The organism is Niveispirillum fermenti (genome assembly GCF_048066175.1).
Taxonomy (GTDB): domain Bacteria; phylum Pseudomonadota; class Alphaproteobacteria; order Azospirillales; family Azospirillaceae; genus Niveispirillum; species Niveispirillum fermenti.
On record NZ_JBLTXA010000027.1, the window covers coordinates 1 to 57,671 of the forward strand.

Genomic DNA, 57,671 nt, shown 5'->3' on the forward strand with positions numbered 1-57,671 from the left:
CCATGTGGCGCGCGGCGGCAGTCGCCGCCGTCCAGTTCCCGATGAGTTGTACTCACCGGGAACTGTATTAGGAGATCACAAATGACAGAGAACGAGAAGATTGTCCGCTCGGCCTATGAAACCGCCGAGCGCCAGGATGTCGAAGCATTCATCGAATGCTTCACAGCGGATGGCACGCTCTCTCCGTCGTTCCGGCCTTCGTGGGAATGACGGGGAGAGCGCTTCAGTATAGGCCTGACATATTCTAGTTCGGACTACTGGCATGTTCGGACACCATTTCTCGCCGCGATGGGGCTATCAAACTCGGTCCGGTCGCTCACTGCCTAAAGCATTGCCCCCATATCCCAAGGGGCGAACTCCTCGTTCCCGTAACCGAGGCGCTCGCTGCGCGTTCTTTTTCCGGATGCCGTCTGGATGATGTGCTCGAAGATTCGAGCGCCGGCGGCCTCGACTGTTTCCTCTCCATCGAGGATTGTTCCGCAATTGACGTCCATATCATCTGGCATCCGTCGGAAAAGATCGGAGTTGCTGGCCAGCTTCAAGGAGGGTGTTGGCTTGCAACCGAAGGCGGAGCCACGTCCGGTGGTGAAGCACATGACGGTGGCGCCCCCCGCTACCTGGGCCGTCGCGCCGACGGGATCGAAAGCCGGTGCATCCATGAAGACAAGCCCATGCTCGGTCACCGGCTCAGCGTAGTCATAGACCGCCATGAGGTTGGTGGTGCCACCTTTGGCGATGGATCCCAGCGACTTCTCGATGATCGTGGTAAGTCCCCCCGCCTTGTTCCCCGGTGAGGGATTGTTGTTGATCACCATTCCGTTGCGAGAGGCGAACTCCTCCCACCATTTCACGCGGGCGACGAGTTTTTCGCCGACCTCCTTGCTGATGGCACGACGGGTCAGCACATGCTCTGCGCCATAGCATTCGGTCGTTTCCGACAAGATGGCGGTGGCGCCCTGGGCGACGAGAAGATCGACCGCGACGCCAAGTGCGGCATTGACGCTGACACCCGAGTAGCCGTCCGAGCCGCCACATTGCAGGGCTACCTTCAACTCGCTTACCGGCACGGGTACGCGGCGGACCTTGTTTGCCTGCTCCAGGGCGGCTTCCACACGTTCGATGCCCGCGCGAACGGTTGCAGCGGTCCCACCCGACTGTTGAATGACCAGCGCCTCTCCCGAAGCACCACCAAGCACAGCGGAGAGATCGCCAACTTCGCAACCCAGGCCGACGATAATGATTTGCGCGAAGTTCGGATGCGCCGCGTAGCCCGCAATGCAGCGGCGAAGCGCCTTGATACCCTCCACCTTGGCGTCGAGACCGCATCCGCGCTTATGCGTCAGCGGGACGACGCCATCGACGTTCGGGTAGTTGTAAAGTCGCCCGCGGAAGTGATCGGCAATCATGCGGACGACCGTTGCCGAACAGTTCACGCTTGAGATCACACCGATATAGTTCCGGGTCGCGATGCGGCCGTCGTCACGCACGATCCCCTCGAACATGCGTGTTTCGGTCGCGACAGGGGTCGGACGGACCTCCGAGCAGAACGAATAATCGCGCGTAAAGTCGAGCATCTCCAGATTGTGAAGATGTATATGCTCACCGGCTCTGATGTCGGCAGAAGCGGCACCGATCAAGGAATTGTATCGCTTGATCTCCTCACCCTTCACAAGTGCTCGTCGCGCGATCTTGTGGCCGGCGGGAACGTCATCTTGCACGACAATTCCATCATATACGCGCTCGCCCTTGGCGATGGGCCGCAGTGCGATCAGGACATCGTCTGCGGCATTCAGCGATAGTACCGCTGGTTTTCCCAATGAGTGCGTCGTTGCGGAGTCCGACGCGCCTGAAGGAGACACGATTTCCTCTGTCATTGTCCATTTCCAGGATTGTAGTCTCCCGTCGGCGCAGAGACGAGGATGGCGCCGGAGCCGAATTTTTCGCTCCGCACCTGCCATCAATGCTCAGCGCGCGCTGGAAACTAGAGTGATGTAGGGTCGGCCCTCGATTTATCTTGACCGTGTTGCTTGGTTACGCGTTCCAGGCGGCCGCTACTGTCAAGCTTGTTACAATGGCTGGATTTTCGGCAACTGGCTGGATAACCTGCCTCCACGCACAGACCCCCATCGCGGTTTGACACCCATGACTCAGCATGAGGCTCCCATGGCTTGTGACCACGCTCATATGCCGCGGCCGCTATGATCCGGCGTTCGGGTTCGGTATCGGGAACACCAGGCCAGCATCAACCGGCGACCTCATTCGAGCGCATGCCGGTTCCGGGCGTCGAAACGGACCTCCTGCAATGGTTGCCGCCGGAGGTTCGGGAAGCGGTCGCGCACGCGGCCGTGCGGCGGCACGTTGGTGCCGGTGGGTTCATCTTCCAGCATGGCGACACGGGTAGCGCCATGTATCGGGTCCTTGAAGGAACGGTTCGTCTCTCACTGATGCGCGTAGATGGCCATCAGATGATTTATGCACTGCTCGGACCCGGCGAATGCATTGCTGCCAGTAGTCTGATCGACAACCATCCTCTTCCGCAGACAGCAGAGGCGCTCGATGATGTCCAGCTTCAGGTGGTGAGTGCGGCCGCATTCGCCAAACTGAGGAGGGATCATCGGGAGTTCGATGACGCTCTGCTACATCTGCTCGCCCGCCGACTTCGGACGCTCAGCATCCAAATCGCGACCGCCAGACTGGCCGACCTGACAAGTCAGATTGCTCTTCGGCTTCTGGAACTGGCCAGATGCGATGCGCGCGGACGGCTCGTCGTCACGGTAACGCATACGGATCTTGCCATGTTTGTAAGTGTATCACGGCAATCCATCCATAGAATCCTCAAGAGCTTCGCCGCCGATGGGCTGATTGCGTTGCACTATGGGTCGATCGAGCTGCTTAACCTCGAAGGACTAAGGGCCAGGGCGGAATTCTTATGATCATCGGACATCCGCTTGCGTGATTAACCGATTACGTCCATTGATATGGTGCTGGCCAGCGGAACCAGTTCGTAGGTCCGCGCGGTGGCTTGGTTGTTCGACACGTCGCCGCTGACCAAGCGCCTTCCTGAAGCCATGGCCGATCCAGCTGCGTGGATGAGGTGCGCCGGGATGTTATCCCGACGCACCTGTCGTCCCGTTACTCGTCCCGGACGCTGTTGCGCAAAGTCCCGAAGCCGTCGAGTTCGACCTCGACGATATCGCCATCCTTCATCCACAGAGGAGGGGTGCGCGCTCCTCCCACCCCGGCTGGCGTGCCAGTCACGATCATGTCGCCCGGTTCGAGGGTGAGGCCTTCGCTCAATGTCGCGACCAATGTCGCCACGTCGAAGATCATGTCATCGGTGCTGGCATCTTGGACGACTGCACCATTCAGGCGTGTCCGCAGCCGCAAGCCCTTGCATCCCGCAGGCAGTTCGTCGGCGGTCATCAACCAGGGACCAAACGGTCCGCTGCGATCGAAATTCTTGCCGATCGTCCATTGCGGTGTGCGCATCTGATAATCGCGAACGGACACGTCATTGAACAACGAGTACCCGATGACATGGTCAAGCGCATCGGCATGGGCGATGTGCTTTCCGCGCTTGCCGATCACGGCGACGAACTCGCCTTCATAGTCAAGCTTGTTCGATATCCGTGGCCGTTCGATGATGTCACCGTGCCCGATCAAACCAGAGTGGAAGCGCGCGAAAACCACAGGATAGTCCGGAACCAGTGCTTCGAATTCGGCGGAATGATCAGCATAGTTGAGACCGATACACAGGATCTTGCCTGGACGGGCCAGCGGCGGGAGCAGGAACGCGCGCTCCAGATCGATCGGCTTTCCCTTCAGGCACGTCATGGCTGCCGCAGCCAGTGCGGCAGGGCCTTGGGCAACAAGTTCGTCGATATCCCCCGGGAAGCCCTCGTCATGCACGGTCAAGCCGTAAAAGGCGCCATTGGTACCGGCGGCCGCCACACCTTGCAGGCCGTCCAAAACATATCTTGCCAGTCGCATCTTTCGTACCTCGTGGGTCAGTGAGTGCCGTTTGAGGACCGCCGCGCCGTGTCTGCGCTGTGGCTCGGCTATAGGTCAGAAATTATAATTTCTGTGCGCAGGACTATAGGTTGCCATTTGCAAGCACGCAACCACGCATGGCTTTGGGGCGGCAATCACGCTGGAGTGCCATTCATGCCAAGGGCCGGTCTCGCTCCGCAGTAGTCGCTGAATATCAAAACAAAAATGCCCCAAATGTGACAAACTCTACATTGGTGGCGAAGGGGCGGCGTGTAGGCTTGTTCCCCATCGGACAGGCGCCCAGAGACTGCCGATAGAAGGGTCTGAACCCAGCATTCAATATGCGGGTCGTCAATAATTTATAATTACAGGGGGTAACACGATGTACAGTGAGTTGGAATTTTCCGTCCCGACATCGGGGTCGCTCTCCACGCGCCTCCTTTCAGGGGCCGCTGCACTGGCAGTGGGTGTTGCCATGACCGGTCCGGTGGCCGCCCAGACATCCGAAGCGTCGCAGAACGCCCAAGCGTCCTCTCACGAGAGCGCTCTGGAGGAAATCGTGGTGACGGCCCAGCGCCGGGTCGAACGCCTTCAGGACGTTCCGGTCGCGGTCACGGCTGTGAGTTTTGAGGCAATGCAGACGGCCGGCATCGAAAGGATTGCCGACTTGCCGAAGCTGGCACCCAGCCTCACCTTCGTTGAGGTCGCATTCTCACAGAATCTGGGCATTCGCGGCATTTTCAGCGGCGAGAACCAGGGCCTTGAACAGTCGGTCGGCACCTATGTCGATGGCATTTCGCGCGGTCGCCCGTTCCAGGCGCGTATCCCCTTCCTCGACGTTGCGCGCGTGGAGGTCCTGCGCGGTCCCCAGTCGATCCTGTTCGGCAAAAACAGTGTCGCGGGCGCCCTGAACGTGACGACTGCGCAGCCCACCTCCGATTTTGAGGGTTATGCGGTGGGGGAGGTCACCCACTTTGATACGAACCTCAAGAGCTATTCGGCGGAAAGCGCCATTTCAGGTCCACTGACGGAAGCGCTGCGTTTCCGCGTGGCGGCACGCTACAATGACAGTGACGGCTTCATGAACAATAACCAGACGGGCAAGGGCTTCCCGTCGCTGAAAGAACGCCAGGTCCGCGGCATTCTGACCTATGATGTGACGGACGATCTTACCGTCTCCCTGAAAGGCGAATACGACTATTACAAGCGCCTGGGACTGCCGGAAGAGACCGCCGATGAAAGTCCCGCCACTGCCGGTCCCTTCAAAGGGCTGACCTATGCGCAAATCCTGACGCAGTTCGGGCAGCCGACGAGTGTGCTGGACAATGTCAGCAATTGGCAGGGTTCCGCAATTGGAACCCATTCGATCAACCGCGCCAAGGAATTTGTCCTGACGGCCACCCGGACGTTCGATCCCTTCACACTCACCGCAATATCGGGATATTCAGGCTACAAATATCGCGATCTGTTCGACGCGGACTTCACGGCGGCCAACGTCTTCTATGCGCAGGGCCAGGAAGAATATGACCAATTTAGTCAGGAAATTCGTCTGGAATCGAATGATGGTGGCGATATTGACTATATTGGTGGCGTATATTTCGAAAACAACGAATATACCTATGACGAAGCGGCACCGTTTCCGACGGGCAGCATCATCGTCCCGATCTTCAACGGTGTATCGCCGGGACTGGGCAGCCTGCTCGACAACGCGGCCATCGTCCGCCATGTCCACCAGTCAAACAATACGGCGAGTGCCTTCACCCAGGCCACCTATCATTTCAGCAGCAATCTCCGTCTGATTGGCGGCCTGCGCTATTCCTGGGGTGAAAAGCGTGCGACGCGCGATGTCGGCTTCACGCAGAACGGTTTGCCCGCCGGCCCGGGCACGCTCGCCGCCTACTCGAACATCTTCAATGCCAATAGGCATACGATCGGCGGCAAGCGGATCGACAAGGCGTTGCTGCCATCCGTGACGCTGGAGGGAAATCCGGCTGCCGATGTCATGGCGTATGTGTCCTGGAAACGGGGAGCGAAGTCGGGTGGCTTCGATGCCCGGTCGAACAATCTTCCCTACGCCGCGCCCGGTTTGCCGGCGAACGCAATCGGTGCCTTTGAATTCAAGAACGAGACCAACGACGCGTTCGAGGCAGGCACCAAGATTTCGATCGGCCGGAAGGCCGAAATCAATCTGGCTGCCTATTATCAGGATTTCAAAAGCCTGCAGATCAGCCTCTATGATGGCGGTCTCGGTTACAATGTCGGCAATGCGGCCAGCGCCAGGATCAAGGGGCTGGAGGTTGATTCGCGCTGGAGCATCACGCCCAACCTGACGGCCCACGGTGCCTTCGCCTATACCGACTTCGAATTCGGGACCTTCTATGGTCTATGCTATGTCGGCCAGATCCCCGACGCGCCGGACGGTATGCACTGTAATTATAAGGGAAAAAATAACCAGTATGTTGCCAAGTGGAATGGCAATATCGGCCTGACCTGGGAGCAGGACATCTTCAATGACCTGCTCTTGTCATTGAATGCCGATACCAGATTCTCCGGACCCTACTATACTCAGGGTGATCTGAATCCGCTTCAGCGGCAGAAAAGCTACGCGATGGTGGATGCGCGCGTGGCCATTGGGTCGAATACGAAGGACTGGGATGTCAGCTTCAGTGCGCGCAACCTGACGAACCAGCATGTTGTCGCCTTCGCCTCCAATACGCCGCTGGCAGCCGCGATTTTTGGTGCGCCAAGCTATCTGCATGTCCCGCTTCCGCCGCGCAGTTTCGTTGTGCAGGTCCGCAGCAACTTTTGATGCCTTGGGGGACGACGATGGTTGAGACAATTGAGGACAGCATCAAGCGGCTGTTGGACATCGAGGCGATACGAACGCTGAAACATCACTATGCCCGGCTGTGCGACGCAGGCTACCCGGCGGATGAATTGGCGGCGCTGTTTACAGAAGATGCCATTTGGCATGGCGATCCTTTCGGCAGATATGAAGGACGCGAGGCGATTCGCACGTTCTTCGCCGCCGCACCGGAGGCATTGCTTTTTGCTGCCCACTATTTGACCAATCCCGTCATCGAGGTGACCGGGGATACCGCGACCGGGACTTGGTACCTGTGGGAGCCGGCGGTCGCCCGCCGGACCACCCAGGCCTATTGGCTGATGGCCGGCTATTCCGATCAGTATCGCCGCGACGCCGGCGGCTGGAAATTTGCGAACATGACGCTGTTTGTCAAATCCTTCACGCCCTACGAACAGGGGCCCGGCAAGGTTCTGATCGCAAGCGATTTCGGCTGAGACGGCCGAACGCGGTGACGCAAGGGCATCGCATCTTTCGACTGTAGCGCTCCTGGAGATGAAAAATGCGCACTCGCATAACGGACCTGCTCGGCATCCGCCGGCCCATCGTTCAAGGCGGCATGCATTATGTCGGGCTGGCGGAACTCGCGTCCGCCGTCTCGAATGCCGGCGGGCTGGGCATCCTGACCGCGCTGACCCAACGCACGCCGGAATTGCTGGCGCAGGAGATCAGCCGCTGTCGGGCCATGACGGACCAACCGTTCGGCGTCAACCTCACCTTCTTGCCCACCTTCGCGACGCCGCCCTATGCGGAATATGTCCAGGCGATCATCGAGGGCGGGGTGGGCGTCGTGGAGACTGCCGGACGGAGTCCGGAAGCCCACCTGCCTGCGCTTCGGAAGGCCGGGGTGAAAGTCATCCATAAATGTACTTCGGTGCGACACGCGCTGAAGGCCGAACGGATCGGCTGCGATGCAGTCAGCGTCGACGGCTTTGAATGCGGTGGACATCCTGGCGAAGATGACATCCCCAACATGATCCTGCTTCCTGCTGCTGCCGCCGCGCTCAAGGTACCATTCCTCGCGTCTGGCGGCATGGCCGACGGGCGGAGCCTGGTCGCTGCCCTGGCACTGGGCGCCGACGGGATGGCGATGGGAACGCGGTTCCTCGCCACGCGCGAAGCGCCGGTTCACGAGAATGTGAAGCAGGCCCTGCTCAAGGCGACGGAGCTTGATACCCGGTTGGTCATGCGCTCGCTGCGCAATACGGAGCGTGTGCTCAACAATGCTGCTGTCACCTCGCTGCTCGAAATCGAGCGCCAGCGCGGCGACACGCTGACCATTGACGATATTCATGATCAGGTGGCTGGCGTTTACCCCCGCGTCATGCGTGACGGGGATGTCGAGTCCGGTGCCTGGAGTTGCGGCATGGTCGCTGGCCTGATCACTGATATCCCATCCGTTCAGGATTTGCTTGATCGGATCATGGAACAAGCCTCGTGGATCATTCAGCAAAGGCTCGCCGGGTTCATTGGGGCCGAGCCGAGCGAACGACGGCTCGAAGAGGTGGCTTGAGCGGGGCAGAGCGCCCGTCGGACAGAGGGAGCGGCAGCGGCCTGCGGCCCTGCTTCTCTTCCGTCGATCGCCGGCAGGCGCCACCCTGGCCGTGCGCAGGAGCAAGTTTGACATGAAGGAAGCTGTGGATATGATCGGTTCGCGACCAACCGCCCCGACGGCGGACCCTATGTCGTCGCTGACCATAGGGTCACTGCTCAACGCCGCCCTGGTGGGCAGTGCCGAACGGAAAATCGTCTATCGGGATCAACCGCCGATTTCCTACCACGACCTGCGGGAGCGTGTCGGACGGCTGGCTTCCCTCTTGCGTGATCGTGGTGTCGGGCCCGGCGATACGGTTGCGATGCTGGACTGGGACAGTGATCGCTATCTCGCCAGCTATTTCGCCGTTCCAATGATGGGGGCGGTGCTGCAGACGGTGAATGTCCGCCTGTCCCCGGATCAGATCCGATACACGCTTCAGCAAAGCCGCGCCCGCATCCTGATTATCCATCGCGACTTCGCGCCGCTTGTCGAGGCCATCCGGCATGACCTTCCCGATGTGCGCGACCATGTTGTGATCACGGAGGGAGCCCGCGATGCCTTGCCGGGCTGGGCGGGCGGCTCTTATGAGGATCTGCTGGCGCGTTCGCGGGCTGATTTTCCGTTCGATGAGACGCTCGACGAGAACAATGTCGCGACGACCTTCTACACGACCGGCACGACGGGGCTCCCGAAGGGCGTGTGTTTCACGCATCGCCAGCTCGTTCTGCACAGCCTGTCGGTGGCGGCGGCACTCGGCGCCGATGGCCAGATCGGCTATCGCGATGTCTATATGCCGCTCACGCCCATGTTCCATGTTCATGCATGGGGGTTTCCTTATGTCGCGACGATGCTGGGCCTGACCCAAATTTACCCGGGACGCTACGAGCCGTCTTTGATCGTCGATCTGCACCAACGACACGGCGTTACGCTCTCACACTGCGTGCCGACAGTGCTGCGCATGGTGATGGACACTGCCGACAGCCAAGGGATCAAGTTTGACGGCTGGAAGATGCTGATCGGGGGCTCTGTGCTTTCACCCGATCTGCTGGCGGCGGCGCAGGCTGCCGGGCTGCGGGTTCTTGCCGGCTATGGCATGTCCGAGACCGGTCCGGTTGTGAGCCTGATGCGGGCGTCGGTGCCGCCGGAGAGCGGCCATAGTGCCGCGCGCAGCGGATATCCGATCCCGCTTGTAACGGTCTCCGTTGTCGATGATGCGATGCAGCCGGTTCCCCGCGATGATCGCAGCCATGGCGAACTGGTCGTGCGGTCGCCATGGCTGACGCCGGGCTATGTCGGCGATGCGACGGCCTCCGCGCAGCTATGGCATGGCGGCTGGCTGCACACCCAGGACGTCGCGACGTTGCACGAAGATGGCGCGCTTCAAATAAGGGACCGCATCAAGGATGTGATCAAGAGCGGCGGTGAATGGATCTGTTCGCAGACACTGGAGACGCTCATCCTGGCAGAACCCGACGTCGCGCAGGTCGCCGTCGTCGGCGTTCCCCATCCGCAATGGCAGGAACGCCCCGTGGCATTCATCGTCCCGCGAGCGGGCGCCCGGCCCGACATCACGCGCATTCTGCTGACCGTCGATGCGGCCGTGGAGCGGGGCGAGATCAGTCGTTACGCCAGGCTCGATCACGTCGAGATCGTCGAGGATCTGCCGCTTACCAGCGTTGGCAAGATCGATAAGAAGGCGATCCGGGAATGGTCGCAGTTGGGATGAGCGGATTCTTCGTGATTTCTCAAAGACGCGTCGACGCTGGTACTGGTCCAAGACCAAGGCCCCGCCATATGCGCCGCCTTGTCCGGGGTAAATCGGAGCTGACAAATGGATTCCGTGAGAAGCAGGCTTCCTGATCAAAAGCCATGTCTTAACGGCTGGTCGGTGATGCCGTCGCCGGTCGCGATCGAAGCCTATGCCAAACTGGGCTGGAACAGCGTTACGATCGACATGCAACATGGCTGGTGGGACTATGCCGGTGCTGTCACCGCACTGGCCGTTCTGCAGGGGGCTGCGGTTTTTCCCTTTGTCCGCGTTCCGATAAATGAGCCCGGTGTAATCGGGCGAATGCTCGACGCGGGTGCCATCGGCATCATTTGCCCGATGATCAACTCGGCCGAGGATGCCCGGCGCCTGGTTCGCCATGCGCTCTATCCGCCTCTTGGGGAGCGGTCATCCGGCCCGGTGCGTGGTGCGCCATTCCCGCCGCCGGACAATGACCGGCACCGCGACGCCAATCGGCACCTGATTCTTCTGCCGCAGATCGAGACCCGCGAGGCGGTGGACAATGCCCAGGCGATCATGGACACACCGGGTATCGGCGGCATCTATGTCGGTCCCGGTGATCTGGGCCTCTCGATGGGCCTTCCCGCGATGCTTGACCGGCCGGAACCCGAGCTGCTCGGGATATACGAAACGCTGGCGGCCGCCGCCAAGGTGAGGGGCCAGATCGCCGGTATCCACAATCACAGCGCGGATTATGCCCGGCGGATGGTGCGGCTTGGCTTTGATTTCGTCACGGTTGGCAGCGATCTCGGTCATATGTTGATGAATGGCCTGAGTGATGTCCGCCGGTTTGCGGAGGCCCCGGGCGGGACGGCCTCGTCTGCCTATTGATGCGGGAAAGGACCGTCCCGGCCTAACTGCCTGTGGGCACTCCGGCCAGGAAGCCCGCCAGCATGTCGGCCAGGAGCACGGGTTGCTCCTGCTGCAGCCAATGACCGGCGCCGGCGATGAAATGCGGCGTGAGCGGCCTTGGGGTCAGGCGCGCGCACATCGCTTCGATGGCGCCGGGTGCCTGATAGGCCGCCCAGTCTCCCTCACCGGCGGCAAACAGCGTTGGACATTCGATCTGGCGACCAGCGAACAATCCAAGGCCGCGGGCCATGTCGCCGCGCATCGCACTTCGATACCACTGCATGCCACCCTGGAAGCCGGTCCGTGCAAATTCATCCGCGACAACCGCCAGATCGGCCGCGTCCAGCCATGAACATTTTCTGACCACCTCATCAGCGGGCATGTTCGCGGCGGCGATCTCCGCCATCGTCCGGTTCGTCGGCATGATGTAGTAATCGGGCATGAGGGCAAGCTGTTCTGCGCTCCACCCACCGAGTGGGCGAGGGTGATTGCCTGACCAGTCGGCGCTCTTGTGATGATAATAGCCGCGCAGCATGTCCGACACACCCTGCGGGCATTTCCACATCTCGTGGTTGGCCTGGGGACCGGCGTAATAGAGCAGATAGTGCCGCCGTGGAACGGCAAGTGCCAGAAGCGCTGCATGGATCATGTCGTCTTCCGGCGGCGGTCCGAGGCGCGTGCCCAGCGCGGGCGCTCCAGCAAATGGGGTGCCCAGCAGCGCCAGTCGCCGGAAGAGGTCGGGGCGCACCAATGCGCAGGTGCCCGCGACGAGCGAGCCGAAATCATGGCCGATGACGGCGTCCACACCGTTCAAGCCAAGCGCCCCCAATAGCGCGACCATGTCACCAGCAAGGTTGAGAAGGGAATAGGGCTCGATGGCATCGTCGTAAGAGACCGGATCCGGCGTGGTCCGACCATAGCCGCGCTGATCGGGTGCGATCACATGATAGCCGTGCTCCGCCAGCAGCGGCATGACCCGTCGCCAACAAAAGGCCAACTCAGGGAACCCGTGGAGCAGCAGGATGGTGCCCCTGGGGGCCGATGCGTGCCCGGCCTCCAATAGGTGCATGTGGAGACCGTTCACATTCTCGACGATCCGAGATCTTATACCGGAGGGCAGAACAGCTGGTGACAAGGGACCGATCGCATGCATCGCCATGGTTATCCGTTCTCGTCTTCTGCCCTTGATGTCGGCAGCTTTGTCGGTGACCAATCCAGAAGCCGGCAAGCCGATGCAGCCTATCCACAGCCAAAGCAGAACCTGCCCCGGCATATGCCCGACCGTCACCGCGCCTTCTCGATCTTCTGAATAGGCGGACAGAAGGCCGCGTTCTGTCATCTTTGTTACAAAGAGTTCGACAGCAACCGGCGGCGTGCCAGGAAATTTAGAACGATATGTTCTGGAGCCAGTTCATCCCGGCGTCAGGGTGTTCGCCACGGATCAGCGCATTGAGAAAGGCGCATTCATAATTATAGGCGGCGACAGCGGACTCAATATCGCCGCGTTTCAACGCATCGGCCAACCGGAAATAGTTTTCCATGATGACGATCCGGTGGGGAACGAGCGAGGCATATTGGGCAACGAAACTGATCCAGTGGACGACCTGCAGCCGGCGTGATGCCTCATCCAGCAACTCGGATCCGCAGAAGGCGTTGATGCGACGATGAAACTCCAGCAAGGCCGTCACAATTCGTGCATTTGAATCCGCCGATGGCAACGGCTCCAGCGCAGCACGCGCATGGGCCAACGCCGACTGCAACGCGGGCTGTTCGCGGAGCAGCCGCGCGGCCTTACGTATCCCGATGAGCGTGAGCACGCGGAATACCTCATGCCATTCCTCCGTCTCGCCACGCGACATACCTTTGACCCGGGCACCTTTCTGCGGAAGAAGCTCGATCACGCCTTGGCCGGCAAGCAGGTGAAGGGCCTCGCGCACCGGCACCAGACCGACATCGATCTCCTTGACGATCTTGTTGGCGTTCAGCTTTTGACCCGGCTGATAGCGGCCATTTACCAGGCCCAGCACGATCTCTCGAAGTGCGCGATCCACGCCCGCGCGACCGGTCGGTCGCGCAAGGAATGAGATCATCGTGTCCTGTTCTTGGTCCGCCAACGATTTCCCTTTCCACGTTTGCCTCAGATGCCGTCATAGGAGGTCGTCCGTCTTTGGGAATTTATATATACCTGCGATGAATATGTCGATATGCGCCGAAAAATTCCCTGGACAACAAAAAATTTATAAATAACCATGACGCATGGCACCAATCCACCTGTCATGCGTAATGGGGGAGCATCGATTTTATAGAAGGCTCTGATGCCATAATCTGTGGCGAATGATCCGCAGAAGCCGTTTCACAAGGCGACGATCGAAATGCTCGGTCGCAGGTGCGCCAATTTGTGCAGCCGGGATCGCGCGCCTGATGTCGCGCCTGTCCACTCCGTGGCGGCTCGACAGATCAATGGCGGGTCACATCAGACATTGGTGGAAATGCGGGTTTTCATTGCCGGGTGAAGGGCACGGGGAACGCCTTCACCGACCCTCATGGTGCCATCTCCCGACCGGAGCAACAGACCAGAAACACCACCGGAATTCGAGTAAAGGAACGACCATGGATCTTGATGATCTCTGCTGCGGATCGATTTCGCAAATCGCGCCGCTGATCGAAGACAAGTCGGTCTCGCCCGTCGAGCTGACCGCCGCAATGCTTGAGCGTATCGAGCGGATCAATCCTGATCTTCATGCCTATGTGCATGTTGATGCCGCTGGGGCCTTGCGGGCGGCCGAACTGGCCCAAGCCCGGATTCTTGCCGGCGATTATCTCGGTCCGCTTCATGGCATTCCGCTTGGCATCAAAGACATTTTCGACACGGCGACGATGGTGACCGCGTGCGGCTCCGCCCAGTTACGCGGGCGCATGCCGGAACATGACGCCCATGTCGTTGATCGCTTGAACGCGGCCGGGGCCGTCATGTTGGGCAAGCAGGCGACGGCGGAGTTTGCCTTTATTGGCTACCCGCCCCAGGTCGCGCCCGCACCTGTTAATCCGTGGGCTGCAGACAGGACGCCTGGCATGTCATCGGGGGGATCGGCGGTGGCTGTAGCGGCCTCGCTCTGCTTCGGGGCCTTCGGTTCCGACACAGGCGGCTCGATCCGATTTCCAAGTGCCGTGAATGGTATCGTTGGACTGAAGCCGACCTTCGGCCGGATCAGTCGGCGCGGCGTGCACCCATTCGCCACCACCCTTGATCATGTTGGTCCGTTCGCGCGATCGGTGACGGATGTCGGCCTGCTTTATCAGGCCGTCGCCGGCCACGACAATGGTGATCCCTTCAGCGCGGCAGCCGAGATTGGCGATCCGTTGGCGACGATTTCAGGGAACGTTCGCGGCCTGCGCCTCGGCATTGATGTCCGTTACCTTGAGACTTATGCCGAGCCCGAGATCGTGCAGGCGACGCTGGCTGCCGTCACACGGCTTGAGGAGGCGGGCATGGTGGTGGTGCCCGTCGACCTCTTGAAGATACCAGAGGTTTGTCACCATTGGCTCGGGGTGGCGGGGTCCGAGGCCTTGCAGGCATATGGGCGCGAGCGGTTTCGACAAAATATCGGACTGTTTGGCAGAAACGTGCGCGAACTCATGACCGTTGGTGATCAGACAACCGTGGACGACCTACTGCGTGCCGCGGCCGCGCGTCGTCGGACGAACACCTTATTGGACGTCGCGTTTGAACAGGCTGACTATCTGCTGCTCCCGGGTATCGGATCGCGTGTTCCGCCTCTGGCCATGTTGGCGGTGGAGCCGGAGGTTCCTGCAGAAGCGGTTGCGGCTGCCATCGCTTTCTCCGCGCCATTCAACTTCAGCGGTCATCCGACCCTGTCTCTGCCCAACGGGCTCGACCCGGAAGGACTACCCTACGGTTTGCAACTTGTTGCTCGGCCATTCGACGAAGCGGGTCTTCTCCGGGTCTCTTATGCAGCAGAGCTGAGCGCTCCTAGCTTGCCCCGTCCGCGATGCCTGAACTGATGGTGTGGATGCCCCTTCACCTGGGGATGGTTGGTTTCCAGGTTATGGTTTCCGACTGGCGTCACACTGGAGGTCATGATGGGGGCGACATATTTGCTGGCGATCTGGCCGAATGGCTGGAAGACAAGGGCATGGACCATGTTCGCGGTGCGCCAAACCACCCCCAGACCCAGGGAAAAATCGAACGCTGGCACCAGACCCTGAAGAACCGCATCCTGCTGGAAAACTATTTCCTGCCCGGTGACCTGGAAGCCAGAATCCAGGGTTTCGTCGACCATTACAACCACCGCCGATATCATGAAAGCATCGGCAGCCTGACGCCTGCCGACGTCTATTACGGCCGTGGCTCCGCCATCCTGGAACGGCGGGCCAAAATCAAGAAGCAAACCATCCAGCACAGGCGCTTGTGCCACCAAAGCCAAGCCGCCTAGCATTACAGTTGCGTATTTTTTGAAGTTCTGAATCAATGGGCGACCATGATTCGAAGGATCATGGAATGTCAGGTTCGCTTGAGGACACGCTTGGTTTTTGGTCGGTTTCGTTGCGGTCTGTGAAGGACCGCATCCGGCCATTATTCACGCAGGATCGGGTTGCGGACTCGGCGGGCTTGTTCCTGGACGGGCTGTTGGGAGCAGAACAGCGCAAGACAGGATGGATGCGGGCGGAGGCTGCGGGTGACCCTGGTCCCTGGCGGCAGCAGGCGATCCTGGGTCGTGGCCGGTGGGATGCCGATGCGCTGCGGGATATCGTGCGTGACTATGCGCTGGAGGCGCTGGCCGATGATGACGCGGTGCTGGTGATCGACGAGACGGGTTTCCTGAAACAGGGCAAGGCGTCGTGCGGGGTGGCGCGGCAATATACGGGTTCGGCGGGCAAGATCACCAACTGCCAGATCGGTGTGTTCGCCTGTTATGTGTCCCGGCACAGCCATGCCTTCATCGACCGGGCGCTGTACCTGCCCAAGGCCTGGACCGACGATGCTTTCCGGCTGGCGTCCGCGCATGTCCCGGAGGGCACGGGCTTTGCCACCAAGCCGGCGCTGGCCATGGCGATGATCGAGCGCGCGGTGGCGGCGCAGACACCGTTCGGCTGGGTCGCGGCCGCCAGCGTCTATGGCGTCGGCAGCCTGGAGATGCTCCTGCGCCGGCGGGGCAAGGGCTATGTGCTGGGCGTCAAGGCCGATCACCGGTTCAATTCCTGGGGCAAGCCCAGGCCAGTCGGCGGCACGGCCCAGAGCATCGCCGGGGGGCTGGAACCCAGCGACTGGCAGCGCCTCTCCTGCGGGGAGGGCACAAAGGGACCCCGCCTGCATGACTGGGCCTATCTGGAACTGGCCGACCTGGATGCCGCCGAGTATAGCGACAATCGCACCGGCCCGTGGACCCGCGGCCTGCTGGTCCGGCGGCACATCGCCGATGGCGAACTGGCCTTTTTTACCACCTGGTGCCCGGCGGGCACTGGCATCGAAACCCTGGTCCGGGTCGAAGGCCACCGCTGGGCCATCGAGGATAGTTTCGAGACCGCCAAGAACGAACTCGGCCTCGACCATAACGAAACCCGCTCCTGGCATGGATGGCACCGGCATGTCTCGTTGGTCATGCTCGCCTTTGCCATGCTGGCAACCATCCGACATCACCTGAACCGCCAGACACCCCAAAAAACGCTCCAATGGGCGCGGCGGTGGACACCGCCGCCCCACCCCTGATCCGATGGTCCATGCAGGAGATCAGGCGCATCGCCACCAGGATGGCACAGCGCTAGATCCAGCCTGCCACCATCATCGCATGGTCAATCTGGCGACGCGCCCACCAAGCACACGCAAGGGACGCCCATATCAGAAGAAATACGCAACTGTAATGCTAACATCATCCCGCAACGAGCCAGAGCCTCCGTTCACAAAATCAATCCACTGTCCCATTTGTTTCGACGACGGACAATCCGGGGACGCCAACGACAACCGCATGGGCTTTACCCAACGCGACGGGACACTCAGCGCGACCGCCTATGACGCGCTGAACCGCCCGGTCAGCATCACCCGTCCCGGCCTCCCCATTACCAGCCACGGGCTGGATATCCTGGACCGGGTGGTGGCGGAGAAGGCGGGGGCGGCGACGGTTCGCATCCATGTCTATGATACAGCCGGGCGCAAGCTCTCGGCCGGCGTCAGCCTATCATGCCAAGATATGGGCGTTGTGTGATGCCTTGATCACGGTTTCGGCGGTGTCGGACCGGAACCGGTGCCCATTCTCCTATTGAGCCAATTCCGGCTCAAAGGGAGGATGCCATGGGACGCTCGCAATTCGACCCGGGGGCCAAAGGTCGCCTGCCCTGGAATGCTGGTCGGCGGATCGGTGCCAAGCGCGCCTTGAAGCCACAGCAGGTCTGGGCCATCCGTTTCTGGTTGGACCACCAGCAGCGGGTGCGTGATCGCGCTCTATTTGATCTGGCTATCGACAGCAAGCTGCGCGGATGCGATCTCGTCAAGATGAAGATCGGCGACATCGTGCGCGGTGGAGAAATCCGGTCACGTGCGCTGGTTGTTCAGAAGAAGACAGGTCGGCCGGTCCAGTTCGAACTGTTGGAGACAGCCCGTAAAAGCCTTCAGGCCTGGCTGGAACGTCGGGGCGGGACGATTGCCGATTATGTCTTCCCCAGCCGGGTCGACCATACAAAACCCATCAGCACCCGCCAATATGCGCGCCTCGTTGAAGAATGGGTGATCGGGATCGGCCTGCGCCGCGAGGATTATGGAACCCATTCCCTGCGGCGAACCAAGGCTGCCCTCATCTATAAGCAGACAGGCAACCTGCGCGCTGTACAGATCCTGCTGGGCCACACCAAAATCGAGACAACGGTGCGCTATCTGGGCGTCGATGTCGAAGACGCCCTGCAACTGGCGGAGACAACGGAGATATAGAGGGGGTGTTCAAGGTAAGGGCTTCGGGGCGGGCGGGAATGTCCGGAATCCCGGTGTGGGTGCGAAAACCCGCTCGTCCGCTTCCGGCCCCATTCCAGCCGGAAGGCGAAAAAAAGCCATCGGATTTTGAGGGGGAGTTACCCGATTAGATATTCACGGATAAATTGTCATGCCATCGGTTGAGGCGCGCCCCCGCATCCAACATGACACAGCAAAAGCCCCGTAACCTCAATAGGTTATGGGGCTTTTGTTTTTGGATCCGGTTCCTGGCTATCGCCCGGAATCTATCAAAATCAACAAGTTAGCTACGCAGGTTCAAATCGAGGGTGCCGACACCCGCATCCAACCTGACACTGCCGGCACCCTGTGGTCACGAGTTGGAGCCTCCGGCAAGCCCAGCGCGGTTCAAGCCCCGCGCGCAATACAGGTCTAAGCACAGAACTCCCAGCGTCGTGACGGGGTCACCTCTGATTATGCCCCCGCGGGGCATGGTCGTTGGTCAGGTGTAGGCCACGGCGCTGATTTCGATCAGTTGGTTTGGGAAGACCAGGCTGGGCACGCCGAGACAGGTTCCGGCGACCCGGTGCGTGCCCAGATACTCCTTGAACTGCGCAATGCACTCACCGAAATCCCGCTGCGGGTTCGTCAGATAGATTTCCATATAGGCGATGTTCGATCTGGACACGCCATAGCCGGTCAGCACGCGATCCAGATTCGACAAGGTCTGCCGGGTCTGCGCCTGGATGTCGTCGGGACCGACGAATTCTCCCTGCATGTCGTGGGAGAACTGGCCGGAAATATGAATCGTGCCGTTCACGGCATAGGCCTGGGTAACGCCGAATTCCTTTTCCCAGGAGACGCCGTGATCGAAGGTGCGGACGATGTTGGTCATTGTGTTGTTTCCGTTGGCTTGACAGGCCGCGACAACGCCCAGGGATGGGTGGCGGCTTCCCGGACAGTAAGGGAATATTTGGCGAACGGATTTCCCTACTGATTAGAATTGACGCCACATCGGGCACAACGTCTCTGTCCTTCCATTGATGTCTTGTGTTGCAACATACTGAATAATTTCATTATATGAAAACTCATGAAGTTGGAAAGCTGGGGTGCGGCATGCTACGGGCAAACATGAACGACATCCTGGTCTTCATGGCGGTTGTTGACGCGGGCAGCTTTGTGGCCGGTGGCCGTTCCATGGGGCTGACGCGGTCGGCGGCCGGTAAGGCCGTTGGCCGGTTGGAAGGGCGTCTGGGCATCCGGTTGCTCAACCGGACCACGCGCAGCCTGGCCCTGACCGATGAAGGCCGCGTCCTCTATGACCGGGGGCAGCAGATCCTGTCCGCCATCGACGATGCCGAAGCCAGCGTTGCCAGTCCCGCCGGCACGCCGCGCGGCGTGCTGCGCATGACGGTTCCGGACGCTTTCGGCCGTTTGATCGTGCTGCCCTTGTTGGCGAAGTTCCTGCGCACCTGGCCCGATATCCAGGTGGAGGTGAGTTTCAGCGACAGGGTCGCCGACCTGCTGGAGGATGGCTTCGATCTGGCCGTCCGCATCGGTCTCAACAGCACCGATAACCGGCTGGTCTCCCGCGTCATCGCCAAATACAAGGCCATCCTGTGCGCCAGCCCGGCCTATCTGGCTGCCCGGGGACGGCCTGAATGCCTGGACGATCTGGCGGCGCATGACTGCCTTTATTTCAGCAGCGGATCGCGTCGTCAGGCCTGGCGGTTTCGTGACGCGGACGGTGTCTGGGTGCGTGCGCAAGGGCGAAGCCGGCTGCGACTGGACAGCGGGGAGGCGATCCGCGATGCGGCCCTGGCCGGGTTGGGCATCGGCTTCCTGCCGGATTTCCTGGTGGCCGGCCATCTGGCCGCCGGCAGCCTGTGTCCGGTGCTGCCCGATCTGGAGATGGATGAAGTGTCCATTGTGACCCTCTATCCAACCAAACGCTTCCTGGAACCGCGCGTCCGGCGTTTCATCGACCTGATGGTCGCTGAACTGGGCGGCTGACACCCATCCTTTCAAAACTACGGAGACGATCATGCTGCAAGCCGTCAACCGGCCCGGTGCCCGCCCCAATCCCGCCCATAGTCAGGGCATGGTCGCCACTGGCACCCGCACGCTCTATGTGGCGGGGCAGGTCGGCATCGACGGGGACGGGGGCGCCGCCGACGGGATCGAGGCGCAGACCAGGGCAGCACTGGTCAATGTGGAATCCGTGCTGACGGCCGGCGGCATGGGCATGGCGGATGTCGCCAAGCTGACCGTCTATCTGACGCAGGAGGAGGATATGGCGGGCTTCGTGCGCGCCTTCACCCCCTGCCTGCCATCCCCGCCACCCGCTGGCACGCTGGTTTTCGTCAAGGCCCTGGCCTCGCCCCAGTATCTGGTGGAGATCGAGGCCATTGCCGTGCGGTGAGGATCAACCGGCTTTCTGCGGGCGATCGTGATTGCCGGGGTCGGACAGGCCCCGCAATTCCCGAAGGCTGGGTACGAAGAAGTCGGGCAGCAGGTCGATATCGTCCGTGCCCGGCAGGGCGTAGCCCGACAGATCGGTGCGGCCGTGGGCGCGCAGGACCTCATCATCAATGAAGAAGTTCCCCGTCGTTTCCGTCGCCGGTGCGGTGAGGATCAGGTGCGCGGCGTCGGCCATGATCTCCGGCGAACGCAGGGGGCGGCTATCCTGTGCGGGTTTGAATTCGGTCATGGCGGCGGTGTCGATGGCCGTGCGCGGCCACAGCGCGTTGACGCCGACCCGTCCCCGATATTCCCCCGCCACGCCCAGAACCACCAGGCTCATGGCATATTTGGCCATGCTGTAGGCAACATGGGGACCGAACCAGCGTTCCTCCATGTGCAGGGGTGGGGAGATCGACAGGACATGCGGGTTCGGCGCCCGCAACAGATGCGGCAGGCATTTCTGCGTCACCAGGAAGGTGCCGCGGCCATTCACGCCATGCATCAGGTCAAACCGCTTCATGGGCGTGTCCAGGATGCCGGTCAGTCTGATGGCGCTGGCATTGTTGATGCAGATATCGATGCCGCCAAACCGGTCCACGGTCTGCGCCACGGCCTGTTCCACCTGCGTCTCCTCGCGGATGTCGCACAGCAGGGGCAGGGGCTGGCCGCCGGCGGCGCGGATGGCATCGGCGGCGGTGTGGATGGTGCCGGGCAGGGTGGGATGGGGGTCCGCCGTCTTGGCGGCGATGGCGATGTTGGCGCCGTCGCGTGCGGCCCGTAACGCGATGGCCAGGCCGATGCCGCGCGATCCACCGCTGATGAAAAGCGTCTTGTCCTTCAGGGAACGGGTCATGAAAGCCTCTTGAAGTTGCAAACGATCACCAGCCGCCGGTTTCCAGCCAGGCCTGCGCCATGGCGAACCGGTCCGATCCCCAGAACGCCTCCCCGTCGATGACCAGGGTGGGAGAACCGAAGATGCCGGCGGCCATGGCATCGGCCGTGACGGCCTTGGGGGCATCGCGAAACCCATCGCTTTGAAGAGCATCCACGGCCGCAGCGCGGGGCAGGCCTGTCGAGGCCACGATATCCAGCACCGTTTCGGCGACGGAGATGTCCCGCGCTTGCGCCCAGTGGGCGCGATAGAGTGACAGGACCAGTGCTTCCACCCGGTCGGGCGCCCATGCCCTGGCCCACAGGACGGCACGGGCCGCGTTCAGGGGCGGAAAGCTGAAGCGGGCGTTCGGGGCCAGGGTCAGGCCGTGGTAACGCAATGACCGCCCGATATCGTGCCGCATATATGCCCCCTTGAGCGGGGTTTGCAGAGGCGGCGGCAGGCCCATGGCCTCGATCACGGTCATTTTCAGCAGGATCGGATGCCAACGGACCTCACGGCCAAAGCGGCGGGCCAGGGCGCCGACCTGCTCAGCCCCGATCCAGCCATAGGGGGAGATGAAGTCGAAATAGAATTCCAGCGTCGGGGAAGGCACGCATCACCCGTTCGACAGCAGGTCGCGCAGGACATATTTCTGCACCTTGCCGGAAGCCGTCTGCGGGAAGGCATCCATGAAGTGCCAGCGGCGCGGGACCTTATAGCCGGCCAGCCGTTCGCGGCAGAACGCCTCCAGCCCCGTGGGGTCGGCGGCACCGGGTGCCGTCAGCAGCACGCAGGCCGCCACGCTTTCCCCCATATCCCTGTCCGGCAGGCCGACCACGGCCACGTCGCGGATGGCAGGATGGGTCATCAGCACATCTTCCACCTCGCGCGGATAGATGTTCTCGCCACCCCGGATGATCATGTCGCGCAGGCGGCCCAGAACCCGGCAATAGCCCTGTCCATCCATGCTGCCGATATCACCGGTATGCAGCCAGCCATCGGCGTCGATGGCCGCCGCCGTTGCGTCCGGTGCGTTATGGTATCCGGTCATGATGCCGTAACCCCGTCCGCAGATCTCGCCAGTCGCGCCAAGGGGCACAATATCGCCCGTCTCTGGGTCGATGATCTTCACCTCCGTCTGCGGCAGAGGCCGGCCCACGGTTTCAACCCAGGCGGGGTGGCCATCATCGACCGCCGTATGTGTCAGATAGGGTGATGCCTCCGTCTGGCCGAAACCGATGGCGACCTTCACGCCCAGGATTGTTTCGGCGTCGCGGGCCAGTTCCGGCGGCACCGGCGCCCCACCCAGCGTGACCAGTCGCCAGCTTGACAGGTCGCGGGGGTTTCGGGCCTGTTCCTCCAACATCCGGATCAGCATGGTGGGCACGCAGATCATGGTGGTGCCGCGCTCCTGTTCGAACAGGTCCAGCATCAGGCCGGCATCGAAACCGGGGGCCATCACCTGGGTTCCACCCGTCTGCAGCGCACCTAGCGTGGCCAGCCCGCAACCGGCCGTGTGAAACATCGGCATTGCGTTGATCCAGATGTCGCCCGGCCCGGCCCCGATCGTCTGTGCATAAAGCCTTCCGTTATTGGCAAGCCCGCGATGGGTCAGGCAGGCGCCCTTGGGGAAGCCGGTCGTGCCCGAGGTGTATTGGATCTGGGCCACGGCATCCGGTGACACGGGGGGCAGGGTTCCGTCGGGTGCCGCCGCCAGGAACGCATCCCAGGTCGATAGCGGGATCACATGGCGCAGGCGGGGCAGAGCGGGGCGCACGCTGTCGATCAGATCGCACAGGTCGCGGCCACGATAATGGTCCTGAACGATGATGCCGCTGGCCTGCGACTGTTCCAGCACATAAGCCAGTTCCTGGGCCAGATAGGCTGGGTTGACAGTGACCAACACCAGTCCCGCCAGAGCGGCGCCATATTCGATCAGGGCCCATTCCGGCCGGTTGCCGGCCCAGACCGCCACATGCTGCCCCGGTTCGAAATGCCGGAGCAGGGCGCGCGCCACCCGTTGCGCACCGGCGGCCAGTTCATTGAAGGTCCAGCGCCGCCGCGCGCCCCGGTCGACCTGTCCGTCGATCAATGCCAGGGCATCGCCATAAAGATGGGCGGCACGCAGCAGGGCTTGTCCGACAGGTTCTTCGATCAGGGGCACGGAGGGGTCGGCGGGGCAATAGGAACTGGTCAGCAATCGGCTGCCATCGGGCCGGTCAGGCATGGTGGATCTCCCTTTATCTCAGGGTTCCTGGTCGCTGCCCCTCCTATGCGGGGAAAGTGCCAACGTGTCAAATATGAAATTTTGTGCAAATAATGAAATTTTGATGGATGGCCGTTGCCTGATTCTGGAATCCAGATATTTCATTATCTGCACATGATACAGATATTGACGCGACGGCCGTGGGGCCGGATAGTGGCCACAACAACAAGCGGCGGCGATGACCGCCCGCGATCGGAGGACGTAATGAACAAGGGGAAGCAGTTGGCTGCCGGCGATCGCCGGCGGGTGAGCCCGGTTGCTGTCGGCACGATGCTGGGTCTGGTGCTGCCCATGTTGGCGCAGGCGCAGCAGCCGGCCGAACAGACCGGCAATGAACCCGAACTGCTGGAAATCGTGGTTACCGCCCAGAAGCGTGAACAGCGGCTGCAGGATGTCGGCCTGACCGTCACCGCCTTCGATGGGGACCTGCTGGCCAGCCAGGGGGTGAACGCGGTCACCGATCTGGCCAAGATGGTGCCTGGCCTGGACGTGACGCCCAGCCCCAGCGGTTCCCCGGTCTATACGCTGCGCGGCGTCGGCTTTTTCGAAAGCTCGCTGAGTTCGGCCCCCGATGTGGCGATCTATCTGGATCAGGTGCCGCTGGCCATTCCGGCCTTTTCCGCCCTGACCGCGTTCGATCTGGAGCGGGTGGAGGTGCTGAAGGGACCGCAGGGCACGCTGTTCGGCACCAACGCCACCGGCGGGGCCATCAACCTGATCGCCGCCAAGCCCACGCGACAGGCCCAGGGCGGCATCAAGGCCGAATATGGCCGCTTCAACACCGTCCGCCTGGACAGTTTTGTCAGCGGGCCGATCACGGATGATCTGAACGGCCGCGTGGCGGTGAAGCTGAACCGCGGCGATGCCTGGCAGCGCAGCTACACCCGCGACGATACGATGGGTGAACTGGATGATGCGGCGGGGCGGATGCTGCTGGATTGGCAGGCGTCGGATGCGCTGCGGGTTGAACTGAACCTGAATGGCTGGTTGAACCGGTCCGACCCGCAGGCACCGCAACTGGCACGCAAGACCCTGCCGTCCGATCTGCAAGCACCCATCGGGTCTTCCGGCTTCGGCGGGACGGTGACGGCGGCGCTGCCACTGCTGGCGTTGCCGGCCGCCCCGCGTGACGCCCGTGCCGCCAACTGGTCACCCGACTATCGCCCCTATCGCGATGATCGTTTCTATCAGGCCGCGCTGAATATCAGTTACGACCTGACCGAAGATATCAGCCTGACCGCCCTGACCGGGTACAGCGACCTGCGGCAGCGCAAGGCGTCATCCTATTCCGGGACCGATCTGCCGGCCTTTGATCAGGCGTCGAATAATGCCGATGCCGATGACGTCAGCCAGGAATTGCGCCTGGCCAGTACCGATGCGGGCGCGACCCTGCGCTGGATGGTCGGCGCCAATTACCAGCGGACGGGCAGTTACGAGAATATCGACGCCATCTACCCGCAGGCATCGACCGGTACGCGCGACGGCTTCTCCGCCAACAGCTTCGACAGCCGGCAGGTTTTCAAGCAATGGGCGGCCTTCGGCAATCTGGAATATGATGTCGCGGACGACCTGACGCTGAAGGCCGGCATCCGTTATTCCGACAGCAAGCGCACGGCCGTCAACCGCGCCTATGACACGCCGGGCTATGTGGAGCCCAACCCGAACAGTCCCGGCCTGACGCGGTTCTTCAACATCGTGATGCCGGCCGTCTACGTCCCGATCTTCTGTCCGGGCGTGACGTTCACTCCCGTGGTGCCGGGCCAGTCCATCTCCATCAACCCGGATACCTGTGTGTCGGGCGACTATCACGGCACCTTGAAGGAAGACAATCTGCCCTGGAGCCTGGGTCTGGATTTCAAGCCGACGGATGGCCTGCTGCTTTATGCCAACGCCTCGCGCGGGTTCAAGGGCGGGGCCTTCCCCATCGCCAATGGCGCATCGCAGGAACAATATTATCCGGTGCCGCAGGAAAAGCTGACAGCCTATGAAATGGGCTTCAAGTCGACCGTGGTGGACCGTCGTATCATGCTGAACGGTGCCGCCTTCTATTACGATTATGCCAACAAGCAGACGCGCGGCAAGACCGTCGATCCGTTGTTCGGCGCCCTGGAACAACTGGTCAGCATTCCCAAGTCACGGACCTATGGTGCTGAACTGGAACTGACCACCGTGCCCACCCGGGGGCTGACGTTGCGCACCGCCGTCACCTGGCTGGATGCCAAGATCAAGACCTATGACGGGATCGTCGGGGCCAATAATGTCGGCGGATTGCTGTTCCCCACGCGGGCGTCGTTCGCGGGCACGACCCTGCCTTTCGCCCCGGAACTGGCCCTGGCAGTCAGCGCGGATTATGAATTCCCCCTGGATGACCAGCGTGACGCCTTTCTGGGTGCCAGCCTGCGGGCACAGAGCAAAAGCTACGGCTCCCCGCAATTGTCGGCGCAGGATCGGGCGGACGCGCGCATTGACGGTTATGCGACGCTGGACCTGCGCGCCGGTCTGAAGGCGGCGGACGACAGTTGGACAGTCTCCGTCTGGGGCCGCAACGTCACCAACACCTTCTACTGGACCAACAGCCTGCGGGCCTTCGACACCATCGTGCGCTACACCGGGCGCCCGGCCGAATATGGTGTCACACTGGGCTACAATTTCTAAAAAACCGGCGAGGGAGAAGACGACATGGCGAGCGCACGTGGCATTCCGGTGCGGGACACCATCCTGTGGGTCGAGGATACGGCGGAAGCGGACCTGCCCGTGATCTTCTGCCTGCATTCGCTGTGGCTGGACGGGTCGATGTTCGACGCGCTGGTCACGGCGGCGGCGGGACGGTTCCGTGTTGTCCGCCCGGATTTCCGGGGGCAGGGCAGCAGCGCCCCGCACACAGGCGATGTGGTCGACATGGATTGCTGTGCCGACGATATGAACGCCCTGATCGACATGCTGGGTCTGCGGGCGGTTCATCTGGCAGCCGCGTCGATGGGCGGTGATGTGGCGGTACGCATGATCGCCCGGCGGCCGGACCTGTTCGCGTCGCTGGCCATGCTGGGATCGTCGGTCCGCGACGAACCGCCGGACCAGCTGGCACATTTCACCACCTTTCTGGAAGGGGCGCGGCGGACCGGCTTTATCGGTGAGAGCCTGGAAGTGCTGATGTCCATCATGTTCGGCGCCACGACGCGGGGGCGGGCGGAGGCGCAGCCGATGCTGACACCCTGGCGCAACAAGCTGGAACTGACGCCGGCATCGCGCTGGCCGGCGCTGATGGGGGTGCTGAACCGTTCCAGTGCTGTCAGCCTGCTGCCGGATATCCGCTTGCCGACCTTGGTCATTTCAGGCGCGGAGGATATTGCCCGTCCGCCGGATTGGGGGCGGGAGGTGGCTGACGGCATTCCCGGCGGTGAACAGATCGTGCTGGAGGGGGTGGGCCACACCCCCATCCTGGAAGCCCCTGACACCGTCATTCCCCTGGCCCTCCGCTTTTTTGCGGATGCGACCGCCCGATAGGAGTGGGTTCGATGATCTTCGATGGCAACTATACGATGACCATCGCCGGCAGGCCGGTGGTCAGTGACAAGACCCTGCCCGTGGTCAATCCCGCGACTGAGCAGGTGATCGCCCATGTCCCCGATGCCAGCCGGGCCCAACTGGATGCAGCCGTGGAGGCTGCGCGCGCGGCGTTTCCCGCCTGGTCCGCCCGCCCCATGGCGGAGCGGCAGGCATTGGTGGCGGCCATCGGCGACTGTCTGTTGGCCAGCAAGGACGCTTTCTCGGCCCTGCTGACGGCGGAGCAGGGCCGTCCACGGGCGGGCTGCGACTGGGAAGTTGCGACCTGTGCCGATTGGTGCCACGCCGTTTCCACCTTCACCCTGCCGGTGGAGGTGCGGGAGGAAGCGGGAAGGCGGGTGGAAATCCGCCATACGCCGCTGGGTGTCGTGGGCGCCATCACGCCCTGGAATGCGCCCATCCTGATGGCCATCTGGAAAATGGCGCCGGCCCTGCTGGCGGGCAATACGCTGGTCCTGAAGCCGTCACCCTATACACCGCTGACGACGCTGCGTCTGGGGGAACTGTTGCGTGATGTGCTGCCGCCCGGTGTCGTCAATATCGTCACCGGCGGCAACGATCTGGGCCAGTGGATCACCGACCATCCGGGCATCGCCAAGGTCTCCTTCACCGGATCGACGGCGACGGGCAAGCGCGTGATGGAAAGTGCCGCTCGCACCCTGAAGCGCGTGACCCTGGAAATGGGTGGCAATGATGCCGGCATCGTCCTGCCGGATGTCGATCCCAAGGCCGTGGCGCCCGCCCTGTTCTGGGGCGCCTTTTTCAACAGCGCCCAGGTCTGTGTCGCCATCAAGCGTCTTTATATCCATGCCGATATCTATGATGATGTGGCGCGAGAGCTGGTGGACTATGCCCGGACCATCCGCATCGGCGACGGGTCGATGCAGGGCAGCGACCTGGGGCCCGTGCAGAACCGCATGCAGTTCGACAAGGTGAGCAGCCTGATCGAACAGACCAAGGCGGAAGGCCACCGTTTCCTGATCGGTGGCGAGGTGCCGGAGGGGCCGGGCTATTTCATACCCGTCACCATCGTGGACAATCCGCCGGAGGATGCGCGGGTGGTGACGGAAGAGGCGTTCGGCCCCATCCTGCCGCTGCTGAAATATGATGATATCGAGGATGTGATCCGCCGCGCCAATGACAGCGAGAGCGGCCTGGGCGGGTCCGTCTGGTCCAACGATATCGATCAGGCCCGCCGCATCGGCGAGCGGTTGCAGACAGGGACCGTCTGGATCAACGAGATGTTCGCCTTTTCCCCACATGCGCCCTTCGGCGGGCATAAGCAATCGGGCGTGGGCGTGGAACATGGCATGGCCGGCCTGCTGGAATTCACCAATATCCAGACCATCACCAGCCGGCCGCTGGCTGCTGCTGCCGGCTGAGGAGACATTGAGATGTGCAACATCTGTACGCCCGAAATCGGCGAGCTTTTGAAAGACGCACCCAAGAACTGGGGCAAATGGGGGCCGGAGGATGAGGTCGGGTCCCTGAATTACTTAGGCGCGCCCCAGGTTCTGGCGGCCATGGCATCGGTGCGGTCGGGCAAGCTGTTCACCTTGCAGGTGCCCATGGCCGACCCCAAGGGCGACCCCGTCTGGCCCGGCCGGCGGGGGGCCGAACGGTATCAGATCATCGACGAGGGGCATTGGATCGGCGGCAAGGGCCCGCAATTCCCCGGCGGCCAGCATTATGCCGATGACGCCATCTCCGCCTATCTGCAAGGGTCCACGCAATATGACGCACTGGGCCATGTCTGGTACGACGGGCAGCTTTATAACGGCTATGACGCCAAAACCACCATCGGCGGCTTGCAGAAGGCCAGCGTTCAGGCCATCGCCGAACGGGGCGTGGTGGGGCGCGCCGTGCTGCTGGACATCGCGCGGCTGCGCGGCAAACCCTATCTGGACAAGGGCGAGACCTTCAGCCACCTGGATGTGCTGGCGGCGGCGGCCGCGCAGAAGGTGGAAATCCGCAAGCGCGATATCATCGTCATCCGCACCGGCTTCATTGAATCCTATTACAGCGCCGGGGCCAGCGCCTTCTTTGCCGATTTTGTGGAACCGGGCCTGACCTATTCCCCGGAACTGGTACATTGGTTTCACGAGATGGAAATCCCTAATCTGGTCACCGACACCATGGCGAACGAGGTGACCCTGGACCCGGTCAGCGGCGTGATGCTGCCGCTGCACGGCGCGTTGATGCGGAACCTGGGCGTGGCCTTCACCGAGCTGTGCAACCTGTCAAAGCTGGCCGCCGACTGCGCCGAGGATGGGCAGTATGATTTCCTCTATGTGGCGGCGCCGCTGAAAATCGTCCAGGGCACGGGCGCGCCCGTCAATCCTGTCGCCATCAAGTAGAATTTTCCCAAAAGGAAGCATCATGCCCGATAAGGATATGGAGCGGCCCGTCGCCATCGTGACGGGCGGGTTGCAGGGGCTTGGCCTGGGGATCGCCCAGGCGCTGATCGGCGGCGGCTTCCATGTCGCTATCATCGACCTGCCGGACAATCCGGTGCTGCCCGATGCGCTGGCATCAGCGGCCTGCCGCTATTACCCGATGGATATCGCGCAGATCGATCGGCACCAGCCCGTCCTGGATGCCGTCGCGGCGGATTTCGGCCGGCTGGACTGTCTGGTCAATAATGCCGGGATTGCGGCGCGGCCCCTGACCGACATTCTGGACCTGGATGCCGCCGCTTTCGACCGGTCGGTGGAGGTGAACCTGCGGGGCACCTTCTTCCTGACCCAGGCCTTCGCCAACCGGCTGCTGGCATCCGGTCCGGCCGATGCCGGCAGCTACCGCTCCATCATCACCATCACCTCCATCGCGTCGGAGATCGTGTTCACCGACCGCTCGCAATATTGCGTGACGAAATCGGCCCTTTCGATGATGACCGGCCTGTTCGCGGCCCGGTTGGCGGCGGACGGCATCCATGTGCATGAGGTGCGGCCGGGCCTGATGCGCACGCCGATGACAGCCAAGGTCGGCAGCGACACCATCGAACGGCTGCTGGCCAGCGGGCGCGTGCCGATTCCCCGCTGGGGAGAGGTAGAGGATGTGGGACGCACGGTCCTGTCGCTGGCGTCCGGCGCGCTTCCCTATATGACGGGACAGCCCATCTGGGTGGCGGGTGGCCTGAATGTTCCCCGTCTTCTCTAAGCGGCTTGCGTTCGACAGCCTGCTTCCGATACGCCATTCCAAGCGAATATGTTTTGATTTATGTAGGTCGCATGGAAAACGGCTACACCCTTCAGACTGTCGAACGCGCGCTCTCCTTTCTGGAGTTCGTCGCCGCCGCGCCGCAACCGCCCAGCATCCGCGACGTGTCCAAGGCGCTGAAGCTGAACATCACCACCTGCTACCACCTTCTGCGCACCCTGATGGCCCGTGGCTATATCGAGCGCAATGACGATGGCGGACTGGAACTGGGTGACGGGATCGGCATGCTGGCCCGCGGTTACCGTCGGTCGCAGAGCACGGAGCAATCCCTGTCTGATATCGTCCGCCGCCTGTCGGCGCAGACCCTGGAGACCTCGTTCCTGTCCTTGCGCGATGGCAACAATGTCGTCCTGAAGGTACTGGTTGAAGGCACGCAGAAGTTGCGCGTATCGGGCCTTTATGTGGGCCTGAAGGGGTTTGAATATCGTCGCGCGTCGGGAAAGGCGGTGTTGGCGCACCTGGACGACGCAGCGCGGGAAGCCATGCTGGCAGAAGCCCTGACCCCGCTGCCGGAACGTCAACGCAAGAGCGTTGTGAAGGCGCTGGAAAAGGAACTGCCGCAGATCCGGGTGCGGGGCTGGTCCGCCGATGACGGGCAGACGGAGGATGGGATCGTCGCCGTGGGCGCCCCGGTCTTTGATGCGGCCGGTACCGTGCTGGGCGCGGTGGGCATTGTCACTCCCACCTTCCGCATGGACAAGTCGCGCGAGGCTTTCACCGATGCCGTGATGTCGGCGGCGGCGGAGGCAACCCGGCTTCTGGTCGAAAAGACCTGACGCCCGGCCGGCACGGCGCCGGCCGGACGCCCTTTCATCGCGGCGATGGCAGCAGGCTGTCCAGGAACCGGGTGGCACTGTCCAGCGCCTGACCCGCTTGCGGCAGGATGTCCGTGAACATCGGCCAGACATGGAACATTTCCGGCCAGACCTCCAGCGCGATGCGCACCTGGTTTTCCGCCAGATGGGCGGCCAGTTGGAACGCGTCGCTCAACATCACCTCGCTTTCGCCGACCTGGATCATGACGGGCGGCAGGCCCCGAACATCGGCGAAGACGGGGGAAGCATCCGGATCATCGGCGGGCGTGGTGCCCAGGGCGCAGCGGGCCATCAGCAGCAAGATCTCCCGGTTGCACAGCGGATCGATGCCGTCACGAGTGGTGTAGGACACGCCCGTCATTTCCAGGTTCGCCCAGGGGGAGATGGCCACGCCGCCGGCGGGCAGGGCCAGACCCAGGCCGCGCGCCCGCACCATGCTGGACACGACCATGGCACCGCCGGCAGAATCGCCGGAGATGACGATATTGTCAGCACCCCCTTCCTGCGCTACCAGCCAGCGCCAGGCCGCGACGACATCGTCCAGGCTGGCCGGAAAGGGATGGTCGGGGGCCAGCCGGTAATCGGGCAGGAAAACCCGTGCGCCCAGCCGCTGCGCATAATGGCCGGCAATGCCCAGATAGCCGGACGGCCCGCCACTGATATAGCCGCCACCATGGATATAGAATAGCACGCGACCGCCGCGCGCCTTGTCCGGCGTGACCAGCATGCCCGGCACGCCGCCCATATCCACCGCGGTGCTGACAATCCCGGCGGGCGGCCGGTTGCGGGCCAGTTCACGATTGTAGTCGGCGCGGATGTCCACCAGCGGCCGTTCCGGCGTCTCCCCCAGCAGCAGGGGGGCGAGTTGCATGGCCGCCTGTTTCCAGTCTTCCAGTCGTTGCAGCATGATCTCGCTGAGCGGCATGTCGTTTCCTCCTGTTCAGGTGCCGGACGTTGCCGGCGTGGCGATGGCGGTGTAACGGGTGGTCAGATATTCATCGATGCCTTCCGTCCCGCCTTCGCGGCCCAGGCCCGATTGTTTGATCCCGCCGAACGGGGCGGCCGGATCGGAGAGGATGCCGGTATTGATGCCCAGCATACCCGTTTCCACCCCGCCCTGAAGGCGTATCACCCGGTCCAGGTCGCGGGTGCAGGCATAGGCGGCAAGGCCATAGCCGCTGTCATTGGCCATGGCGAGGGCATCTGCCTCCGTGGTGAATATCTGAATGGGCGCCACGGGGCCGAAGATTTCCTGATGCAGGAGGGGCGCATCGGCCGGAACCTGCGTCAGGATCGTCGGGGGATAATAATAGCCGTGGCCCGCCGGCATCTTTCCACCCAGCACAAGCCTGGCCCCCCGCGCGGCCGCATCCTGGACCAGCCCGTGCGTATTGGCTCTGGCTGCCGCCCCGATCATCGGCCCGAGATTGTCTGCGGACAGCGCGGCAAAGCGCTGGACCAGCCGCTCGGTGAAGGGGGCGGCGATACCGTCCTGGACCAGGAAGCGGTTCGCCGCCGTGCAGGCCTGACCCAGATTACGCAGTTTCGCCTGCACGGCGCTGTCCACGGCCCGGTCCAGGTCGGCATCGTCGAAGACGATGAACGGATTGTTGCCGCCCAGTTCCATGGAGGTGCGCAGGATGCTTGCCGCCGCCCCTGCCAGGAGCAGGCGGCCGACGCGCGTGGACCCGGTGAAGGACAGTTTGCGCAACCGCTTGTCGGCCAGCAGGGTGCCCACGACGATATCCGCGCGGGTCGTGGTGATCAGGTTCAGCACGCCTTGGGGCAGGGCGATCTCCTGCATCAAACGGCAGAATAGGATTGCGGTCAGCGGTGTCTGTTCCGCCGGTTTCAGGACCATTGTGCAGCCGGCGGCCAGCGCCGGCCCGACCTTGCGGGTGATCATCGCCAGCGGAAAATTCCAGGGCGTGATCAGCAGGCAGGGGCCGACCGGCCAGCGGCTGATGATCTGCCGCGACCCGCCACCCGGTGCCTGCTGCTCCCGGCCATGGATGCGCACGGCCTCCTCGGCAAACCAGCGCAGGAAGCCGGCGGCATAATCGACCTCCGCCTGCGCTTCTGCCTGTGGCTTTCCCGTTTCCAGGCTGATGACCCGTGTGAACCGGTCCCGGTCGGCACACAGCCCTTCATAGGCCCGGTGCAACAGGTCCGCGCGCTGCCGGGGCGGCAGTGCCGCCCATGGGGCCTGTGCGCGGCAGGCGGCATCCAGGGCGGCGGTCGCATCCGCCGCATGGGCATCGGCCACCTGCGCGATCTCCTTCCCCGTTGCCGGGTTCTCTACTGTGATGCGGCGATTGTCCGCCGCATCGCGCCAGTCCCCATCAATCAGCAAGCGCAGGGGCAGACAAGACAGATCATCATGGGAATGTCGATGTCCCGGCATGGCGATCACGCACCCTGTCGGCGGGCGGCCGCGTGCGGTCCGGCGGGGATGCCCAGACATGCGTCCTGTCCATCGAAAATGCGCAAGGGCGCGAAGGCGTCGGCATCGCTGATCACCTCCAGCACCGTTACCTCATCGGATGCCAGCGCCAGTTCCAGGGCGGGACCGAAGGCGTTGGGATCATCGATCCGGTGCCCCTGCGCGCCGACCGACCGCGCCACCGCGGCGTGATCGACCTCCACGAAACGGATGCCCGTCGTGCTGCGCCCGAAGCCCAGATTCTCTCCATGCCGCTGCATGGCCAGTTGCGAGTTGTTCAGGACGATCAGGGTCAGCGCGATGCCTTCACGCACCGCCATTTCCAATTCGCCCCAGACATGGGCAAAGCCGCCATCGCCGACCAGACCCACAACCCGCGCGCCGGGCCGGGCCAGTTTTGCCCCCATGGCGAAGGGCAGTCCCCAGCCAAGCCCGGCCAGACCGCGCGGCGTCAGGAAACGCTGCCCCGCGCGGCGTGCCGTCAGGTATCCCGTGACCCAGACGGAGGAGTAGCTGGCATCGGCCACGACGATATCGTCCGGCCCGATCAGGCTGTCCAGGTCCCCCATCAGGCGCTGTGGCAGGATCGGTTGGGTATCAGCCTGCAATTGCGGTGCGATGGCGTCGCTGCGCCGGTGCCGTGCCGCCGCGATTTCCGCCATCAGCGCACCCGCCCCGTCCCGCCGCTTGGTCAGGTCCTGCCGCTGCAGGGCTGCTGTCAGGTCCAGGATGGCGGCGCGGGCGTCGCCCACCAGACGCAGCGCCTCATAATTGCGCCCCACCTCGGTCCCGTCGATATCGATATGGATATAGGAAGCGCCGGGCGCTGTCAGGCTCCAGGCATCTGTACCATTCTCGTTGGTCCGGGTGCCGATCAGCAGCACCACATCCGCCTTGGCGATCAGATCCCGGTGCGCGGATGCCGGGCCGTTGCGCCCCAGCAGGTTGGCAGCGACGCCCAGCGACAGCGGGCCGGTTTCATCCACCGCACCCTTGCCCATGTTGGTGGTCGCCACGGGCAGGCAGCCTGTGCTGATCAGGCGGTCCAGCGCGTCCACCGCCTGTGCCGTATGGACGCCGCCACCGACGATCACCAGCGGCGACCTGGCATTGGCCAGCAGTTCGGCTGCCCGTTCAATGCTTTCCATATCGGGGCGCGGACGGTCCAAGGGGAAGAGGCCCAAGTCCTGCCTGCGTGCGACATCCGGCGCCCGTGACGGCTGCTGAAGCATGTCCTTGGCCAGCAGCAGGACGACGGGACCGGGGCGCCCGCTATTGGCGGCGATCATGGCCAGATCGATATAGTCGGCGGCCCGGTCGGGATCGTCCAGCCGGCGAACCCATTTCGCAACCCCGGCGAACAGCGCGAAATGGTCCAGTTCCTGAAAGGCGTTGCGGTCGCGTTGGGAGGCCGGAACCTCCTGCACCAGCACCAGCATCGGGATGGATGCTTTCAGCGCCTCTGCCATCGGCGCCACCATCAGGGCGGCGGCGGGGCCGTTTTGCGCCGCGACCACGCCAATCCGGTTTGAAACGCGCGCATAGGCGTCGGCCATGGCGCCGGCGGCATTCTCCGTCCGGTACAGAAGCTGGCGGATGCCGGCATCCTCGGCTGCCAGCATCAGCGCAGTCGGATTGCTCTGCCCGAAAATGAACTCGACGCCGTGGCGCACAAGGGCGGAAGCGACGGCTTCCGCGACAGTAACTGGCATTGGGATGTCTCCGTTTCATCGGCCATTTGGTGACTTCGCCCCGTCGTGAGTGTCCACGGCAGCCTGACGACGGACTGGTCAGGAAAGGGGAGGTCAGGGATCGAGGCCGTTGCGATTTCAAATATCAAAACAGTTTCGTTATTTGACATGTTTTCGAATGCTTGTAAAGCCGCTGCGGTCAAGATTTTCAGACGGGTGACCGCTCTTTCCTCATTCACGAAACGGGATCGACACAGTGGCGAACCATGAGCGTCGTGTCAAAATCACTTAATAATATCAATGAATTGAAAGATTCATCGTCGGCTGCTGATTGCGGGTCCAGGTGCTGGGAAGCGGAAAAATCGCATTTCGATATTTTACATACTAACAAATAATGAAATTATCTGACGGAACGGCGGGCGGCTCTGCCCACCGCAAAAATCACAAGCAAATGATGTCTCGGGAGGGAACATGTCTATGCGGCATTGTAATGTTGCCAGCCGCACCGCCTTGCTGGCGGTGCTGGGCCTGTCCGGCGCCATGTCGGGCGTTGCGATGGCGGCTGAGGAGCAGGCGCTTCAGTTGGACGAAATCATCGTGACGGCGCAGAAGCGCGGCGAGAATATCCAGGAAGTGCCGATCTCCATCACGGCCCTGGGGGGTGAGGCGCTGGAGATGCAGGGCGTGCGCAACGGCCTGGACCTGACCCGGTCGGTGCCTGGTCTGCAGATCAACAATCTGTTCCAGTCTTCCAACCCGACCATCTTCCTGCGTGGCGTCGGTGTGAACGATTATAATGCCGCCTCTTCCGGCGCGGTCGGCGTGACGGTGGACGATGTTTTCCTGAATTCCGGTGTCGGCCAGTTGTTCGCCGTGTTCGATGTGGACAGGGTCGAAGTGCTGAAGGGACCACAGGGCACGCTTTATGGACGCAACACCACGGGCGGTGTCATCAATTACACGACTCGGCGGCCGACCTTCGCCCCGGATTTTTCCGCGTCCGTCACGGCGGGCCGGTTCAACCAGATCTTCTTCGATGCGGCCGGCGGTGGCGCCCTGATTGACGATACGCTGGCGGCACGGGCATCGCTGACGGTGAAGCGGCGCGATGGCTGGGCCACGAACCTGCAGGACAGCCGCGACATCAACGGTATCGAGACCTATGCGGGCCGCCTGCAATTCATGCTGACGCCTTCCGCCGATCTGGAAATCCATAACAAGATCGAAGGGGGCAAAAGCAAGTCCTCGGCGTTGGGACACCAATCCATGGGCACTGTCAATGCCCGCACAGGCAAGCCTTGCACCGGTGAGGAAATCCTGGCGCGCACGACTTGCGCGAACCCCATCACCCGCTACATCGCCAACCAGGATATCGATGCGCTGAACACCAACGTCCTGGACAATTACGAGAAGCTGGACAATTTCGCCGACCGGCTGTCGGTGATCCATGATGGTGATGATGTGAACGTCACCTCCATCACTGCCTATGTCTATAATAAGCGTGATTTGAATCAGGACATCGATTATTCCCCCTATGCCGTGGCCGAACTGCCGCTATGGAAGGAGAGCTCGCGTCAGGTCAGCCAGGAACTGCGCTTCACCTCCAATGGTGAAGGTCCGTTCAAATGGGTCGCCGGGCTTTATTACCTGCAGGAAGAACTGTCCAGCCTGACCAATCTCAGTGCATTGCGGGAACTGAACCCCGACCGCACCAAACCTTATTTCAATCCCGCCAATTCGGTCCTGACGGTGGAACGCGTCTTTACGCAGCGAACCAGCAGCAAGGCAATTTTCGCGCAGGCCGATTATGAACTGACGGACAAGCTGACGGCGACCGCCGGCCTGCGTTACACGGATGACCGCAAGAAACTGAGCTTCATCACCTATGGCGGCCCCGTAAACCCGGATACCAGTTCACGGGCCCGGTTGCGGGATCGGCTGGTCGGCTTTGTCGATGCCAATCCGTCCAACCTGACCATCGACCTGCCCAGCCGCACCGTCACCGACCTGAAGAAGCCCACCTGGCGTTTGGCGCTGGCTTATGAACTGAACGATGAAACCAATCTCTACTCCAGCTATTCACGCGGGGTGCGGGCCGGTGGCTATAATACCGGCGCCCTGTTTAGCGGGATCGAGTTCAACGCCGTGGATTCCGAAAGCATCGATGCATACGAGGCCGGGCTGAAGACCGACCTGATGGATCGCCGCGTCCGCCTCAACATGGCCGGCTTCTATTATGATTATCGTAACTTGCAGGTCTTCAGCCTGGAGCCGAACCCGGCAGGCGGCGTGCCCTTGCAACGTTTACAGAATGCCGACGCCGACATCTATGGTGCCGAGATCGAAATCCAGGCCCGGCCGGTACAGGGGCTCGACCTTGCGTTCGGCGCCGCCTATGTCCATGCCACCTACACGAATTTTATCGATCCGATCCGGGGCAACTTCAAGGGCAACACCCTGGATAAGGCGCCGCGCCTGCAGATGAACGGCAGCGCCACTTACAGCGCTGATCTGGGCCCGGACTGGACAGGCCGGCTAGGGGCCGACTTCTCCTACCAGTCCAAGGTCAATTTCAGCGCGACCAATCAGGCGCCGATGGTTGGCGACCGGCATGGCGAGGTCAATCTACATGTCGGCATGGCCCACAGTTCGGGCATCGATTTCACGCTGTTCGTGCGGAATGTGGCGGACAAACGCTATCTGACCGACATGAACGACTTGTCGAGCCTGGGTTTCTACTTCCCCGTCTACAACGAGCCCCGCACCTATGGTCTGACGGTTCGCTACAAGCTGTGATTGGCCGGACGGTGACTGATTTGAGTGGAGGCAAGCTTCCCGATCCGGTGATGAAATAATTAATCAGATAATCACCGAAAAGTTGTCATACCATCGGTCGAGGCGAGCCCCCGCATCCAAGGCCAAACCCCTGAAGGACAACGTCTTTCAGGGGTTTTTGCTGTCTGGCCCAAACATCCGCCAAAACCCCGCAGGTAACATATAGGTAACAACAGAGAGTGAATTTGGGCGTAGGGAACGGCGATCCCGCACTTCCAGACGTATTAGCGCCAGGAGCTTTTGTCCCCGGTTCGGTCAGATGGCCTGCCAACGTGAGCCGTGCTGGCCCTCGTTATCCAGAACCAGCCGCACCGCGCGTTCGCGCACCTCAGAGAAAACTTGTTCGTCGTCTTGCTCATGATGCTCCATCCTACTCAAGAGTTGGAGCCTCCGGCAAACACGGCGCGGTTCAGATCGTCGAGGTCGTGACCGAAAACGGACGAACGTGTCCCGGCCCATTGAAAGGGTGGTTCAGAAGGTACCGGCCAACCGTCAGCGGGCGACGGCATAGCCCTGCATGCCGCGCGGGTTGGCGGCCGCGCGGATGATCTGATCGTCGCCGTCGCGATCAAAGGCGCAAGCGGAAAGCCGGCCTTCCGACCAGTCGCCGCCGACCGTCACCGCATGCCCCCGGCGTCGTAGTTCCTGAAGCGTATGCTGCGGATAGCGTCCTTCGACGATCAAGGTCCCCAATGCCGCTTCGCGCGGCCAGAAGCTGGCCAGCATATGGTCGGTGTGGAAGGCCGGGGTCTCGATCGCCGCCTGCAGAGGCAAGCCGCAATGCCGATGATAGAGCCATAGCAGCAGCGACCATTGGTCCTGCTGGTCGCCGCCGGGTGTTCCGAACGCGAGATAGGGCCGTCCGTGCCGAAACGCCATTGAGGGGGTAAGTGTGGTACGCGGGCGCCGCCCCGGGCGCAGGCTGCTGGCCAGACCCGGTTGCAACCAGAACATCTGCATGCGGGTGCCAAGCGGAAATCCCAGCGCCGGAACCACGGGGCTGGACTGAAGCCAGCCACCCGACGGTGTGGCCGAAACCATGTTACCCCAGCGATCGACCACATCCACATGGCATGTATCGCCCGTTAGTCGGGGGCCGTCCTCGGCTGGGAGCCTGTCCATGTTGGCGGTGCGGGCCATGGTCGGTTCCCCGCCGCCGGCGGCGGCCGACGGTTGGCGACCACCCGGCGACACGACGGGAGGGAAGGGAGTTTGGCGGCCGGCGATCGCCCCAGGTCGTAATGCCATGCTGGCCTGGTCGGAAATCAGGGCCCGGCGTTCATCGGCATAGCCGCGGCTCAGCAGGGTCTCCAGCGGCACATCCGGGTCGTCGCCATAATATGCATCGCGGTCCGCCATGACCAGCTTCAGGGTTTCGGTGACAAGATGGACGAAGTCTGGGCTGGTTGGCGCATATTGCCCGATATCGAACCCGTCCAGGATGCGCAGCGCCTGTAGAAGCGATGGCCCCTGGCTCCAGGCCCCGCATTTGTAGACGGTGTAATCGCCCTGATCGACGCCGCATGCCTGTTCGATCGGGGGCCGCCAGCCAGCCATATCCGTGGCGCGCAGCAATCCGCCATGGCGGCGGCCGCTGACATCCATGGCCTCCGTGGTGCGGCAAAAATCGTCCATGATTTCTGCCACCTCGCCTTCGTACCAGTAGCGCAGCGCGGCATCGATCTGCCCCTCACGCGAGGAGGAGGCGCTTTCCGCTTGCCGCAGCAGGCGCTGGTAGAAATCGGCCAGCGCCGAATTGGCGAACAGGCTGCCGGCCTGGGGCGTCTCGTCGTTGTGCAGGAAAATGGCTGCGGAACTGCGCCATTCATCGACGAACAGATCCCGCACTGAGGCGATGGTGTTGGCGGTGTTGGACAGAAGTGGGTGCCCGTGCCGTGCATAATGGATGGCCGGTTCCAGAACCTGGCGGAGCGGAACCGTGCCCCAGTCGCGCAGCATCGTCAGCCAGGCCCCGAAGGCACCAGGGACGCAGGCCGCCAGCAGACCGGTTGCCGGGATGAGGTCGAGGCCCAGGGATTGGAAATGCTCGATCGTTGCAGCGGCAGGCGCTACGCCTTGCCCGCAGATCACCGTGGGTGCTTCGTCATCCGTGCGGGCCACGATGATGGGGGCGTCGCCGCCGGGGCCGTTTAGGTGCGGTTCTACCACCTGCAGGGTGAAGCCGGCTGCTGCTGCGGCATCGAAGGCATTGCCGCCCGCTTCCAGGAGGCGCATTCCGACCGCCGATGCGATCCAGTGGGTCGAAGCGACCGCGCCGAAAGTTCCACTGAGCTCAGGCCGGGCCGTGAACCGCTTCATCTAGTCTAAACCCCTGTTTGGATTTGTTTGCATGAATAGGGGCGAGTATCCTCAAGAGGTTTCAGTAGCGCCAAGACCTCTTCCTCATCGACCTCATTCAGCATTGTAATAGCGAAGGAATTGCCCAAGACCTGTTGCGTGATACAGCGCTCCGCGAGCATCATGGCCATGATTGCCGGCCGCCGCGCGGCCTGGGATGCTGGAAAGCGATGATCGGGAGAAGATGCGTTGGAGCTCCGCCAGCTTCGTTATTTCAAGGTGATCGCCGATGCGGGCAGCTTCGCGGCCGGCGCGCAACAGCTCCGGGTGGCGCAGCCCGCGCTGAGCCGTTCCATTGCCAAGCTGGAGGATGAGGTGAAGCGCAGCCTGTTCATCCGTCACAGCGCGGGCGTGACGCTGACCGATGTCGGAAGACGGGTTTATGAGCATGCGGAACGTGTGCTGGCCAGCGTGCGCGACCTCATGGACGGTGTCGCCGCCGAGGAGACGGAACTGAGCGGCATGGTGAAGTTGGGCGCGCCGCGTTCCATCCTTGCCCAGTTGGTCATGCCCGTCGCTGCTGATTTCCTGCGGGCGCATGCCGGTTGCCAGTTAGACTTAGTGGAGAATTCCGGTGCGCGCCTGAAGGAGCAGGTGCTTGAAGGTACTCTGGATCTGGCTGTCCTGCCCCACAGCATCGATGCGGGAATGCACCTGACGCCCCTGGTGCGCGAGAAGATCTGCCTGATCTGCCGGGTAGAGGACCGGTCCGCCTTCGGGCCTGTGGTCGCGGTGGAGGAATTGCTGACCCTTCCCTTGATCTTGACCGGCTATCCCGACAGTTTGCGGCTGTTCCTGGAGCGCCAGGCACCGCACCTGGCCGACCGGTTGAAATTCAGGAGCGAGGTCAACAGTTCCACATCCCTGGTCGATCTGGTCCTGAGGGGGGTCGGGTTCGGTGTTGCCCCCTGCTGCGTGGTGGCACAGTCCCCCGCCGGCCTCTCCTTCGTGCCCGTTGAAAATCTAGGGGTCGCCTGGGTGATTGCGACCAACTGGCAGCGCCGGGGGTTGCGGGCCGTCCAGCAGGTGGAGGCCATGCTGATCGAGAGCGTGAAAGCGCAATTGGCCCAGGGTAGCTGGCCGACGGCACAGCCACCGCTATAGGCACCTGGGACTCGGACGCCGCCAGCAATGCCGGACGCTCATGGCATGCATTGCCCAAAGCTTTTGGACGCTCCGCCGCCCGCCGCGATAGGGTCGCGCATCGCGGGAAGGATTGAAAGGGGCTGGTGCGATGGCGCAGGTCGAGGTCAATGGTGTGTCGCTGCGCTATGATGAAAGCGGCGAGGGTGAACCCTTGGTGCTGCTGCACGGATTCAATGCCGATCGCCGGCAGTTCGACTGTTTCCGGCCGCATCTGGGCGACGGCGTCCGTGCCATCGCCTCTGATCAGCGGGATGGGCCGGACAGCCCGTTCGATGCCCCCTATGCGATGGTCGACCATGCCGACGACGCGGCCGACCTGATTGCACAGCTCTGTGGTGGTGCTGCCCATGTCTTCGGTACATCCTATGGCGGCGCCGTCGCCATGACGCTGGCCATCCGGCATCCGAACCGGGTGAAGACCCTGACGCTTGGCGCCACCGCACCCTGTTTCGACCAGTTCAAGGCGCCAGACGTGGCGTCGGTCGCGGATCGGGGCCCGGATGCGGTCCGGCTCTTCGTGTTGGAACATTTCTTTACGCCCGACGCCATCGATCATGATCGGGCGCTGATGCAGGCGGTGGCCGACAGTTTCTGCGAACGGTCACCGGAGGCGGGAACCCGGCGCATGGCGGCGCTGAAGGGACATGACGTGCGGGACCGGTTGTCGCATATCCGCGCGCCGACCCTGGTACTGCAGGGTGAATTCGACCCGATCATCTCGCTGGAGGTCAGCCGGTCTCTGGCCCAGGCGATCCCTGGCGCGCGTCTATCCATCCTGCCAGGGGTGCGGCACGGCATTTCGATGGAACGCGTTGTTCATATCGCCCATCTGGTCCGAACTCACGTCCTGGCTCCGGCCTGACCACAGCCGTTCCCGCATGCTTGAGGAACATCAAAGCCGGCCCTGTTTCCAGCTGGCTGAAAGCAGGGCTAGGCCTGAAAGCAAGCCTGCCGCTTCTCCTGGAACGCGGCGATTCCCTCGGCCGCATCCGGCCCTTCGGCGCAAGCAGTCAGCGCCTGCACTTCCAGTTCCAGATGGGGTTCAAGGCCAGTCATCGGCGCCTCCAGCAGCAAGGCCCGCGTCCGCTGAAAGGCTGGCAAGGATAAATGCGCAAGACGCCCGGCCGCGGCCATGGCAGTGGCCATCAACAGATCGTCTGGGACGACCCGCGTCACCAAGCCGATCCGTTCGGCCTCCACTGCATCGATCCTGTCGCCCAGCAGGAGGAGGCGTTGCGCTTGGCGCAGACCGATCAGCCGGGGCAACCACCAACTGACCCCCACGTCCGGAGACAGCCCAATGGCGCTATAGGCACCCACGAAGGTCGCCGACGCAGCGGCGATGGCCACGTCCCCCATGACGGCCAGGCCCAGGCCCGCCCCGGCGGCGGCCCCATTGATCGCCGTGACCAGCGGCTTGCGCATCCGGGCCAGTCGCACCTCTGCGGCATGGACCGGCCCGGTCAGCCGTTGCATCAGCCCGGATGCCTCCGACCCGGCCTGGGCAAAGGCGTCGATATCGCCGCCTGCGCAGAATAGCGCCCCGGCACCGGTCAGCACGACGGCGCGGACGGCAGCATCAGTTTCGCACGCCGTTACGGCGGCCAGCAGCGCATCCGCCAGTTCGATGTTGATCGCATTACCCCTGTCGGGCCGGGACAGCGTGATCGTGGCGATCGCGTCCGTCCGTTTCAGGTCGAGGCACATGGATGGGCTCCGGATATCGTTATAGTTCGGCGTTAAGGCCCAGATTCCTTGCCTCGGCGGCGGCGAGCACGGCGGTGCAGGCGGCCAGATCCTGGGCAGCGATGCCCAGCGACTTGTAGATGGTGATGTCGCCGCCGTCGGTCCTGCCCGGATGACGGCCGAGATGGACTTCGCCGATCTCGGCAGCGATATGGTCCCAGCCGACCTGTCCGGTATGCACGGCGCGGGCCAGTTCCCCAGCCTGGGCCAGAGCCGACGGGCGGTAGTCCACGAAATAGCGGGCTTTGCGAACACCTTCTACATCGATTTCGGCGGCGGATTGGACGCTTGCCCCAACCAGATTGACATGCGCGCCGGCGCTGATCCATCGACCCTGCAGGATGGGCTCCGCAGAGGCGGTGGCCGTGCAGATCAGGTCGGCCCCTTCGACCGCTGCCTCCACCGACCCGCAGACGGTGATGGGCGCGGCGATTGAAGGTTGCGCCCGGACGGCGAAAGCCCGTGTCTTTTCCAGGTCGCGGCCCCATAGCCGGACGCGGCGCAATGCATGGACCAGGGCCAGCGCCTCCAGATGGGCGAATGCCTGCTCACCGGTTCCCAGCAGGGCCAGGTCGCCCGCATCCGGCCCGGCCAGCACGCGGCTGGCCGCCGCTGTCGCCGCCGGCGTGCGCAGCGCAGTGATCTCGGCCGCGTCCAGCAGCGCCTCCAACTGCCCTGTCACACTGCTGAACAGCAGCACGACGCCGGTGTGGGAGGACAGGCCCCGCACGGCGTTGCCGGGCATCAGGCACAGCAGCTTGGCGCCCAGCACCGCCGGATGTTCCATGAAACCGGGCATCAGGGCAAAGGCACCTGTCTCCCCCGGCAGTGGCATGACCGTGCGCAGGGGAAGCCTTGCCTCCCCCTTCGAGACCGACATCATCGTGTCGCGCATCAGGTCGATGCAGGCGGCCAGCGGCAGTGCCGTCCGGATGGCCTCCCGCCCCAGTATACGAAAAGGGGCCGGCGGTGTTCTCATGGCACATTCCCTTGCAGGATACTGACCAGATGGCCGTTGTCGAGATGCCCGCCGGACAGGATGCAGACCACGGGGCCGGGAAAATCCCGATCCAGGGCGGCGGCTACCGTCGCGGCACCTGCGCCTTCCGCGACCAGATGATGGCGTTCCAACATCAGCCGGATGGCGCTTGCCACCTCGGAAAGCGATACCACAGCCGTGCCCGCCACCAGCGCCTTGGCCAGCGGCCACATGGAAGGCAGGACGGCCGGCCCGCCCATGCCAGTGATGAAGGTCCTTGGATTGAAATCGATGGTCACGGGACCGCCCGCCTTCATGGCTGCCGTCAGCGGCGCCCCGGCTTCCGTCTCGCAGGCGATGACCCTGGCGTCCGAACCTGCGGCCCGCAGGGCGGCCGCGATGCCGACGGACAGGCCGCCACCGCCATAGGGTGCCAGGATGGTGGTGACACCGGGCAGGTCCTCCAGGATCTCCAGGCCGATGGTGCCGTTGCCGGCCAGCACGTCGGGATCGGTCACGGGATGGATGAAGGAAGGATCGTCGTTGGGCTGCGCCAGCATGGCCCACCAATCGCCATAGGGTACCGCAATGACGCGGGCACCCAGCCGCGTCAGCGCCTCCACCTTGCTTGACGCCGCCGTTTCGGGGACATAGCTGGTGATGGGGCAGCCCAGCGCCCTACCGGCATAGGCCAGTCCTTGCGCGAAATTGCCGGCACTGGCGGTAAATATCCCCGACCGTGCCATGTCGCGCCGCTGCAGCAGGGCATTGGCACCGCAGCGGATCTTGAAGGACCCGATGGCCTGCAAATTCTCACATTTGATATAAATGTCGGCCCGGTCCGCGACGTGCAAGCGCAGAAGCGGCGTATGGAAGGCCAACTCCCGGATGCGTTCGCGGGCCGTTGCGAAGATCTCCGGGCGAAGATCAATAGACGCACGCATGTCTCACGCCGATCCGCTGGCGATGGGCGCCGGCTGCGGCACGGCGGCCACGTCCAGCAGGCTGTGCACCTTGCGGGAATTGCGGCTGACCAGGCCCAGCCGGGACAGGATCGGTGATAGGCGGATCATGCTGTTGCGCAGCCACAGCTTCGTCGGATTGTCCGGCACCATGATCGAACTGCCATCTGCGGCCGTCGCCTGGTTAGCCTCAATGAAGGGGCGTGCCAGACGCTCATATTCCTTGAAGGCCGCCTCGTGGCTGGTGTGGCTGGCCAGGGCACTGGCCAGCACATAGGCCCCGACCAGCGCGATGCTGGTGCCCTGCCCGGAAAAGAAGGACGGCGCGAAGGCTGCATCGCCGACCAAGGCCACCCGACCCCGCGACCAACTGGGCATGCGGATCTGCATCATCGTGTCGAAATAGAGATCGTCGCTGCGATCCAGCCCCTTCAGCAGGCTTGGCACCATCCAGCCTTCGGCCGCAAATCCATCCCGCAACGTCTGGCGCTGCCAGCGGGCATCGCCCAGCACATCACGCGACGGTTCTGGCATCTTCATCACCATGATGCCATGGATACAGGCTTGGTCGCCGATCGCGTACAGGCCAGCCATCTTCTGGTGCGCGTTGAAAATGCAGCCTTCACGCACCATGCCGAACTCGTTCGGCATGGTGAAGACGCCGAAACAATAGCCGAGGTAACGGCTGAACCGCTCCTCCGGTCCGAAAACCATGGCGCGGGTACGCGAATGCAGGCCATCGGCGCCGATCACCAGATCGAAGCTGCGTTGTTGCCCGCTCTGGAAGGTGACGGCGACCTCGTCGGGACCGTCCTCCAGCGCCGTGACATGGTCGGAGAATATATATTCGAACTTGTCGCGCGTGAGGTCGTGGAGGATCGAGGTCAGGCTGCCACGCGGCAGTTCCACATCCTTGTGCGCCTCGGCCCCCATCAGCGAGTCCGGGTCAATGGAGCCAACCTTACGGCCATCCTGCCGGATGAAGGTGAATTTGCGGGTGTGGACATGCGCGGCCTTCAGTGCCGGCAAGATGCCCATGCGCTCGATCACGTCGATCGCCGTGCCACGGACATCGATGGCGTAGCCGCCCAGACGGATGGTCGGCGCCCGCTCCACCAGCGTGACGTCGAACCCATGCCGATGCAGCCAATAGCCCAGCGCCGGACCCGCGATGCTGGCCCCGGAAATGAGAACACGTCGTCTGATCCCGTTCAAAGCACCGTTCCTCGTTCTGGTGGGATGGTTCGATAAGGAGGCCGGGCCCCCTTTTATCCGACGCTATCCGCCGGCCGCCGGCGCCGTCCAATCCTACCTGCTCATGCGGACTATTCCCCCGCGGCATCGCCCCCCTATGTCGGGAATGAATAGGGACGATGAAGAGATGGTCTTTGCCGTGGCGGTGGGTGATGGACAGGATCAGGCTGAACTCGGCACCATGCATCATCCTGGAAGGAAAATATCCGTGGGAACACGTTTCACGCTTTTTGCGCTGTTCGTCGTGTCGGTACTGGCCTTCCTTGACAGGCAACTACTGAACATCCTGGTGGCACCCATGCGTGCTGACCTGCAGATCAGCGATGCCCAGTTCAGCCTGTTGCAAGGTGCCGCCTTCGCCCTGACCTACTGTCTGGCCGCGTTTCCCATCGCCTGGCTGTCCGACCGGGTCAGCCGGAAGACGGTGATCATGGTCAGCGTCGCCGTCTGGAGCATCGCCACGCTGCTGTTCGGCCTGGCCAGCGGCCTGGGGCTGCTACTTGCCGCGCGCATGGCCGTGGCGCTGGGTGAGGCTGGCCTGTCGCCGGCCGCTATCTCCATCTTACGCCAGAGCTATCCCGTGGACCGGCAGGCCTTTGCCATGGGAGCCCTGACGCTCAGCGTCTATGTCGGTGGCGGGGCGTCGCTGGCCATCGGCGGCCCCGTGCTGGATTGGCTGACGACTCAAGCGTCGGATCCAGCCCCCGGCCTGTCCTGGTTGTCGGAACTGGCACCGTGGCGCTGGCTTTTCGTCGCCTGTGCGGTCCTGGGTATCCTGGGCGTGGTCCTGATGGCGTTCGTTCGCGAACCGGAGCGCCAGCCGGTGCCCAAGGAAAGTACGTCACTGGCCGCCTTCCTGACCGTGATCAGGGACGAGCGCGCCGCGATCATGGCCTATCTCCTGGCCTTCACCGCCATCGCGGCACTGGTCACCGCGGCCACATCCTGGACACCCACCCTGTTCATCCGCGACCACGAATGGAGCGCAAGACAGACCGGGGTCGCCTATGGCGCAGTCTATCTGGTGTGCGGGGCCATCGGCGCGCTGGGCGGCGGCAAGCTGATCAGTGATTTGGCCGCGCGCGGGCATCGCGATGCGCTCATCCGGATAGTCAGGGCATCGATCCTGCTGCTGGGCGTGGCGACCATCGCCTCCTGTTTGGTTCCCTATCCACTGGCGGCCCTGGCTGCGGTCGGTGCGGGAATGCTGGCGGTGGGGGCGGTGATCGCCGCGGGCCCCTACGGGTTCCAGGCGCTGTTCCCCCGACAGTTCAGCGCCCGTGCGGTGGCCCTCTATTTCCTGGTGCCGGGCACCATCGGCACGGTGCTGGGCCCATCCTCGGTGCCGTTGCTGGCGCGGCTGCTGGGCGCGCCGGAGAAGATCGGGATGCCGTTGGCCTTATGCGCGGTCGTGACGATGGTTTGGGCCTGGGCCTGCCTGACGATCTTCCTGCGCCTCCAGGCGCGCCGGCCGGCCCATGCAGCCGCCACCCCCTGACGGGTGGCATTCAACTCTTCAAGTGCCGCGTCCAAACACCACGCGCCGAGCCATCGGCGCGTGGTGTTTTTATTCCGGCTAATGCCGCTCCGGTATGGGAGAGACAGAGTGGACCTACAACTTCCGCGCAAAACATGACAGATGATCCCGATGCCCTCCCATTCCCTATACCTCACGTGAATGGATTGGATGAACACACGGTGTTGGCATACCGGCGCGCTTTACCGCCTATTTGGCAGCACATGATCGACCAGGAAGCATCCAAGCATCCGGCGACGTCTCTCAGGGGGACACGGGAATGAAGGTTTCAAGTTTCAAATCGGCACCATCGCGGCGATCGTGGCGGCCCATGTTCATATCGGCATCGGTGTTGGCAATCCTTGCCTCCTCCAACGCCAGGGCACAGCAGGCCGCTGGCGAAAGCGATATGCTAGAGGAGATCGTGGTCACCGCGCGCCAGCGGTCGGAAAACCTGCAGGACACGCCGTTTTCCATGGTGGCAGTGACCGGTGACAAATTGCAGGCGCAAAATGTGGTCAGCACCATGGACCTGGACAACAAGGTGCCGGGCTTGGTGCTGCGCGCCGACAATACCCGCCCGCAACCGTTCATCGGCATTCGCGGCGTGGGAGACATCTCGCGCAACCCCGGCATCGACAACCGAACGGGCATGTATCTGGACGGCGCACCGCTGGGCCGGTCCTCCTCCATCAACTATCCGATCTTCGACATCGAAAGCGTCGAAGTGCTGCGTGGCCCTCAGGGCACGCTGTTCGGCAATAATTCCCTGACGGGCGTCATCGCCATCCAGTCGCAGAAGCCCAGTTTCCAGGACAGCAGCCGCACGACGGTCTCGACGGGCGAGCGCAACCTTTTCGCCGGCTCCGGCTATGTGAACAAGGCGGTGACGGATGATCTGGCCGTGCGCCTGACCGCAGCCGGCAGAAGCCAGGACGGCTACTACAAGAACGCCTATGACGGGTCGACGGCCGGCGGCGGCACCAACTATGCGGGCCGCGTGCAGGTTCGCTATGTGCCTACCCCCGACACCACCATCGATTTCTCGGCTGACGGTGTGCGCGCCAAGGACGAGATACTGCTGGGCGTTGGCAAGTTCTCTACCGGGCCCATGGCGGGAATGGCGGATTATACGTTCAATGCCAACACAAAGCCGTTCCGCGACCGTACAATCTGGGGCCTTGGCCTGAATGTCGAGCAGACCCTGCCCGAGGATTTTGTGCTGACTTCGATCAGTTCCTATCGCCGGTCGCGCGACAGCTTCAACTATGATGGCGACGGCTCGCCAGCAGCGATGATCAATGTCGGCTTCCGTTATGCCGACTGGGCGCTGAGCCAGGAACTGCGCATCGCCTCGCCCAAGAACCCTCTCTACGATTATGTGGTCGGGGCCTTCTATTATCATCAGAACCCGAGCGAGGTGCAGACGGTCCGGTTCGGGCCGGACTATCCCGTGGTCCCGGTGCGAGGCTCCATCATCGGCGGTACCGGCGTTGTCGCCACCGACCAGGCGGCCTTGTTCGCCCATGGAACGCTGCGCCCAACCGAATGGTTGGCACTTGACGCTGGGCTTCGCTATCAGCGGACCACCAAGTCGGCCGACAAGGTGCAGGACAATACCGCGATCCTGCTGGGCTATCCACCGTTGAAGGCGCATTTCGGCCTGTCCGACCCCACGCTGAACCCGATGGCCAGCGTTACCGTCAAGCCGACATCCGATATCAGCATCTATGCGCTCTACAGCACAGGCGACCGGGCCGGCGGTTTCAACATGGACGTGGTCAAGACGCTGAGCGGTGCCACCTTCGACGCTGAATCTGTGGTCAATTACGAAGCCGGCGTGAAGACCGAGTTGTTTGGCCGCCGGCTGCGCCTGAATCTTGCTGCCTACCGGCAGAGGTTCAAGGATTTCCAGCAGGCCCAGAACATTATCGACCCCAACCCGCCGGCCGGTACGCTGCCCACCGTCATCAACGTCATCACCAACGCCGCCCGCGTACGCAGCCAGGGCATCGAGGCTGATTTTGATGCGTCCTTGCTGCCCGGCCTGCGGCTGTCCGGCGGTGTCGGGTTCAACCATGCCTATTTCAAGTCCTTCCCCGATGGTGGTGGGCCGGGCGTTGACTATACCGGCAGCCCGCTGGTCGAGGCGCCGCGCTTCCAGGGGTCTCTGGCGCTGGACTACCGTCACCAGGTGACGGAGGATTTCGATGGCCGCATCTCGCTGACGGCAACCAACCGCAGCAAGGTCTATTCCCAGCCGGGATCCACCGTCGCGCCGTTCAATGACGGGCGCTATCTTCAGGATGGCTATACCAGCGTCGGCATGCGGCTGGCGCTGGAGCGCCGCGACGAAGGCCTGGAACTGGCGCTGTGGGTCCGCAACCTGACCGACGAGCGGCATGCCGACGGTGCATCGCCGGTGGCGGCGGGCTATCTGTTCAAGGGCCTCAACGAACCGCGGACCATCGGCGTGGACCTAACGCTGCGTCTCTGACGCCGTTTGCGGACTGTCGCAGCCTCGGCGGCAGTCCGCGCATACAGGAAGGAAGTGGGAAATGAAGGGCGTCCGACTGGACCACGCGACCATCAACACCGACGATGTGGCGGCCAGCGTGGCCTTCTACGGTCATTTCCTGGGGTTGAAGCCGGGATGGCGACCCGACTGGGGCGTCGGTGGAGCTTGGCTGTACGCCGCCGACGGCGACTATCCGATCCTGCACCTGCTGGAAACGCCGCGAAACCAGGGGGTCAGCATGTTCAACCATGTGGCCTTCCGGGGAGAAGACCTGCCGGCCTATATCGCCAAGCTGCGTGAGGCCCGCTGCTGGTTCGAGGCGCGGCCGGTCGATCAGACGCCTTATACCCAGGTTCACCATTTCGACCCCAGCGCCGTCCGCATCGAAGTCATCTTCGAGGAGCCGTTGGGGGCCGACCGGGTGACCTCCGACCCGGATATCGTGCCGGGCCGTGGAATATTGGCCTGACAAGGAGGTCGAGGACATGGCAACCGGAGATGACCGGGCGGAAATCGCCCGGCTGGAGAAGGCGCGTGCGCACGCTATCGTCGTGGCCGACCACGCCATGCTGGCACGGATCACCGATGACGATTACGTGCATGTCGAGGCGTCGGGCAGGACCCGGGACAAGCAAGCCTTCCTGGCCGGTGTCGCCCCTGATGGCGGCCGTTTCGACCGGTATGAATTGATCGAAACAATAATCCGCCTGTTCGGTGATACCGCCGTCGTGACCGGTCTGTTTGAGAACTGTTTCATCAGCGGGACGGCCCCGGGGCGTGTTAGGCGGGGGCGCCATACCCGCGTCTATATCCGTCGCGACGGCATCTGGCGTAACGTATCGCACCATGCCACCGCCATCACATCTCCTTTGCCGGAAGCGTGAAATGATGCGCGGTCCGCTGACAGGCATACGGATTGTGGAATTCGCCGGACTGGGTCCGGCTCCGTTTTGCGGCATGATGCTGGCCGACCATGGCGCGGATGTCATCCGTATTGACCAGATCGGGGCCGGGGGCTTGATCCAGAAGTCCGAGCGAGACGTCCTGAACCGGTCGCGCCGCACCGTCGCGATCAACCTGAAAACGGAGGAGGGCGTCGCACTCGCCCGCGTCTTGTGCCGTTCTGCGGACGGTATATTCGAAGGATTCCGTCCGGGAGTGATGGAGCGACTGGGGCTAGGACCGGACAAGCTGCTTGCCGACAATCCGAAACTGGTCTATGGCCGCATGACCGGTTTCGGCCAGGACGGCCCTTGTGCGTCCATGGCCGGGCACGACATCAACTATATCGCGCTGTCCGGTGTGCTTCATGCGTGCGGCCGGGCGGATGAGAACCCGACGCCGCCCTTGAACCTTGTCGGCGATTTTGGCGGTGGCGGCATGATGCTAGCCTTCGGCATGCTGGCGGCCCTGCTCCACGCCCGTACCACGGGCAAGGGGCAGGTCGTCGATTGCGCCATGACCGAGGGCAGTGCGGTGCTGATGGCGATGATCTACTCGCTGCGCGCCGACAATCTCTGGCACGACGCGCGGGGTGCCAACCTGCTCGACGGTGGCGCCCCCTTCTATGACAGCTACCGGACGGCCGATGGCGGGTTCATCGCCGTCGGGTCGGTCGAACCCGCCTTCTATCGGGAAATGCTTCAGCTGGTCGGATTGGGCGATGATGCTGACATGTTGGAGCAGCACGACCCCGCCCTTTGGCCCCGGCAGAAGGCCAAGCTTGCTGCTGCCTTCCTGACCCGGACACGCGACGAATGGTGCGCGCTTCTGGACGGTGCTGACGCCTGCGCCACGCCGGTCCTGTCGCTCGCCGAGGCGCCGCATCACAAGCACAACGTGGCGCGCAGCGCCTTCCTGACCGTGGATGGCATGGTGCAGCCCGCACCCAGCCCCCGTTATTCGCACACACACACGGACATGCCCCGGCCGATGGAAAGCGGCCCGTGCGCCACTGCTGCGCTTCTTGAGGAAATCGGCCTTGGCGGTCCCGAGATAGACCGCCTGCGCCGGGAAAACATCGTGGCGTAGCCACGGGAAACCACGTGGCGCCGTTACAGAACGTGTCGCCACAAAATACCAGGGAGAACGACCTTGTCTGCAACAAGAGAAGTGCTTGTCGCTGGCGTGGGCATGGTGCCATTCGCCAAGCCGGGGAAAAGCCCACCCTATGATGAAATGGGCGCGGCTGCGATCAGGATGGCCCTGGCCGATGCCGGCATAGATTACGGCGCGGTGGAACAGGCCTATGCAGGTTTTGTCTTCGCCGGCAGTTGCGCTGGCCAGCGTACGATCTACAAGGCCGGCATGTCGGGCATTCCGATCATCAATGTCAACAATAACTGCTCCACCGGCTCCTCGGCCCTGTTCCTGGCTCGGCAGGCGGTCGCCAGTGGCATGGTCGAATGCGCCCTGGCCGTCGGGTTTGAGGAGATGGACCCTGGCCCGATCCCCGACGCGTTCCCGCAGCGCATCAGCCCCTTTGCCGATTTCGACACGGCGTGCGACACGCTGGTCGATGTCGATCTGCCTCTGGCGTTACGCTATTTCGGCGGCGCCGGCAAGGCGCATATGGAAAGATACGGCACGACCCTGCGGGATTTCGCCGAGGTCCGCGCCAAGGCCAGCCGCCATGCGGCCCGGAACCCGCTGTCGGTCTTCCGCAACGTGATGACCGCGCAGGATGTTCTGGACGCTCCGCTCATCTGGCCGGGGGTGATGACCAAGCCCATGGCCTGCCCGCCGACCTGCGGAGCCGCTGCCGCTCTGGTCGTCTCCCGCGACTTCGCCAGGAAGCACGGGCTTGATCCCAAGGTCCGCATCGCGGCACAGGTGATGACCACCGACCACCCGGTCACGCTGCAGTCACAGGACATGATTCAGTTGGTCGGCAGGGACATGACGGAGCGCGCCTCCGCCCAAGTCTATGAGCAGACGGGTGTCGGGCCAGAGGATATCCGCGTCGTGGAGTTGCATGATTGCTTCGCCCATAACGAGGTTGTCACCTATGAGGGACTGGGCCTGTGTCCGGAAGGCGGCGCCGCCCGGTTCATCGCCGACGGCGACAACACCTATGGCGGGCGTGTTGTCACCAACCCGTCCGGTGGTCTGCTTTCCAAGGGGCATCCGCTGGGCGCCACCGGTCTGGCGCAATGTTTTGAGCTGACGCACCAATTGCGCGGCAGTGCCGGCGGGCGCCAGGTCGAAGGAGTCCGCCACGCGCTGGCCCATAATCTGGGCCTGGGTGGTGCCTGCGTCGTCACCCTTTACGAACAATGCTGACGGGTGCGCGATGATCGAGAAATCGTGGATCGGCCGTGAGCTGAAGACATCCGTCCTGGAGATCGAACGGGGACGGCTGCGGTCCTTTGCCAGGGCCATCGGGGAGACCGATCCGGTCTATCAGGATGTCGAGGTCGCGCGGGCCGCTGGATACCCCGACCTCCCGGTTCCGCCCACCTTCCTGTTCGCCGCCGATCTGGACAGCGGTGCCCTGGACGCCATGCTGGCGGATATGGGCATCCCCATCGCCCGCATCCTGCATGGCGAGCAGGGCTTCACCTACCACCGGCCGGCCTGTGCCGGGGATGTGGTTACGGTGACGTCCCGCATCGCGGACATCTATGACAAGAAGAACGGTGCCCTGGACTTCATCGAGAAACGGTCCGAGGCCCGTAACCAGCATGGCGCGCTGGTCGCCGAAATGCGGACCGTCATCGTCGTCCGCAACTGATACCTGTTGGAGTCCGGTCATGAGCACAGAAATCCCTTCCGGCTTGACGCCGGGGCGGGAGTTGCCACCGCTTGCCCTTGAACCTGTCAACCGCGCCCTGCTGGCGATGTTCGGCTGCGCGTCGGGCGACCTGAACCCTATCCATCTCGATATCGATTTCGCGCGCAAGGCAGGCATGCCTGACGTCTTCGCGCAGGGCATGCTGGGCATGGCCTGGATGGCCAGGGCGATCACCGCCTGGGTCCCGCAGGACCGGCTGCGCAAGTTCGACGCCCGGTTCCTGGGCATCACCCATCTGGGCCACCGGATCACGGTCACCGCAACGGTGAAGGATCTGGTGACTTTTAATGGAGAGACCTGCGCACGGGTCGAACTGCGCAACACCAACCAACATGGCCAGACCCGTATCGCCGGCGAAGTGCTGGTTGCGGTCGGCTGACCATCACAAACATCCCTGGGAGGGAGCAGCACATGTCTTTGAAACTGGAGGGTAAGGTCGCCCTGGTGACCGGATCAGGCCGCGGCATTGGACGGTCCATCGCGCTGAAGCTGGCCGGCGAAGGCGCTCGCTTGGTTGTCAACGATCTCGACGCCGAACCCGCAATGGAGACGGTGGAGGCGATCCGTGCGGCAGGCGGCGAGGCCATCGCTTGCGCCGGCAGCGTCAGTGCCCCCGACTTCGCCGAGCGTTTTGTCGGGACGGCCGTCGAGGGCTTCAAGGGCCTGGACATCATCGTGAACAATGCGGGCTACACCTGGGACAGCGTGGTCCAGAAGATGACCGACGAGCAATGGTACGCCATTATCGACGTTCATCTGACGGCACCGTTCCGCATCCTGCGCGCGGCACAGCCCGTCATCCGGTCGCTGGCCAAGGCTGATGCCGAGGCGGGCCGGCGCAATGTCCGCAAGATCGTCAACATCTCCTCCGTCGCTGGGCTGTTCGGCAATGCCGGCCAGACGAACTACGCTGTGGCCAAAGCCGGCATCACCGGCATGACCCGGACGCTCGCCAAGGAATGGGGGCGGATGGATACGACGGTCAATTGCGTCGCCTACGGCTTGATCCGGACCCGCCTTACCGAAGCCACGGCCGACACAAGGAGCACCGCGACTATCGACGGCCGCGACATCAGGATCGGCGTCAATCCGGACGTCATGGAGATGATGGCGCGATCGATCCCCCTGGGACGCGCCGGCACTGCGGAGGAAGCGGCGGGTGCTGTCTATCTCTTCTGTATTCCGGAAAGCGACTACGTCTCCGGCCAGGTGCTGATGTGCACCGGCGGCCTGACGGGAATATGAGCCGCCATCGCCCGTGCATCACAGGATGAGGATCGGCATGTATATCACCCAACCCCTCCACCGTGCGCTGCAGCAGCATCCGGACCGGACCGCCCTAATCTGCGGTTCCCGACAGACCAGCTTCCGCCAATTGGCCGACCGCGTCGCCCGGCTGGCGGGCGGGCTTCGTGGGCTGGGCATGCAGGATGGCGACCGTGTAGCCATCCTGGCCTTCAATTCGGATCGGTATTTCGAATATCTGATCGGCGTGCCCTGGGGCGGGGGTGTCATCAATCCCTGCAATACGCGGTGGAGCGTGGCGGAACTTGCCTATTCGCTCAATGATTCTGGCTCCCGGATATTGCTGGTCGATGACATGTTCCAGGCGCTCGTCCCCGACCTCCGGGCCCTGTGCGGGAGCCTGGAGGTCGTCATTCATATCGGCGACGCCACTACGCCCCCCGGTATGGTGCCGTATGAGGCGCTGATCGCCGGCTCCGATCCGATGGCCGACGCCTTGAGAAGGGACGAGGATCTTCTCGGCTTGTTCTATACCGGCGGCACCACCGGGGCGCCGAAGGGTGTGATGCTCAGCCATGCCAACTTCATGTCCTCGGCCCTGGCCCTGGCTGCCGAGGGCATCATTGTCCCGGGGGGCGTCTTCCTCCATGCCGCGCCCATGTTCCATCTGGCGGATCTGGGCTGTTCCAGCGTGGCCTGGATCCTGGGGAATGCCCACAGTTTCATCCCCTGCTTCTCCCCGCCAGCAGTGGTGGAGGCCATAGAGCGTGACCTTGTGACCGATACGCTGCTGGTGCCTACCATGGTCCAGATGCTGGTCGATCACCCGGTCATGGCAGAGGGCAGGGACATCAGCAGCCTGCGCACCATCCTCTATGGTGGCTCCGCGATTTCCGAGGCCGTCCTGGACCGGGCGTTGGCAACGCTGAACAATGTCTCGTTCTGCCAAGCCTATGGCATGACCGAGCTGGCGCCTGTGGCCACCATCCTGGCCGCCGCCTATCATCTGCCTGAAGGCCGAGGGGGGGACAAGCTGCGGTCCGGCGGGCGGGCCGCCTATTGCACGGAAATCCGCGTGGCCGATCTCGCAAACAATCCTCTGCCGGCAGGCGTAAAAGGTGAAGTGCTGGTCCGTGGCCCCAATGTGATGAAGGGCTACTGGAACAAGCCCGAGCTGACGGCCGCCGCCCTGCGCGGCGGATGGATGCATACCGGCGATGTGGGCTATATCGACGGGGATGGGTTCCTGTTCATCATCGACCGCTTGAAGGACATGATCATCAGTGGCGGCGAGAATATCTATTCCGCCGAGGTGGAGAATGCGTTGGCCCGGCACGCGGCTGTTCAAACCTGCGCCATCATCGGCATTCCCAGCGACAAATGGGGGGAAGCCGTTCATGGCTTCGTCATCCTGAAGCCCGGACAAACCGCCACTCAGGATGAGTTGATCGCCCATTGCCGACAGATGATCGCCGGTTACAAGTGCCCGCGCAGCATCGAATTCGTTGACGCGCTGCCCCTGTCCGGCCCCGGCAAAATCCTCAAGACTGAACTGCGCAAGCGGTTCTGGAACGGCCGCGACCAACAGGTCTCCTGAGAGCAGCGGCGCTCCCCCAGTCAAAAATCAAAACAATGGAGGGATTCCATGCCCCCGAGGCTCTATCAATTTCCCTGGATGGATGCGGATATCGAGGCGTTCCGGGAACAGGTCAGTCGCTATATAAGGGCCGAACTCGCCCCCGGGCTTCCCGAATGGCGCAAGCAGGGCTACATCCCGCGCACGGTGTGGCGGGGCATGGGCGCGCTGGGCTTCCTGCTGCCCGAATTGCCGGTCGAATATGGTGGGGCCGGCACCAGCCCGGCCTATCAGTTGGTGTTGCAGGATGAACTGGCCAAGGCCGAGATGCCGGGCACCCTCACCGTGCATGCCATCGTGGCGCACTATATCCTCGACTATGGCACGGCGGCGCAGAAGGCCCATTGGCTGCCCAAGCTGGCCAGCGGAGAGCATCTGGC

General features: G+C 62.9%; 49 protein-coding genes and 1 pseudogene (1 of these 50 running past the window's edge). 34 read left to right on the top strand and 16 right to left on the bottom strand.

The features are described from left to right. Positions 1-81 precede the first annotated feature (81 nt). Complete coding sequence (locus ACM9LZ_RS19815) at positions 82-210, top strand: nuclear transport factor 2-like protein (RefSeq protein WP_416621248.1); 129 nt, start codon at positions 82-84, stop codon at positions 208-210. Between the two features lie 113 nt (positions 211-323). Here the strand turns inward: ACM9LZ_RS19815 and ACM9LZ_RS19820 are convergent, their stop codons facing one another. Next, complete coding sequence (locus ACM9LZ_RS19820) at positions 324-1,874, bottom strand: UxaA family hydrolase (protein WP_416621249.1); 1,551 nt, start codon at positions 1,872-1,874, stop codon at positions 324-326. Positions 1,875-2,198: 324 nt separating this feature from the next. Between ACM9LZ_RS19820 and ACM9LZ_RS19825 the strand changes: the two genes are divergently transcribed. Then, positions 2,199-2,933 carry a Crp/Fnr family transcriptional regulator gene (locus tag ACM9LZ_RS19825; RefSeq protein WP_416621250.1) on the top strand — a complete coding sequence of 245 codons (735 nt, stop codon included), beginning with the start codon at positions 2,199-2,201 and terminating at the stop codon, positions 2,931-2,933. A 199-nt stretch (positions 2,934-3,132) separates the two neighbouring features. Here the strand turns inward: ACM9LZ_RS19825 and ACM9LZ_RS19830 are convergent, their stop codons facing one another. Then, positions 3,133-3,990: a fumarylacetoacetate hydrolase family protein gene (locus ACM9LZ_RS19830; RefSeq protein WP_416621251.1), complete on the bottom strand. Its 858-nt coding sequence runs from the start codon at positions 3,988-3,990 to the stop codon at positions 3,133-3,135. A 382-nt stretch (positions 3,991-4,372) separates the two neighbouring features. Between ACM9LZ_RS19830 and ACM9LZ_RS19835 the strand changes: the two genes are divergently transcribed. From ACM9LZ_RS19835 to ACM9LZ_RS19855, 5 genes are all read left to right on the top strand, one after another. Next, the gene (locus ACM9LZ_RS19835; RefSeq protein ID WP_416621252.1) at positions 4,373-6,799 is read left to right on the top strand and encodes a TonB-dependent receptor; all 2,427 of its coding nucleotides are present in this window, start codon (positions 4,373-4,375) and stop codon (positions 6,797-6,799) included. A gap of 17 nt (positions 6,800-6,816) precedes the next feature. Further along, positions 6,817-7,290 (top strand): nuclear transport factor 2 family protein, encoded by a 474-nt coding sequence (locus tag ACM9LZ_RS19840; RefSeq protein WP_416621253.1) that lies wholly within the window; start codon positions 6,817-6,819, stop codon positions 7,288-7,290. 65 nt (positions 7,291-7,355) lie between these two features. Further along, positions 7,356-8,366, top strand: a complete 1,011-nt coding sequence (locus tag ACM9LZ_RS19845) for an NAD(P)H-dependent flavin oxidoreductase (RefSeq protein ID WP_416621254.1) — start codon at positions 7,356-7,358, stop codon at positions 8,364-8,366. A gap of 112 nt (positions 8,367-8,478) precedes the next feature. Beyond that, positions 8,479-10,116 carry a long-chain-fatty-acid--CoA ligase gene (locus ACM9LZ_RS19850; protein WP_416621255.1) on the top strand — a complete coding sequence of 546 codons (1,638 nt, stop codon included), beginning with the start codon at positions 8,479-8,481 and terminating at the stop codon, positions 10,114-10,116. Positions 10,117-10,221: 105 nt separating this feature from the next. Next, entirely contained in the window at positions 10,222-11,010 is a 789-nt protein-coding gene (locus ACM9LZ_RS19855) for an HpcH/HpaI aldolase family protein (RefSeq protein ID WP_416621256.1), read from the top strand. A gap of 22 nt (positions 11,011-11,032) precedes the next feature. On the opposite strand, the gene ACM9LZ_RS19860 is transcribed toward ACM9LZ_RS19855, so the two are convergent. After that, a complete protein-coding gene (locus ACM9LZ_RS19860) occupies positions 11,033-12,370 on the bottom strand; it encodes an alpha/beta fold hydrolase (protein WP_416621257.1) in 1,338 nt (445 codons plus the stop codon). A 46-nt stretch (positions 12,371-12,416) separates the two neighbouring features. Continuing rightward, a complete protein-coding gene (locus ACM9LZ_RS19865) occupies positions 12,417-13,145 on the bottom strand; it encodes a GntR family transcriptional regulator (protein ID WP_416621258.1) in 729 nt (242 codons plus the stop codon). Between the two features lie 496 nt (positions 13,146-13,641). Between ACM9LZ_RS19865 and ACM9LZ_RS19870 the strand changes: the two genes are divergently transcribed. From ACM9LZ_RS19870 to ACM9LZ_RS19890, 5 genes and pseudogenes are all read left to right on the top strand, one after another. Next, positions 13,642-15,054, top strand: a complete 1,413-nt coding sequence (locus ACM9LZ_RS19870) for an amidase (protein WP_416621259.1) — start codon at positions 13,642-13,644, stop codon at positions 15,052-15,054. Between the two features lie 89 nt (positions 15,055-15,143). Continuing rightward, a pseudogene (locus tag ACM9LZ_RS19875) lies at positions 15,144-15,485 on the top strand (integrase core domain-containing protein); the annotation flags it as partial. Positions 15,486-15,550: 65 nt separating this feature from the next. Next, a complete protein-coding gene (locus ACM9LZ_RS19880) occupies positions 15,551-16,759 on the top strand; it encodes an IS701 family transposase (protein ID WP_416621260.1) in 1,209 nt (402 codons plus the stop codon). A 256-nt stretch (positions 16,760-17,015) separates the two neighbouring features. Continuing rightward, positions 17,016-17,252 carry a hypothetical protein gene (locus tag ACM9LZ_RS19885; RefSeq protein WP_416621261.1) on the top strand — a complete coding sequence of 79 codons (237 nt, stop codon included), beginning with the start codon at positions 17,016-17,018 and terminating at the stop codon, positions 17,250-17,252. 86 nt (positions 17,253-17,338) lie between these two features. Continuing rightward, positions 17,339-17,971 carry a tyrosine-type recombinase/integrase gene (locus ACM9LZ_RS19890; protein ID WP_416621262.1) on the top strand — a complete coding sequence of 211 codons (633 nt, stop codon included), beginning with the start codon at positions 17,339-17,341 and terminating at the stop codon, positions 17,969-17,971. 499 nt (positions 17,972-18,470) lie between these two features. On the opposite strand, the gene ACM9LZ_RS19895 is transcribed toward ACM9LZ_RS19890, so the two are convergent. Beyond that, positions 18,471-18,863, bottom strand: coding sequence for a RidA family protein (locus ACM9LZ_RS19895; RefSeq protein WP_416621263.1), 393 nt, complete (start codon positions 18,861-18,863; stop codon positions 18,471-18,473). Positions 18,864-19,099: 236 nt separating this feature from the next. Here ACM9LZ_RS19895 and ACM9LZ_RS19900 point away from each other — a divergent pair, with 236 nt between their 5' ends. Together ACM9LZ_RS19900 and ACM9LZ_RS19905 are read left to right on the top strand one after the other, a co-directional pair. After that, on the top strand, positions 19,100-19,981 hold the full coding sequence (locus ACM9LZ_RS19900; protein WP_416621264.1) for a LysR family transcriptional regulator: 882 nt from the start codon (positions 19,100-19,102) through the stop codon (positions 19,979-19,981). Between the two features lie 31 nt (positions 19,982-20,012). Continuing rightward, the gene (locus tag ACM9LZ_RS19905) at positions 20,013-20,390 is read left to right on the top strand and encodes a RidA family protein (RefSeq protein WP_416621265.1); all 378 of its coding nucleotides are present in this window, start codon (positions 20,013-20,015) and stop codon (positions 20,388-20,390) included. A gap of 3 nt (positions 20,391-20,393) precedes the next feature. Here ACM9LZ_RS19905 and ACM9LZ_RS19910 read toward each other — a convergent pair whose 3' ends face one another. From ACM9LZ_RS19910 to ACM9LZ_RS19920, 3 genes are read right to left on the bottom strand one after another with little or no spacing between them, the layout of a single operon-like run. After that, positions 20,394-21,284 carry an SDR family oxidoreductase gene (locus ACM9LZ_RS19910; RefSeq protein WP_416621266.1) on the bottom strand — a complete coding sequence of 297 codons (891 nt, stop codon included), beginning with the start codon at positions 21,282-21,284 and terminating at the stop codon, positions 20,394-20,396. A gap of 25 nt (positions 21,285-21,309) precedes the next feature. Continuing rightward, complete coding sequence (locus tag ACM9LZ_RS19915) at positions 21,310-21,918, bottom strand: 2-hydroxychromene-2-carboxylate isomerase (protein WP_416621267.1); 609 nt, start codon at positions 21,916-21,918, stop codon at positions 21,310-21,312. A 3-nt stretch (positions 21,919-21,921) separates the two neighbouring features. Beyond that, positions 21,922-23,532, bottom strand: coding sequence for an AMP-binding protein (locus ACM9LZ_RS19920; RefSeq protein ID WP_416621268.1), 1,611 nt, complete (start codon positions 23,530-23,532; stop codon positions 21,922-21,924). Between the two features lie 243 nt (positions 23,533-23,775). Here ACM9LZ_RS19920 and ACM9LZ_RS19925 point away from each other — a divergent pair, with 243 nt between their 5' ends. From ACM9LZ_RS19925 to ACM9LZ_RS19950, 6 genes are all read left to right on the top strand, one after another. Further along, complete coding sequence (locus tag ACM9LZ_RS19925) at positions 23,776-26,226, top strand: TonB-dependent receptor (protein ID WP_416621269.1); 2,451 nt, start codon at positions 23,776-23,778, stop codon at positions 26,224-26,226. Positions 26,227-26,250: 24 nt separating this feature from the next. Beyond that, complete coding sequence (locus tag ACM9LZ_RS19930; RefSeq protein WP_416621270.1) at positions 26,251-27,075, top strand: alpha/beta fold hydrolase; 825 nt, start codon at positions 26,251-26,253, stop codon at positions 27,073-27,075. An 11-nt stretch (positions 27,076-27,086) separates the two neighbouring features. After that, complete coding sequence (locus ACM9LZ_RS19935; RefSeq protein WP_416621271.1) at positions 27,087-28,517, top strand: aldehyde dehydrogenase family protein; 1,431 nt, start codon at positions 27,087-27,089, stop codon at positions 28,515-28,517. A gap of 12 nt (positions 28,518-28,529) precedes the next feature. Then, positions 28,530-29,492 carry a cyclase family protein gene (locus ACM9LZ_RS19940; protein WP_416621272.1) on the top strand — a complete coding sequence of 321 codons (963 nt, stop codon included), beginning with the start codon at positions 28,530-28,532 and terminating at the stop codon, positions 29,490-29,492. 22 nt (positions 29,493-29,514) lie between these two features. After that, positions 29,515-30,294, top strand: coding sequence for a 3-ketoacyl-ACP reductase (locus ACM9LZ_RS19945; protein ID WP_416621273.1), 780 nt, complete (start codon positions 29,515-29,517; stop codon positions 30,292-30,294). Positions 30,295-30,365: 71 nt separating this feature from the next. Continuing rightward, entirely contained in the window at positions 30,366-31,130 is a 765-nt protein-coding gene (locus tag ACM9LZ_RS19950) for an IclR family transcriptional regulator (RefSeq protein ID WP_416621274.1), read from the top strand. 34 nt (positions 31,131-31,164) lie between these two features. On the opposite strand, the gene ACM9LZ_RS19955 is transcribed toward ACM9LZ_RS19950, so the two are convergent. The 3 genes from ACM9LZ_RS19955 to ACM9LZ_RS19965 are packed head-to-tail and all read right to left on the bottom strand — an operon-like array spanning position 31,165 to position 35,324. Beyond that, on the bottom strand, positions 31,165-32,094 hold the full coding sequence (locus ACM9LZ_RS19955) for an alpha/beta hydrolase (protein WP_416621275.1): 930 nt from the start codon (positions 32,092-32,094) through the stop codon (positions 31,165-31,167). A 15-nt stretch (positions 32,095-32,109) separates the two neighbouring features. After that, on the bottom strand, positions 32,110-33,573 hold the full coding sequence (locus tag ACM9LZ_RS19960) for an NAD-dependent succinate-semialdehyde dehydrogenase (RefSeq protein ID WP_416621276.1): 1,464 nt from the start codon (positions 33,571-33,573) through the stop codon (positions 32,110-32,112). A gap of 5 nt (positions 33,574-33,578) precedes the next feature. Further along, positions 33,579-35,324, bottom strand: coding sequence for an acetolactate synthase catalytic subunit (locus tag ACM9LZ_RS19965; protein ID WP_416621277.1), 1,746 nt, complete (start codon positions 35,322-35,324; stop codon positions 33,579-33,581). 450 nt (positions 35,325-35,774) lie between these two features. On the opposite strand from ACM9LZ_RS19965, the gene ACM9LZ_RS19970 reads away from it, so the two are divergent. Further along, positions 35,775-38,099, top strand: a complete 2,325-nt coding sequence (locus tag ACM9LZ_RS19970) for a TonB-dependent receptor (protein ID WP_416621278.1) — start codon at positions 35,775-35,777, stop codon at positions 38,097-38,099. Positions 38,100-38,630: 531 nt separating this feature from the next. Here the strand turns inward: ACM9LZ_RS19970 and ACM9LZ_RS19975 are convergent. Next, entirely contained in the window at positions 38,631-40,373 is a 1,743-nt protein-coding gene (locus tag ACM9LZ_RS19975; protein WP_416621279.1) for a gamma-glutamyltransferase family protein, read from the bottom strand. A 312-nt stretch (positions 40,374-40,685) separates the two neighbouring features. On the opposite strand from ACM9LZ_RS19975, the gene ACM9LZ_RS19980 reads away from it, so the two are divergent. Both ACM9LZ_RS19980 and ACM9LZ_RS19985 read left to right on the top strand, forming a co-directional pair. Continuing rightward, positions 40,686-41,600, top strand: coding sequence for a LysR family transcriptional regulator (locus ACM9LZ_RS19980; RefSeq protein WP_416621280.1), 915 nt, complete (start codon positions 40,686-40,688; stop codon positions 41,598-41,600). Positions 41,601-41,730: 130 nt separating this feature from the next. Then, positions 41,731-42,504: an alpha/beta fold hydrolase gene (locus tag ACM9LZ_RS19985; protein WP_416621281.1), complete on the top strand. Its 774-nt coding sequence runs from the start codon at positions 41,731-41,733 to the stop codon at positions 42,502-42,504. A 68-nt stretch (positions 42,505-42,572) separates the two neighbouring features. Here ACM9LZ_RS19985 and ACM9LZ_RS19990 read toward each other — a convergent pair whose 3' ends face one another. Genes ACM9LZ_RS19990 through ACM9LZ_RS20005 form a run of 4 tightly spaced genes read right to left on the bottom strand, consistent with a single transcriptional unit; the run spans position 42,573 to position 46,544 of the window. Continuing rightward, positions 42,573-43,349, bottom strand: coding sequence for an enoyl-CoA hydratase-related protein (locus ACM9LZ_RS19990; RefSeq protein ID WP_416621282.1), 777 nt, complete (start codon positions 43,347-43,349; stop codon positions 42,573-42,575). A gap of 19 nt (positions 43,350-43,368) precedes the next feature. Next, positions 43,369-44,367 carry an ornithine cyclodeaminase family protein gene (locus ACM9LZ_RS19995; protein WP_416621283.1) on the bottom strand — a complete coding sequence of 333 codons (999 nt, stop codon included), beginning with the start codon at positions 44,365-44,367 and terminating at the stop codon, positions 43,369-43,371. Beyond that, positions 44,364-45,311 (bottom strand): pyridoxal-phosphate dependent enzyme, encoded by a 948-nt coding sequence (locus ACM9LZ_RS20000; RefSeq protein WP_416621284.1) that lies wholly within the window; start codon positions 45,309-45,311, stop codon positions 44,364-44,366. Before ACM9LZ_RS20000 ends, ACM9LZ_RS19995 begins: the two co-directional genes overlap by 4 nt. A gap of 3 nt (positions 45,312-45,314) precedes the next feature. Further along, on the bottom strand, positions 45,315-46,544 hold the full coding sequence (locus ACM9LZ_RS20005; protein WP_416621285.1) for an FAD-dependent monooxygenase: 1,230 nt from the start codon (positions 46,542-46,544) through the stop codon (positions 45,315-45,317). Between the two features lie 247 nt (positions 46,545-46,791). Between ACM9LZ_RS20005 and ACM9LZ_RS20010 the strand changes: the two genes are divergently transcribed. From ACM9LZ_RS20010 to ACM9LZ_RS20060, 11 genes are all read left to right on the top strand, one after another. Continuing rightward, positions 46,792-48,081, top strand: coding sequence for an MFS transporter (locus tag ACM9LZ_RS20010; RefSeq protein ID WP_416621286.1), 1,290 nt, complete (start codon positions 46,792-46,794; stop codon positions 48,079-48,081). Between the two features lie 370 nt (positions 48,082-48,451). Next, entirely contained in the window at positions 48,452-50,596 is a 2,145-nt protein-coding gene (locus ACM9LZ_RS20015) for a TonB-dependent receptor (RefSeq protein WP_416621287.1), read from the top strand. Positions 50,597-50,657: 61 nt separating this feature from the next. Beyond that, the gene (locus ACM9LZ_RS20020; protein ID WP_416621288.1) at positions 50,658-51,086 is read left to right on the top strand and encodes a VOC family protein; all 429 of its coding nucleotides are present in this window, start codon (positions 50,658-50,660) and stop codon (positions 51,084-51,086) included. A 16-nt stretch (positions 51,087-51,102) separates the two neighbouring features. After that, positions 51,103-51,501 carry a nuclear transport factor 2 family protein gene (locus ACM9LZ_RS20025; RefSeq protein ID WP_416621289.1) on the top strand — a complete coding sequence of 133 codons (399 nt, stop codon included), beginning with the start codon at positions 51,103-51,105 and terminating at the stop codon, positions 51,499-51,501. A gap of 1 nt (position 51,502) precedes the next feature. Beyond that, positions 51,503-52,648 (top strand): CaiB/BaiF CoA transferase family protein, encoded by a 1,146-nt coding sequence (locus ACM9LZ_RS20030; protein WP_416621290.1) that lies wholly within the window; start codon positions 51,503-51,505, stop codon positions 52,646-52,648. Between the two features lie 63 nt (positions 52,649-52,711). After that, positions 52,712-53,899, top strand: a complete 1,188-nt coding sequence (locus tag ACM9LZ_RS20035; RefSeq protein WP_416621291.1) for a lipid-transfer protein — start codon at positions 52,712-52,714, stop codon at positions 53,897-53,899. A 10-nt stretch (positions 53,900-53,909) separates the two neighbouring features. Further along, a complete protein-coding gene (locus ACM9LZ_RS20040; protein WP_416621292.1) occupies positions 53,910-54,350 on the top strand; it encodes a MaoC family dehydratase N-terminal domain-containing protein in 441 nt (146 codons plus the stop codon). Positions 54,351-54,369: 19 nt separating this feature from the next. Next, positions 54,370-54,789, top strand: a complete 420-nt coding sequence (locus tag ACM9LZ_RS20045; protein WP_416621293.1) for a MaoC/PaaZ C-terminal domain-containing protein — start codon at positions 54,370-54,372, stop codon at positions 54,787-54,789. Positions 54,790-54,821: 32 nt separating this feature from the next. Continuing rightward, the gene (locus ACM9LZ_RS20050) at positions 54,822-55,655 is read left to right on the top strand and encodes an SDR family NAD(P)-dependent oxidoreductase (protein ID WP_416621294.1); all 834 of its coding nucleotides are present in this window, start codon (positions 54,822-54,824) and stop codon (positions 55,653-55,655) included. 37 nt (positions 55,656-55,692) lie between these two features. Further along, positions 55,693-57,252 carry a long-chain-fatty-acid--CoA ligase gene (locus tag ACM9LZ_RS20055; protein ID WP_416621295.1) on the top strand — a complete coding sequence of 520 codons (1,560 nt, stop codon included), beginning with the start codon at positions 55,693-55,695 and terminating at the stop codon, positions 57,250-57,252. Between the two features lie 48 nt (positions 57,253-57,300). Then, on the top strand, positions 57,301-57,671 hold the 5' end (the start) of the coding sequence (locus ACM9LZ_RS20060; RefSeq protein ID WP_416621296.1) for an acyl-CoA dehydrogenase family protein. 775 nt of this gene lie beyond the right edge of the window; the window shows 371 of its 1,146 coding nt (coding positions 1-371); it begins with the start codon at positions 57,301-57,303; the stop codon falls past the right edge of the window.

Coding starts and splice junctions, on each gene's coding strand:
- ACM9LZ_RS19815 (WP_416621248.1), top strand. CDS start 82: ATGACAGAGAACGAGAAGATTGTCCGCTCGGCCTATGAAACCGCCGAG.
- ACM9LZ_RS19820 (WP_416621249.1), bottom strand. CDS start 1,874: ATGACAGAGGAAATCGTGTCTCCTTCAGGCGCGTCGGACTCCGCAACG.
- ACM9LZ_RS19825 (WP_416621250.1), top strand. CDS start 2,199: ATGATCCGGCGTTCGGGTTCGGTATCGGGAACACCAGGCCAGCATCAA.
- ACM9LZ_RS19830 (WP_416621251.1), bottom strand. CDS start 3,990: ATGCGACTGGCAAGATATGTTTTGGACGGCCTGCAAGGTGTGGCGGCC.
- ACM9LZ_RS19835 (WP_416621252.1), top strand. CDS start 4,373: ATGTACAGTGAGTTGGAATTTTCCGTCCCGACATCGGGGTCGCTCTCC.
- ACM9LZ_RS19840 (WP_416621253.1), top strand. CDS start 6,817: ATGGTTGAGACAATTGAGGACAGCATCAAGCGGCTGTTGGACATCGAG.
- ACM9LZ_RS19845 (WP_416621254.1), top strand. CDS start 7,356: ATGCGCACTCGCATAACGGACCTGCTCGGCATCCGCCGGCCCATCGTT.
- ACM9LZ_RS19850 (WP_416621255.1), top strand. CDS start 8,479: ATGAAGGAAGCTGTGGATATGATCGGTTCGCGACCAACCGCCCCGACG.
- ACM9LZ_RS19855 (WP_416621256.1), top strand. CDS start 10,222: ATGGATTCCGTGAGAAGCAGGCTTCCTGATCAAAAGCCATGTCTTAAC.
- ACM9LZ_RS19860 (WP_416621257.1), bottom strand. CDS start 12,370: ATGACAGAACGCGGCCTTCTGTCCGCCTATTCAGAAGATCGAGAAGGC.
- ACM9LZ_RS19870 (WP_416621259.1), top strand. CDS start 13,642: ATGGATCTTGATGATCTCTGCTGCGGATCGATTTCGCAAATCGCGCCG.
- ACM9LZ_RS19880 (WP_416621260.1), top strand. CDS start 15,551: ATGTCAGGTTCGCTTGAGGACACGCTTGGTTTTTGGTCGGTTTCGTTG.
- ACM9LZ_RS19885 (WP_416621261.1), top strand. CDS start 17,016: ATGGGCTTTACCCAACGCGACGGGACACTCAGCGCGACCGCCTATGAC.
- ACM9LZ_RS19890 (WP_416621262.1), top strand. CDS start 17,339: ATGGGACGCTCGCAATTCGACCCGGGGGCCAAAGGTCGCCTGCCCTGG.
- ACM9LZ_RS19895 (WP_416621263.1), bottom strand. CDS start 18,863: ATGACCAACATCGTCCGCACCTTCGATCACGGCGTCTCCTGGGAAAAG.
- ACM9LZ_RS19900 (WP_416621264.1), top strand. CDS start 19,100: ATGAACGACATCCTGGTCTTCATGGCGGTTGTTGACGCGGGCAGCTTT.
- ACM9LZ_RS19905 (WP_416621265.1), top strand. CDS start 20,013: ATGCTGCAAGCCGTCAACCGGCCCGGTGCCCGCCCCAATCCCGCCCAT.
- ACM9LZ_RS19910 (WP_416621266.1), bottom strand. CDS start 21,284: ATGACCCGTTCCCTGAAGGACAAGACGCTTTTCATCAGCGGTGGATCG.
- ACM9LZ_RS19920 (WP_416621268.1), bottom strand. CDS start 23,532: ATGCCTGACCGGCCCGATGGCAGCCGATTGCTGACCAGTTCCTATTGC.
- ACM9LZ_RS19925 (WP_416621269.1), top strand. CDS start 23,776: ATGAACAAGGGGAAGCAGTTGGCTGCCGGCGATCGCCGGCGGGTGAGC.
- ACM9LZ_RS19930 (WP_416621270.1), top strand. CDS start 26,251: ATGGCGAGCGCACGTGGCATTCCGGTGCGGGACACCATCCTGTGGGTC.
- ACM9LZ_RS19935 (WP_416621271.1), top strand. CDS start 27,087: ATGATCTTCGATGGCAACTATACGATGACCATCGCCGGCAGGCCGGTG.
- ACM9LZ_RS19940 (WP_416621272.1), top strand. CDS start 28,530: ATGTGCAACATCTGTACGCCCGAAATCGGCGAGCTTTTGAAAGACGCA.
- ACM9LZ_RS19945 (WP_416621273.1), top strand. CDS start 29,515: ATGCCCGATAAGGATATGGAGCGGCCCGTCGCCATCGTGACGGGCGGG.
- ACM9LZ_RS19950 (WP_416621274.1), top strand. CDS start 30,366: ATGGAAAACGGCTACACCCTTCAGACTGTCGAACGCGCGCTCTCCTTT.
- ACM9LZ_RS19955 (WP_416621275.1), bottom strand. CDS start 32,094: ATGCCGCTCAGCGAGATCATGCTGCAACGACTGGAAGACTGGAAACAG.
- ACM9LZ_RS19960 (WP_416621276.1), bottom strand. CDS start 33,573: ATGCCGGGACATCGACATTCCCATGATGATCTGTCTTGTCTGCCCCTG.
- ACM9LZ_RS19965 (WP_416621277.1), bottom strand. CDS start 35,324: ATGCCAGTTACTGTCGCGGAAGCCGTCGCTTCCGCCCTTGTGCGCCAC.
- ACM9LZ_RS19970 (WP_416621278.1), top strand. CDS start 35,775: ATGTCTATGCGGCATTGTAATGTTGCCAGCCGCACCGCCTTGCTGGCG.
- ACM9LZ_RS19975 (WP_416621279.1), bottom strand. CDS start 40,373: ATGCGCCTCCTGGAAGCGGGCGGCAATGCCTTCGATGCCGCAGCAGCA.
- ACM9LZ_RS19985 (WP_416621281.1), top strand. CDS start 41,731: ATGGCGCAGGTCGAGGTCAATGGTGTGTCGCTGCGCTATGATGAAAGC.
- ACM9LZ_RS19990 (WP_416621282.1), bottom strand. CDS start 43,349: ATGTGCCTCGACCTGAAACGGACGGACGCGATCGCCACGATCACGCTG.
- ACM9LZ_RS19995 (WP_416621283.1), bottom strand. CDS start 44,367: ATGAGAACACCGCCGGCCCCTTTTCGTATACTGGGGCGGGAGGCCATC.
- ACM9LZ_RS20000 (WP_416621284.1), bottom strand. CDS start 45,311: ATGCGTGCGTCTATTGATCTTCGCCCGGAGATCTTCGCAACGGCCCGC.
- ACM9LZ_RS20020 (WP_416621288.1), top strand. CDS start 50,658: ATGAAGGGCGTCCGACTGGACCACGCGACCATCAACACCGACGATGTG.
- ACM9LZ_RS20025 (WP_416621289.1), top strand. CDS start 51,103: ATGGCAACCGGAGATGACCGGGCGGAAATCGCCCGGCTGGAGAAGGCG.
- ACM9LZ_RS20030 (WP_416621290.1), top strand. CDS start 51,503: ATGATGCGCGGTCCGCTGACAGGCATACGGATTGTGGAATTCGCCGGA.
- ACM9LZ_RS20040 (WP_416621292.1), top strand. CDS start 53,910: ATGATCGAGAAATCGTGGATCGGCCGTGAGCTGAAGACATCCGTCCTG.
- ACM9LZ_RS20045 (WP_416621293.1), top strand. CDS start 54,370: ATGAGCACAGAAATCCCTTCCGGCTTGACGCCGGGGCGGGAGTTGCCA.
- ACM9LZ_RS20050 (WP_416621294.1), top strand. CDS start 54,822: ATGTCTTTGAAACTGGAGGGTAAGGTCGCCCTGGTGACCGGATCAGGC.
- ACM9LZ_RS20055 (WP_416621295.1), top strand. CDS start 55,693: ATGTATATCACCCAACCCCTCCACCGTGCGCTGCAGCAGCATCCGGAC.